The 57,671-nt window shown below is 35.7% G+C and carries 55 protein-coding genes and 1 pseudogene (2 of these 56 cut by a window edge); 16 read left to right on the forward strand and 40 right to left on the reverse strand.

Annotation, left to right across the window (positions count from 1 at the left end):
- Positions 1-6,943, reverse strand: the 5' portion of a protein-coding gene (locus ACVWM0_RS07805; RefSeq protein ID WP_476472079.1) for a SpaA isopeptide-forming pilin-related protein. The gene continues 1,685 nt to the left of window position 1, outside the view; 6,943 of the gene's 8,628 nt are visible here — the first part of the coding sequence; its start codon is at positions 6,941-6,943; the stop codon falls past the left edge of the window.
- Positions 6,944-7,520: 577 nt separating this feature from the next.
- On the opposite strand from ACVWM0_RS07805, the gene ACVWM0_RS07810 reads away from it, so the two are divergent.
- Entirely contained in the window at positions 7,521-8,177 is a 657-nt protein-coding gene (locus tag ACVWM0_RS07810) for a carbonic anhydrase family protein (protein WP_476472080.1), read from the forward strand.
- 39 nt (positions 8,178-8,216) lie between these two features.
- On the opposite strand, the gene ACVWM0_RS07815 is transcribed toward ACVWM0_RS07810, so the two are convergent.
- The 4 genes from ACVWM0_RS07815 to ACVWM0_RS07830 all read right to left on the reverse strand — a co-directional run bounded on the left by ACVWM0_RS07815 (position 8,217) and on the right by ACVWM0_RS07830 (position 10,471).
- Positions 8,217-8,750 (reverse strand): biotin transporter BioY, encoded by a 534-nt coding sequence (locus ACVWM0_RS07815; protein ID WP_476472081.1) that lies wholly within the window; start codon positions 8,748-8,750, stop codon positions 8,217-8,219.
- An 87-nt stretch (positions 8,751-8,837) separates the two neighbouring features.
- Positions 8,838-9,815 (reverse strand): biotin--[acetyl-CoA-carboxylase] ligase, encoded by a 978-nt coding sequence (locus ACVWM0_RS07820; RefSeq protein ID WP_476472082.1) that lies wholly within the window; start codon positions 9,813-9,815, stop codon positions 8,838-8,840.
- A 13-nt stretch (positions 9,816-9,828) separates the two neighbouring features.
- The gene (locus ACVWM0_RS07825) at positions 9,829-10,179 is read right to left on the reverse strand and encodes a DUF2200 domain-containing protein (RefSeq protein ID WP_476472083.1); all 351 of its coding nucleotides are present in this window, start codon (positions 10,177-10,179) and stop codon (positions 9,829-9,831) included.
- A gap of 1 nt (position 10,180) precedes the next feature.
- Complete coding sequence (locus ACVWM0_RS07830) at positions 10,181-10,471, reverse strand: DUF1905 domain-containing protein (RefSeq protein WP_476472084.1); 291 nt, start codon at positions 10,469-10,471, stop codon at positions 10,181-10,183.
- A gap of 117 nt (positions 10,472-10,588) precedes the next feature.
- Here ACVWM0_RS07830 and ACVWM0_RS07835 point away from each other — a divergent pair, with 117 nt between their 5' ends.
- On the forward strand, positions 10,589-10,942 hold the full coding sequence (locus tag ACVWM0_RS07835) for a thioesterase family protein (protein ID WP_476472085.1): 354 nt from the start codon (positions 10,589-10,591) through the stop codon (positions 10,940-10,942).
- 33 nt (positions 10,943-10,975) lie between these two features.
- Here ACVWM0_RS07835 and ACVWM0_RS07840 read toward each other — a convergent pair whose 3' ends face one another.
- On the reverse strand, positions 10,976-11,629 hold the full coding sequence (locus ACVWM0_RS07840; protein WP_476472086.1) for a helix-turn-helix transcriptional regulator: 654 nt from the start codon (positions 11,627-11,629) through the stop codon (positions 10,976-10,978).
- A 197-nt stretch (positions 11,630-11,826) separates the two neighbouring features.
- On the opposite strand from ACVWM0_RS07840, the gene ACVWM0_RS07845 reads away from it, so the two are divergent.
- The 3 genes from ACVWM0_RS07845 to ACVWM0_RS07855 are packed head-to-tail and all read left to right on the forward strand — an operon-like array spanning position 11,827 to position 14,462.
- Entirely contained in the window at positions 11,827-13,113 is a 1,287-nt protein-coding gene (locus tag ACVWM0_RS07845) for an MFS transporter (RefSeq protein ID WP_476472087.1), read from the forward strand.
- Between the two features lies 1 nt (position 13,114).
- Positions 13,115-14,068: a sugar phosphate isomerase/epimerase family protein gene (locus ACVWM0_RS07850; protein ID WP_476472088.1), complete on the forward strand. Its 954-nt coding sequence runs from the start codon at positions 13,115-13,117 to the stop codon at positions 14,066-14,068.
- 16 nt (positions 14,069-14,084) lie between these two features.
- Entirely contained in the window at positions 14,085-14,462 is a 378-nt protein-coding gene (locus tag ACVWM0_RS07855; RefSeq protein ID WP_476472089.1) for a Rid family detoxifying hydrolase, read from the forward strand.
- Positions 14,463-14,565: 103 nt separating this feature from the next.
- Here the strand turns inward: ACVWM0_RS07855 and ACVWM0_RS07860 are convergent, their stop codons facing one another.
- From ACVWM0_RS07860 to ACVWM0_RS07885, 6 genes are all read right to left on the reverse strand, one after another.
- Complete coding sequence (locus tag ACVWM0_RS07860; RefSeq protein WP_476472090.1) at positions 14,566-15,759, reverse strand: dihydrolipoamide acetyltransferase family protein; 1,194 nt, start codon at positions 15,757-15,759, stop codon at positions 14,566-14,568.
- A 17-nt stretch (positions 15,760-15,776) separates the two neighbouring features.
- Complete coding sequence (locus tag ACVWM0_RS07865; RefSeq protein ID WP_476472091.1) at positions 15,777-16,799, reverse strand: alpha-ketoacid dehydrogenase subunit beta; 1,023 nt, start codon at positions 16,797-16,799, stop codon at positions 15,777-15,779.
- 28 nt (positions 16,800-16,827) lie between these two features.
- On the reverse strand, positions 16,828-17,793 hold the full coding sequence (locus ACVWM0_RS07870; protein ID WP_476472092.1) for a thiamine pyrophosphate-dependent dehydrogenase E1 component subunit alpha: 966 nt from the start codon (positions 17,791-17,793) through the stop codon (positions 16,828-16,830).
- A 16-nt stretch (positions 17,794-17,809) separates the two neighbouring features.
- Complete coding sequence (gene lpdA, locus ACVWM0_RS07875; RefSeq protein WP_476472093.1) at positions 17,810-19,144, reverse strand: dihydrolipoyl dehydrogenase; 1,335 nt, start codon at positions 19,142-19,144, stop codon at positions 17,810-17,812.
- Positions 19,145-19,316: 172 nt separating this feature from the next.
- The gene (locus tag ACVWM0_RS07880) at positions 19,317-21,122 is read right to left on the reverse strand and encodes a sigma-54-dependent Fis family transcriptional regulator (RefSeq protein WP_476472094.1); all 1,806 of its coding nucleotides are present in this window, start codon (positions 21,120-21,122) and stop codon (positions 19,317-19,319) included.
- 116 nt (positions 21,123-21,238) lie between these two features.
- On the reverse strand, positions 21,239-22,963 hold the full coding sequence (locus tag ACVWM0_RS07885; RefSeq protein WP_476472095.1) for a hypothetical protein: 1,725 nt from the start codon (positions 22,961-22,963) through the stop codon (positions 21,239-21,241).
- Positions 22,964-23,097: 134 nt separating this feature from the next.
- Between ACVWM0_RS07885 and ACVWM0_RS07890 the strand changes: the two genes are divergently transcribed.
- The 3 genes from ACVWM0_RS07890 to ACVWM0_RS07900 are packed head-to-tail and all read left to right on the forward strand — an operon-like array spanning position 23,098 to position 25,039.
- Positions 23,098-24,006 (forward strand): helix-turn-helix transcriptional regulator, encoded by a 909-nt coding sequence (locus ACVWM0_RS07890; protein ID WP_476472096.1) that lies wholly within the window; start codon positions 23,098-23,100, stop codon positions 24,004-24,006.
- A gap of 51 nt (positions 24,007-24,057) precedes the next feature.
- On the forward strand, positions 24,058-24,450 hold the full coding sequence (locus ACVWM0_RS07895; RefSeq protein WP_476472097.1) for a DUF3224 domain-containing protein: 393 nt from the start codon (positions 24,058-24,060) through the stop codon (positions 24,448-24,450).
- The gene (locus ACVWM0_RS07900; RefSeq protein ID WP_476472098.1) at positions 24,437-25,039 is read left to right on the forward strand and encodes a DJ-1/PfpI family protein; all 603 of its coding nucleotides are present in this window, start codon (positions 24,437-24,439) and stop codon (positions 25,037-25,039) included. The genes ACVWM0_RS07895 and ACVWM0_RS07900 overlap by 14 nt, the downstream gene beginning before the upstream one ends.
- A 54-nt stretch (positions 25,040-25,093) precedes the next feature.
- Here ACVWM0_RS07900 and ACVWM0_RS07905 read toward each other — a convergent pair whose 3' ends face one another.
- Positions 25,094-25,273 carry a 2-hydroxymuconate tautomerase gene (locus tag ACVWM0_RS07905; protein ID WP_476472099.1) on the reverse strand — a complete coding sequence of 60 codons (180 nt, stop codon included), beginning with the start codon at positions 25,271-25,273 and terminating at the stop codon, positions 25,094-25,096.
- A 68-nt stretch (positions 25,274-25,341) separates the two neighbouring features.
- Complete coding sequence (locus tag ACVWM0_RS07910) at positions 25,342-25,821, reverse strand: DUF2798 domain-containing protein (RefSeq protein WP_476472100.1); 480 nt, start codon at positions 25,819-25,821, stop codon at positions 25,342-25,344.
- A gap of 229 nt (positions 25,822-26,050) precedes the next feature.
- On the opposite strand from ACVWM0_RS07910, the gene ACVWM0_RS07915 reads away from it, so the two are divergent.
- Positions 26,051-26,659, forward strand: a complete 609-nt coding sequence (locus ACVWM0_RS07915) for a carboxymuconolactone decarboxylase family protein (RefSeq protein ID WP_476472101.1) — start codon at positions 26,051-26,053, stop codon at positions 26,657-26,659.
- A 40-nt stretch (positions 26,660-26,699) separates the two neighbouring features.
- Here the strand turns inward: ACVWM0_RS07915 and ACVWM0_RS07920 are convergent, their stop codons facing one another.
- The 15 genes from ACVWM0_RS07920 to ACVWM0_RS07990 form a co-directional block, all read right to left on the reverse strand.
- Positions 26,700-27,665, reverse strand: a complete 966-nt coding sequence (locus ACVWM0_RS07920; protein ID WP_476472102.1) for a hypothetical protein — start codon at positions 27,663-27,665, stop codon at positions 26,700-26,702.
- A gap of 148 nt (positions 27,666-27,813) precedes the next feature.
- Entirely contained in the window at positions 27,814-29,211 is a 1,398-nt protein-coding gene (locus tag ACVWM0_RS07925; RefSeq protein WP_476472103.1) for a hypothetical protein, read from the reverse strand.
- Positions 29,208-29,756: a sigma-70 family RNA polymerase sigma factor gene (locus ACVWM0_RS07930; RefSeq protein WP_476472104.1), complete on the reverse strand. Its 549-nt coding sequence runs from the start codon at positions 29,754-29,756 to the stop codon at positions 29,208-29,210. The genes ACVWM0_RS07925 and ACVWM0_RS07930 overlap by 4 nt, the downstream gene beginning before the upstream one ends.
- Before the next feature lie 126 nt (positions 29,757-29,882).
- A complete protein-coding gene (locus ACVWM0_RS07935; RefSeq protein ID WP_476472105.1) occupies positions 29,883-31,016 on the reverse strand; it encodes a GTPase in 1,134 nt (377 codons plus the stop codon).
- An 80-nt stretch (positions 31,017-31,096) separates the two neighbouring features.
- Entirely contained in the window at positions 31,097-32,146 is a 1,050-nt protein-coding gene (locus ACVWM0_RS07940; protein WP_476472106.1) for an endonuclease/exonuclease/phosphatase family protein, read from the reverse strand.
- Positions 32,147-32,263: 117 nt separating this feature from the next.
- Complete coding sequence (locus ACVWM0_RS07945; protein WP_476472107.1) at positions 32,264-32,761, reverse strand: DUF7000 family protein; 498 nt, start codon at positions 32,759-32,761, stop codon at positions 32,264-32,266.
- Positions 32,762-32,768: 7 nt separating this feature from the next.
- Complete coding sequence (locus ACVWM0_RS07950) at positions 32,769-33,089, reverse strand: hypothetical protein (protein WP_476472108.1); 321 nt, start codon at positions 33,087-33,089, stop codon at positions 32,769-32,771.
- Positions 33,090-33,249: 160 nt separating this feature from the next.
- The gene (locus tag ACVWM0_RS07955) at positions 33,250-33,615 is read right to left on the reverse strand and encodes a GNAT family N-acetyltransferase (protein ID WP_476472109.1); all 366 of its coding nucleotides are present in this window, start codon (positions 33,613-33,615) and stop codon (positions 33,250-33,252) included.
- Positions 33,616-33,648: 33 nt separating this feature from the next.
- On the reverse strand, positions 33,649-33,774 hold the full coding sequence (locus tag ACVWM0_RS07960) for a hypothetical protein (protein WP_476472110.1): 126 nt from the start codon (positions 33,772-33,774) through the stop codon (positions 33,649-33,651).
- 802 nt (positions 33,775-34,576) lie between these two features.
- Positions 34,577-34,897, reverse strand: coding sequence for a DMT family transporter (locus ACVWM0_RS07965; protein ID WP_476472111.1), 321 nt, complete (start codon positions 34,895-34,897; stop codon positions 34,577-34,579).
- Positions 34,898-35,085: 188 nt separating this feature from the next.
- Positions 35,086-35,289, reverse strand: coding sequence for a hypothetical protein (locus ACVWM0_RS07970; protein ID WP_476472112.1), 204 nt, complete (start codon positions 35,287-35,289; stop codon positions 35,086-35,088).
- A gap of 35 nt (positions 35,290-35,324) precedes the next feature.
- Positions 35,325-35,729, reverse strand: a complete 405-nt coding sequence (locus ACVWM0_RS07975; RefSeq protein WP_476472113.1) for a hypothetical protein — start codon at positions 35,727-35,729, stop codon at positions 35,325-35,327.
- A gap of 393 nt (positions 35,730-36,122) precedes the next feature.
- Complete coding sequence (locus tag ACVWM0_RS07980) at positions 36,123-36,656, reverse strand: hypothetical protein (RefSeq protein ID WP_476472114.1); 534 nt, start codon at positions 36,654-36,656, stop codon at positions 36,123-36,125.
- 19 nt (positions 36,657-36,675) lie between these two features.
- Entirely contained in the window at positions 36,676-37,080 is a 405-nt protein-coding gene (locus tag ACVWM0_RS07985) for a hypothetical protein (protein ID WP_476472115.1), read from the reverse strand.
- Positions 37,081-37,126: 46 nt separating this feature from the next.
- Entirely contained in the window at positions 37,127-37,411 is a 285-nt protein-coding gene (locus ACVWM0_RS07990; RefSeq protein WP_476472116.1) for a hypothetical protein, read from the reverse strand.
- A 266-nt stretch (positions 37,412-37,677) separates the two neighbouring features.
- Between ACVWM0_RS07990 and ACVWM0_RS07995 the strand changes: the two genes are divergently transcribed.
- Both ACVWM0_RS07995 and ACVWM0_RS08000 read left to right on the forward strand, forming a co-directional pair.
- Positions 37,678-38,862, forward strand: a complete 1,185-nt coding sequence (locus tag ACVWM0_RS07995) for a GHKL domain-containing protein (protein ID WP_476473693.1) — start codon at positions 37,678-37,680, stop codon at positions 38,860-38,862.
- Positions 38,863-39,585 carry a LytR/AlgR family response regulator transcription factor gene (locus tag ACVWM0_RS08000; protein ID WP_476472117.1) on the forward strand — a complete coding sequence of 241 codons (723 nt, stop codon included), beginning with the start codon at positions 38,863-38,865 and terminating at the stop codon, positions 39,583-39,585.
- Positions 39,586-40,435: 850 nt separating this feature from the next.
- Here the strand turns inward: ACVWM0_RS08000 and ACVWM0_RS08005 are convergent.
- From ACVWM0_RS08005 to relB, 6 genes are all read right to left on the reverse strand, one after another.
- On the reverse strand, positions 40,436-40,591 hold the full coding sequence (locus ACVWM0_RS08005; RefSeq protein WP_476472118.1) for a hypothetical protein: 156 nt from the start codon (positions 40,589-40,591) through the stop codon (positions 40,436-40,438).
- 618 nt (positions 40,592-41,209) lie between these two features.
- The gene (locus ACVWM0_RS08010) at positions 41,210-41,734 is read right to left on the reverse strand and encodes a helix-turn-helix domain-containing protein (protein ID WP_476472119.1); all 525 of its coding nucleotides are present in this window, start codon (positions 41,732-41,734) and stop codon (positions 41,210-41,212) included.
- A gap of 4 nt (positions 41,735-41,738) precedes the next feature.
- Positions 41,739-42,086 (reverse strand): replication initiation protein, encoded by a 348-nt coding sequence (locus tag ACVWM0_RS08015; RefSeq protein WP_476472120.1) that lies wholly within the window; start codon positions 42,084-42,086, stop codon positions 41,739-41,741.
- Positions 42,087-42,089: 3 nt separating this feature from the next.
- A complete protein-coding gene (locus ACVWM0_RS08020; protein WP_476472121.1) occupies positions 42,090-42,350 on the reverse strand; it encodes a hypothetical protein in 261 nt (86 codons plus the stop codon).
- Between the two features lie 272 nt (positions 42,351-42,622).
- On the reverse strand, positions 42,623-42,895 hold the full coding sequence (locus ACVWM0_RS08025; protein ID WP_476473694.1) for a type II toxin-antitoxin system RelE family toxin: 273 nt from the start codon (positions 42,893-42,895) through the stop codon (positions 42,623-42,625).
- On the reverse strand, positions 42,895-43,116 hold the full coding sequence (gene relB / locus ACVWM0_RS08030) for a type II toxin-antitoxin system RelB family antitoxin (protein WP_476472122.1): 222 nt from the start codon (positions 43,114-43,116) through the stop codon (positions 42,895-42,897). The genes ACVWM0_RS08025 and relB overlap by 1 nt, the downstream gene beginning before the upstream one ends.
- Before the next feature lie 145 nt (positions 43,117-43,261).
- Here relB and ACVWM0_RS08035 point away from each other — a divergent pair, with 145 nt between their 5' ends.
- Positions 43,262-43,846 (forward strand): helix-turn-helix transcriptional regulator, encoded by a 585-nt coding sequence (locus tag ACVWM0_RS08035; RefSeq protein WP_476472123.1) that lies wholly within the window; start codon positions 43,262-43,264, stop codon positions 43,844-43,846.
- A 63-nt stretch (positions 43,847-43,909) separates the two neighbouring features.
- Here ACVWM0_RS08035 and ACVWM0_RS08040 read toward each other — a convergent pair whose 3' ends face one another.
- On the reverse strand, positions 43,910-44,812 hold the full coding sequence (locus tag ACVWM0_RS08040) for a hypothetical protein (RefSeq protein WP_476472124.1): 903 nt from the start codon (positions 44,810-44,812) through the stop codon (positions 43,910-43,912).
- Positions 44,813-45,307: 495 nt separating this feature from the next.
- Here ACVWM0_RS08040 and ACVWM0_RS08045 point away from each other — a divergent pair, with 495 nt between their 5' ends.
- The gene (locus tag ACVWM0_RS08045) at positions 45,308-45,784 is read left to right on the forward strand and encodes an ASCH domain-containing protein (RefSeq protein WP_476472125.1); all 477 of its coding nucleotides are present in this window, start codon (positions 45,308-45,310) and stop codon (positions 45,782-45,784) included.
- 133 nt (positions 45,785-45,917) lie between these two features.
- Here the strand turns inward: ACVWM0_RS08045 and ACVWM0_RS08050 are convergent, their stop codons facing one another.
- Complete coding sequence (locus tag ACVWM0_RS08050; protein ID WP_476472126.1) at positions 45,918-46,061, reverse strand: hypothetical protein; 144 nt, start codon at positions 46,059-46,061, stop codon at positions 45,918-45,920.
- A 222-nt stretch (positions 46,062-46,283) separates the two neighbouring features.
- Here ACVWM0_RS08050 and ACVWM0_RS08055 point away from each other — a divergent pair.
- A pseudogene (locus ACVWM0_RS08055) lies at positions 46,284-47,698 on the forward strand (cryptochrome/photolyase family protein).
- Positions 47,699-48,051: 353 nt separating this feature from the next.
- Here the strand turns inward: ACVWM0_RS08055 and ACVWM0_RS08060 are convergent.
- The 3 genes from ACVWM0_RS08060 to ACVWM0_RS08070 all read right to left on the reverse strand — a co-directional run bounded on the left by ACVWM0_RS08060 (position 48,052) and on the right by ACVWM0_RS08070 (position 56,459).
- A complete protein-coding gene (locus ACVWM0_RS08060; protein ID WP_476472127.1) occupies positions 48,052-48,213 on the reverse strand; it encodes a CsbD family protein in 162 nt (53 codons plus the stop codon).
- 49 nt (positions 48,214-48,262) lie between these two features.
- Positions 48,263-55,285 carry an Ig-like domain-containing protein gene (locus tag ACVWM0_RS08065; protein WP_476472128.1) on the reverse strand — a complete coding sequence of 2,341 codons (7,023 nt, stop codon included), beginning with the start codon at positions 55,283-55,285 and terminating at the stop codon, positions 48,263-48,265.
- 571 nt (positions 55,286-55,856) lie between these two features.
- A complete protein-coding gene (locus tag ACVWM0_RS08070; RefSeq protein ID WP_476472129.1) occupies positions 55,857-56,459 on the reverse strand; it encodes a YczE/YyaS/YitT family protein in 603 nt (200 codons plus the stop codon).
- An 81-nt stretch (positions 56,460-56,540) separates the two neighbouring features.
- Here ACVWM0_RS08070 and ACVWM0_RS08075 point away from each other — a divergent pair, with 81 nt between their 5' ends.
- Both ACVWM0_RS08075 and ACVWM0_RS08080 read left to right on the forward strand, forming a co-directional pair.
- Complete coding sequence (locus ACVWM0_RS08075; protein WP_476472130.1) at positions 56,541-57,200, forward strand: cyclic nucleotide-binding domain-containing protein; 660 nt, start codon at positions 56,541-56,543, stop codon at positions 57,198-57,200.
- 111 nt (positions 57,201-57,311) lie between these two features.
- Positions 57,312-57,671: the 5' portion of a YxeA family protein gene (locus ACVWM0_RS08080; RefSeq protein ID WP_476472131.1), read on the forward strand. 12 nt of this gene lie beyond the right edge of the window; 360 of the gene's 372 nt are visible here — the first part of the coding sequence; it begins with the start codon at positions 57,312-57,314; its stop codon lies off the right edge, out of view.

The following is a 57,671-nucleotide window of genomic DNA, read 5'->3' on the forward strand; positions in this document are numbered from 1 at the left end:
GCAGTGGCTCCCCTTTAAACGATGACACAATCTCAAATGGAAGTGTCTTTTCATTCAAAACATAACCTGCTGGTGCTTTGGTTTCTTTAAAGTAATAACTTCCTGGTGCTAAGTCTTTCACTAATACTTTTCCGTCTTTATCTGACATGACACGCTCTGTCACTAGAACATCTTCTTTTGTATAAACTGAGAATTCTGCCCCAGCTAGAGGTGCTTTATTTTCAGCAACTTTCACTAATTCAGCTTGACCTTTGTAGTTAGTTAAGGTAATGCCTGATACTAGTTTAGGTTGTTCAAAAGCAGATGTCACAATCTCAAACGGTACTGTTTCTTCGTTACGGACATAACCCGTTGGTGCTTTTGTTTCTTTGAAGTAATACTTACCTGGTGCTAAATCTTTGGCTGTCACTTTACCCTCTTTGTTAGATACTAAGCCTGTTTGAATCTCTTGGTCGCTCGTATCAAAGATGGCAAATTCTGCCCCTTCTAAACCTAATTTTGATTTAGATTGCTTCACTAATTCAGCTGTTCCTTGGTAGTTCACTAAGTGCCCAACTTTAATTGTTTCTGGTTCGCCTTTAGCTTCTTTACTAACACTAAAACTCATGGTTTTTTCATTAATAATGTACCCTTTTGGCGCTTTCGTTTCTTTGAAGTAATACTTGCCTGGTGCTAAGTCTTTCACTACAACTTTACCCTCTGAATTGGATACAAGTCCTTCTTGAACTAATTTCTCACTCTTCGTAAATAATGAGAATTCTGCGCCTTCTAATGCCTTACCATCTTCCGTTTCTTTGATTAGTTCAGCTTGTCCTTTAAAGTTGGCAATCGATTGATCTTTTACCATCTTAGGTTTTCCTTTGGCTGAATCTTGAATCGTAAATGGAATGGTTTCTGTATTTAAGATAAAGCCTTTTGGTGCTTTTACTTCTTTCAATAAGTAGTCACCTGGTGCTAAATCTTTCACTACCACACGACCATTTTTATTAGATGTTGCAGTCCCCGCTACTTTACCTAAATGATCTAATACCACAAATTCTGCGCCTCTTAACCCACTACCTGAGGCATCGACTTTGATTAATTCCACAGAACCTTTGTAGTTAACAATGTTACCTGAATCAATTAAAACAGGTTGTCCTTTTGATTGTTTGTCTACTTTGAAAGGTACTTTCATTTCGTTTAGAACATAACCAGCTGGTGCCTTTGTTTCTTTAAAGTAGTAAATACCTGGAGATAAATCTTTCACAGAAATGTTACCTTCTTTATCCGACACTAAGCCTTCTTGAATCACTTTACCTTTTTTAGAGTAAACCGCAAATTCTGCGCCTGATAAAGGTGTGCCATCTTCTGCTTTTTTAACAAGCTCTGTCGTTCCTTTGTAGTTAAAGAACTTACCTGCTTGAATAACATCTGGTTGGCCATCAGCCTTAGCCATAATTGTAAAGGCTAATGTTTCTTCATTACGTTCATATCCTTTTGGTGCTTTTGTTTCTTCAAAGTAATAGTCTCCTGGTGCTAAGCCTTTAGCGGAAACAATGCCTTTGTCATTTGATTTAATATTACTTCTTACTTCTTTTCCTTCTTTTGTAAAGATAGAGAATCTTGCACCTGCTAGAGGTGTATTTGTTTCAGAATATTTCTCTAATGATACGCGTCCTTGATAGTTTGGATAGGTTCCTTTATCAACAACGACTGGTTCACCTTTACCGGATTGATTAATTTTGAATGTAATAGGTTTCGTATTTAAGATGTAACCATCTAACGCTGTCACTTCTCTAAATTCATAAGAACCTGGTGCTAAGTCTGTCACTGTAATACGACCATTCTCATCTGTCGTTAAACCAGATTGAACCATGTCCTCGCCACGATATAAATCAAAGACAACGCCTTCTAGAGCTTCTTTACTGCTTGCATCTATTTTTTGGAAGGTGACTGATCCTTGATAGTTTGTCGCAGTCACTTCAATAAGTGTTGGCTTGTTGCTTGCTTCATTATCAATGGTGAATGGTATTTTTTCACTGTTAATCATGTAGCCTTTTGGTGCACTACTTTCTTTAAAGTAATACTTACCTGGTGCTAAGTGATCGACTGTAATACGACCGTTCTCATCCGTTGTATATTCTTTTACTTCATCTGTTTGAACATTAACTAATTCAAACGTTGCTTGAGCTAATGCTTCTTTTTTAGCGTTTTGTTTTAATAAAGTTACACTACCTTGATAGTTAGTAAAGCCTTCTTTCACCGGCTCTACTAATTTACCTTCTGCCTCTGATTGAATCTCAAATGACGTAGTCTCTTTATTAATAACATAGCCTTTTGGTGCTTTTGTCTCTTTGAAATAATACTTACCTGGTGCTAAATCTTTAGCTGTTACTTGACCTTTAGCATCTGATACTAAGCCTGATTGAATTTCTTTGTTTGATTCCTCTTCAAAGACTGCAAATTCTGCCCCTTCAAGAGCTGTTCCATCTTCATCTTGTTTCGTTAAGACCACAGAACCTTGATAGTTGGTAAAGGCTTCAAGTGTCGTCGCTTTTGGTTGGCCATCCGCTTCACTAGTAATCTCAAAATGAATTGGTGTTGTGTTTACCATAAAGCCTGTTGGCGCTTTTGTTTCTATTAAATAATAATGTCCTGGTGCTAAATCTGTCACAGATACCTTACCATCTTTTGATGTGATACCTGTTTGTACTGCTTCTTGCTCTTTACTTACTTCTTTACCAGCATACAATGCAAATTCTGCACCATCTAAAGCATCTCCTGCTTCGTTCACTTTGGTTAATGCCATTGAACCTTGGTAGTTCGTAAGTGTTCCAGCATTGACTGGTTTTAATTGTCCGTTTTTATCTGTTTCAAACCCTTTAACGCTGTCACTTATTTCAAAGCTTACTTTTTGAGCGTTTTTGATAAAACCGTTTGGTGCTTTTGTTTCTTTGAAGTAGTACTTACCTGGAGCAAGTTGTGTTGCTACTACTTTACCTGCGTCATCAGAAACTAATCCAGAAACAACCTCTTCGTCTGTTTCTGTATAGACAGAGAACTCTGCCCCTTCAAGAGGTGTGTTTTTATCTGACTCTTTTGTTAATTCTGCTGATCCTTGGTAGTTAACGGCCTTTATTTCTTTTGTTTTGCCAAGATTATCAGCCGTTACTTTCAATTCAATCATCGACTCATTTAAAATAAACCCATTCGGTGCTTTTGTCTCTTTCAGGTAATAGGTACCTGGTTGTAATCCTTTAAACACGATTTGTCCATCATCGTTCGTTGTAAATGAGCTATCTTTAATAAAGTCATTGGTTACTAATGTCTTTTTGTCTTCATTATACAATTCGAATGTCGCGCCTTTTAGTGGACGATCAGACTCGTCAGTTTTAGATACAAGGACTTTACTAGTTGCGTTTTCCAATACAAAAAAATTAAGGTCCTTATCTTCTGAATCATCTACAATAGAAATTAAACGTCCTTCTTTTAGTTCGTCATTAATTGTATAACCTGTCGGTGCTTTTGTCTCAACAATAATATACTCTCCTAAAGGTAAATCAGTTAGACTAGCTTGTCCTGATTCATCTGTCACAAGAGATTCAAATATAACACCCTTACTACCATCATCTTCTACAGTGTACACGTCAAACTCTGCACCTTTTAATCCTTCAGAGTTATTATCTGCATCAACTTTTTTTATTTTCAGAGTGCCGTTGCCGCCTTCAGCACCACTGTTCCCACCAATTGTGTTAACTTCGGTCTGACTTTTACTAGATGTGGTCATACTACCTACCTCATCAGCAACTAATCTTGCTTCATTAGTTACATTTGCTGATAAACCTGGGGTTCGTGGATCCAACATCGTCCTATATTCAATAATATAAGCTTTAGAAATATCATTATTAAAACTTACTGTTAATTTAGATTGTTTCGTTTCTTTGTCCTTTTCCACTACAACACTATATTCATCAGAAGAAATAGGTGTATCTGATTGTTTTTGGACATAGCCATCATCGGTTGGTATACCTAAAAATACCTTAACACTCGACTCTTTGATACTTTGATTGTTAGATGGTGTATCAATTACCTTCACATTTTTTAGTGTTGATTGAGACGGGTTGACCCATAGACTCCAATCAATCACTCCGTTCGAAGGACTATTACCAGCCTTATTCATTAAACTACCTGTAAATTCAGGTCTCACTTTGCTAACTAAATCATGGCTTATTTTATCGTGAGTGAACACAGCTTTATTCGTAAGAGTCTCTTCTAATAAAAAGCCTTCAATGCTCGTTTTATACGTTAAATAATAAGCTTTATCACTGCCTTCTGGTAAGGAAACTGTAATAACGTCTTGTTTCACATCGTTTTGGGAAATACTGACCGGCTGTTTCTCAAGTAGCTTGCCTGGTAGAATTTCTAAATATTTTTGGTTAGCTGTAACGTGTTTAACTTCTCCCTCATACAACTTAACACTATCTTTAATTAATTTATGATTTCCTTTGATAGTATCTACAATAGAAGCATCAATTAATTTGTTCTTGTTTGGGTTAACCCCAATTTTCCATGTTACTTCTTTTGTTTTATAGTCAAACTCTCCAGATTTTATACCATTGAAACGATACTCATCTTGCGGTAACACTGCTTTTTTATCTAAATCTGTTTCTTTTTTCTCATCATCTTTCGTTGTCCAAGAAGAACGTGCATGATTCGTAAAACCAATATTGCCTTCTCCGCCTACTCCGGGATCAATGTTGTGAATGTCATAGTTAGTTTTATAAAAAATATGGAAAGACGCCTTTGTTTTTTCATAATTATTAATAAATGCAACAGACATAGTCGTTGTTCCATCTTCTTTGTTTGGTTGATAAGAAATCTCATAATCAACATCTTTTTGTAATTCTTTTTTATTGGTCTCATCTATAATTCTAAAACTTGATTCATCAAAGGTTTGTCCTTTAGAAATAGTATCTTTTAATGACCAATTATTAAGTTCGTAATTTGCCTGGTTGACTAGAATATTCCAGTCGATGGTATGCAACTCATAATCAATCTGTCCTGGATATTTTATTAAGTTTTGTTGCTCTGCTAAATGACCTGTTGATGTGCTCTCTTCGCCAGCCTCAACAGAATTCTCTAAAGAAACACCCTCACTACCAACAAACTCATTTACTTTTGTTTTATACGTGATTCTTAATGGTTTATTTGTTGATTTTTTTAAAGTAATATTGAAACCTTCTTCAGCTAAATCCGTTATTTCATAATCTTCGCCTAATTTTAAAAAGGTTCCGGTTCCAACTTCTTCGCCATTATCATTGAAATCATATACTTCTATCTTCATTGAATCTGATGCTAAGTTCATGTTCTTTTGCATGAATCTATCTTTAACAACATAACCCTCATCTAACTCGATTTGTTTGAAATTCGCCTTAATCTCCCAATTATACTCTTGCTTTGCTCCACCTTCATTGTCTACAAAACGTTTGGTTAAGTTTTCAGAATAAAAACTTTCTACTACAGCTGAATCAGATACAGGTTTGGTTATCTCATCTGCAGTTAATGTGGCGTTATTCGTAAATTTAGCATAATTGTTTTCAACTAATGACGTATCAATAGATGATTCTAATTTAATTCTATAAGGACTTGATATTTTACCAATAAACATAATTTTTCCATCTGGTGTCAGATTATAATCTTTGCCTTCTTCTAAAGGCGTATCAGATACTTCACTAACCTCACCATTAATGGTTACTTTGATTGGAAAAATTTTAACGCTCTCTAAGTTTAATCCTTTTGGTAAATCTTCTGTTATCGTTGCGTTAGTCAATTCTCTATTTTTTAGATTAATATCAATTTCCCAGTCAACTTTGGTAGCATTTTGTCTCTTATTCAATTGTCCTTCTTTATTAATCTCTTTATCCGAGTTAGATTTTACATTTAACTCAATTTTAGGTAGGCTATCTTCATTAGGGATAACAATATCTATTTTTCCTACTTCCTCGATATCTACCAACTCTTGACTTAAGTGAAATGAGCCATGTAAATTTACTTTATTTTCAATTTCATCATTAAAAACAAATTTCACTAAACCTGTATCACTTATCTCATACGTTCCAATCTTACTGTCAGGAAAAGAGGTAGGCCCTACAGCAGTCTTCTTAAAATGTTTCGGTAACTGAAATTCATAGTAATCCCCTGGGACCATTTTCTTAGCCACAGCATCTGGAATTCTCCAATCCAATTCCATCATAAATTTCTCGTTATATTCTACCTCTTCATTATTTAAATCTTTTCCTTCTCCATCAGTTAATTTGAAAGTTTTAAAGATTGATTTAAATCCCTCTTCATCAGCAAAAATCTCTTTAATATTTCCTGGTGCTCTGTCCAAAGAATCTAATTTAGCACTCGCTGGTTTAGCTTTTGCTTTGCTCGTTTCTTTTTCTTTCGTTTCTGTCTCTTCCATTGTTTCTGTTGTTTCTTCTTCGGTCTCCACTTCATCCATTTCTTCCGTCTTAGTCTCTTCTTCGGTTTCGACTATTGGTAATGCAATGGTTTGTTCTTGACCATTAGATAGTGTCATTGTCCAGCTTTCCTCTATAGAAGGATCTCTTTCTACTGAAACTGAAATACTCCCTTCGCTATCACTTTCGACATTCAGGCTCATACTGTTAGTTGAACTTAACGTAACGTCTCCCTTATCACTTACCACATTCTTTAGAGGTAATGAAGAGTTAAGAACCTCGGTTACCTGTTCTTCTGTGGTGTTTTTATATTGAAGGGTCACCACTGCTTTTGCATTCTCTGCATCGTCCCCTGTAAGTTGAAAATCAGTCATTGTTATTTCACTCACGCCATCTGTCGCAAGTGTTTCAGCCACAGCAATTGTCGTTGTTACAAATTGAGGCATTAAAATAATAATCAATGATACATAATATTTAATTTTGTTAAATTTCTTCTGCATATTCGCTCTCCTTTATTATTTAGTTGAATACATAGCCTGAACTATTATAAAGGAAACTGACCGGTTTTTCTTATTCAAAAATTCAATAAGTATAGAAAATAATTGTAATTTTTATTTTTTCCTCTCTTTATTTGAAAAAACTTTCGTTCGTTAATTAATGAACTATATTGGTCTATACATTGAAACAAAGGCTTTATTTATTTATATGAGAATTATTCTAATTATATTAAAAATATTCTTACCTAAAAATATGTCCTTAATTTGTTACACTTCCCCTTCTTTTATGAACGTGTAAATAAATTGATTATTTTCATTAATTTGTTTTATATTCATGGAATTTACTATAAAAACCTCTCATATTGGCCTTTCAAAAAAAGAAAATGTCCCAGTCGACGTTTTAAAACCTATATTTTACGTTGTACTTTATTCTCTCTTTTGTCTATTTATCCTATATTCCTTCCTATTTATTTTTAACAGTCTTTATTTGTAATCTTTCTCTGTTTATAATCATATTGATTGTCATGACAACCTCATTTATAGTAAAATTCTCCTAACGTTGTAAGTATAGGAGGATAACATGGAACGCATAACAATGACAGATGATTGGTGTTATCACGACCAACATGCCTGGTGTTTCGAGAGCTTCACATCGCAATCACCCATTAACATTACAACCAACGAAACAGAACCTATGATTGATGAAGGCGGGATTGAGTTACACTACGATACGATCACTCAAGCAATTATAGATAACGGTCATGCCATACAAGGCTTTGCTAACGGTGTGGCTACCATTAATAATCGTCGATTCGAACTGGTGCAGTATCATTTTCATGCTCACAGTGAACATACTATTAATAAAAAAACATATCCTGTGGAACTCCATTTTGTCCACAAAGCTCAAAATGGACGCTTGGCAGTGATTGCTGTGTTTATGGAATTAGGAAGCAAACCGAATAAAGCCATACAGCAAATCATTCAACGAGTGGATAGACCACGACCAAGTATTATTGACCTAACAGAGTTATATCCTAAGAACAAACATTACTACCATTATCTAGGCTCTCTTACCACTCCTCCACTTAATGAAAATGTGGAATGGTATATTCTAGAGGAACCTATCACGATTACTGACAGTCAGTTGAAAGAACTTACCCAGTACCACGCCCATAACGCTCGGGAACAGCAACCTTTAAACCAGCGTCCTGTTCTTTCAAAACACTTTTCAGCATAAAAAAACGAGAGAAGGCATGCCTTCTCTCGTTTTTTTTATCTAATACGTTGCAAAACGTTTACTGACAACTATTTCTTTTAATTTCTTACCAATGAAAGCAACAGAAATAATTTTAAGGATACTTGTTGGGATAAAAGGTGCCACACAGGCCATAAAAGCTGTTGTTAAGCCACTTGATGTCACAAAGCTAAAGAAAAACATACCAATCGCATAGTTGGCAACCGCTCCTAATATCAGTCCAGCATACAAGTAACTTGTTTTATTTTTATCACTGCCCCAACCTGCCAAATAAGCCATAAGTGGGAACGAGATCAAAAAACCTCCCGTTGGTCCAACAAAGCTAATCGCTCCACCAGACATTCCTGCAAAAACAGGTAAGCCAATTAAACCAAGGAGCAAATAAAGAGCCCCTACTATTAAACCATCTCTTTTCCCTAATATCACACCGACTAAAGGTATCGCAAATGTTTGTAGTGTCATGGGGACACCGTACGGCATGGGAATACTTAGTTGCGATAAGACAATCACTACTGCTGTACATAATGCTATAGTTGTCATTCGTTTTGTTTTCATTTTTTTAACTCCCTTTCTTCTTGATAAAAGAATAATATAAAACAAAAACATTGTCAACTTATTTTTATAATAAGGTGACAATGTTTTTTATCTATAGTTTACTTTAACTTCACCGGATTCAATCCTTATAATATGCCCTTCTGGCGTCCTGACTCTCAGTCTACCTTCTCCATCTACATCTAAGCTTTTTCCGATAATCTTTTGTTTTCCTTGGGTGACGATGACTTCTTTATCCAGCATGTTCAACCTAGACTGATAGTCAGCTAATAACTTCTTCTCATCAAGATCTGTCAACCCTTCCATCATTTCAGAAATCAAGGCCCCAGCCAATTGATTTCGTGTGATACTCTGATCCTCATTCTCAAAAAGAGACGTTGCAATTTCACTAACCGTGTCAGAAAAATCTTCCCGTTGTGTCGAAACATTCAATCCGATACCAACAACAACCCATTGGATCTGTCCACTCTCAAAATCAAGGATGCCTTCTGTTAAAATACCACACATTTTTTTATCACCTAAAAAAATATCATTAACCCATTTAATAGAAGGCACTTTTTGAGTCAATGTTTCTAACATCTGACAAACTTGGACGGCAGCATACGCTGTAATTAATGTAGGTGTTGTAAAAGGAAATTTAGAGGCATCTAAAACAAAACTCATGTAAATCCCTTTAGCACTTGGTGAATCAAAATGCCGTCCATATCTGCCTCTACCTGCTGTTTGCTCATTAGAAATAATAACTGTCCCATGTTTAGGTGCAACCACTGCAAGTTCTTTGGCTTTTTTATTCGTCGAGTCTATTACGTCATAATAATGAATCTCTACATTCTCTGGCTTAGACAAAAAGGGACGTATCCCTGCAATTGAGAGAAAATCACTCTCTTCCTTCAATTGATACCCTACTCTTGTCTTTCCTTCAATAGGGTACCCTTCTTCTTCCATCTTCTTAATTGCCTTCCAAACAGCATTGCGCGACACCCCTAGTTCTTCAGCCATAGTCGCTCCTGAAATAAATTCTCCTCGGTGACTCTCTAATAATTCTAATACTCTCTCTTTTGTTGTCATTGACTCACCCTCATTATGCTCTTAGTATTTTCTCCATTTTTTTACCCTTAGCTAACTCATCGACTAATTTATCCATGTAGCGAATTTTTTGCATCAGTGGGTCTTCAATCTCTTCTACTCTATATCCGCATATGACACCTTTAATCAAGCCCACATTTGGATTTAGTTCAGGAACTTCAGCAAAAAATTCTTTTAACGTGGTCTTTCTTTCTATCTGTTCCAGTAGTCCTGACTCACTATATCCTGTAAGCCACATTAAAACAGTATCCAATTCTTCTTGTGTTCTGTTTTTTTTCATTACTTTTGTCACATACAAGGGATAAATACTAGCAAAAGACATGCCATATACTTTAGGTTCAGTCATTTTATTCTCCTCTTTCTCTCACAGTAACATGTACCACGTCACCACTTTTTTTATTTAGTTGCTCTCGAATGTCTTTTCTCATACCAATAATATAACAAACCGTGCCATCGTCATTCTTAACACCCATGTTCACTATGCTTCCATTATAAGGTATTCCATCAAAAGTCACTCGAACCTTTACTCGGCCCTTACCAAAAACGTCTCTTATGTTATGAGGAAAAATAATATAAGCACCTCCCTTACCCACATCAGAATCATGAATAAGAGAATCAAACTCGAATAAATGAGTCATACCGTATCCTCCCCTTTTCATTAAATCATACCATAAATGACTTCTTTTGAGAAAGCTAGACATCAGTCCAAACACCCTTTATACTTTATGTATATTAAAGAAATGGAAGTGTGATAAATGACTTATTCTGTTGGAAATACGTTCACAAAAGAAACAACTGTGTCAAAAGAAAACGTAGCCGCAAACTATCAACCTGGACTTCCTGAAGTCTATGCGACACCAGATATGATTGCTGATATGGAATCGACTTGTTTCTTAGGACTTCAAGTTTTTTTACCTGAACATCAATTATCAGTGGGTACCCATGTCAATGTGTCTCATGATCTAGGTGTCCCAATTGGTGAAAAAATTACCATCACAGCAACCATTATAGAAATCGATCGTCGAAAAATTATCTTTGAGGTAGAAGCCATGTCTCCTCTTGGTTCTGTAGGTAAAGGAACCCACACCCGTTTTATCATGGATAAATAACAAAAAGAGGCGCCTCTTAAAAGCGCCTCTTTTTTATTTAATTTTTGATAAGTAACGGTACACACTAGATTCAGACATATCGATCGCCTTAGCCACTTCTGCTACGCCACCCTTTAATAAAAAGACTCCTTTATCATTTAACTCAGAAATAATAAATTCTCGCTCTTCAATGCTTAACAAGTGGGAATCCACTTCGTATTTATCTAATACGCTATCAATTAAGGAGGTCATTAATTCATCCAAATTCTGACCTAATTGTTCGTCAGCTGTTGGCAATTCAATTTCCTCTTTTATATCCGTTGGTGTCAAGCCAATCATTTTATCCAACATATCTCTCATGTCTAATAAATCCGAAACCAAAATATTCACACATAACAACCCAATTAATTCATCCTTGCTATCTTTTATAAAATAACTTGATGAACGACATACTTTGTTATCCAACGTATAAGATTGATAATTAATTTCTGATTCTTGAGATAAAAATTTCTTATCTTTAACCTGTTTAAGAGCCATATTCGTCAAAGGTCCCCCTTTTTTACGACGACTTAGGTTACCTGCCACTTCTAAAATAGAAGAATCTGGCTGACTGATATCATGCAGTAAGACCTCACTATCAGGCCCTAATATCGCATGGATAAAAGGGACTAACCCTTTATAGTAGGAAAGAATATTTTGTTGTTCCATTTTAACGTCTCCTGTCTCGCTAATAAATATATAACTATATTATAGACTTATTTGTTCTTTTTTTCTAGTAATAATTTTTTATAGCGTGATAATAAATTTTTATTGACTTTTCTTTTGGTAGCTCTTACAATAAGGTCATAACGGTGATAATAAATTATTACTACCGCTAAAACATATATTTTTTAGGAGGATGTTTTATGGAGAATCTAGAAAAAGCTGGACAATCTCAAACGAAAAAGTGGATGACATTAGGGATTCTTATTTTGGCCGGAGGAACCATCTTTAAACTATCATCACTTAAAGATGCTTTCTACATTCCAATGCAAGAATACTTTGGGTTGACCCATACTGAAATTGGGGTCGCATTATCTGTTTATGCCATGGTTCAAACAATTGGTTACGCCTTTTCAATTTACATTGCTGACCGTTTCTCAAAACGAATTTTAATCCCAGTCGGGTTAATCGGTGTTGGTGTTATTGGTCTGTACTTAGCAACGTTTCCTGGTTACTATGGTATTTTGATGTCTTGGGGACTGATGGCTCTGTTTGCAGAAGTTATTTTCTGGCCTGTATTGATCAAAGCCGTTCGTTTGTTAGGTGATTCAAGTGAGCAAGGTCGTTTGTTTGGTTTCTTAGAAGCAGGTCGTGGCGTTGTGGATACTATCATTGCCTTTTCAGCCCTTGCTTTGTTTGTTAAATTAGGAAGTACAGAAGTAGGATTTAGAGCTGCTATTTTATTCTTTGCCGGTATGGCCATCTTAGTTGGTATTATTACTTATTTCTTTGTAGAAGATGATGCCCCTGTAATGGATGAAAGTGGCGAAGAAATCAGTAAAAAAGAATTAGCTTGGTCTGGTGCAAAACAAGCGGTCAAAATCCCTGAATTATGGGTAGCATCATTTGTTATCTTCTGTGTGTACAGTGTGTATGCTGGATTAACATATTTCATTCCTTTCCTAAAAGATATTTATGGTATGCCAGTCGCTCTTATTGGGGCTTACGGTATTGTGAATCAATACGGTCTTAAAATGGTCGGCGGACCCGTTGGTGGTATTTTAGCGGATAAAGTCTTCAAATCATCGACTAAATTCTTACGCTTTACTTTCCTATTAGCTGCTGTAGCCATGATGGGATTCATGGCATTACCTCATGATTCAATGAATATTTACTTAGGTATGACATGTACATTACTATTTGGTAGTATTATTTTTAGTCAACGTGCTATTTTCTTTGCGCCAATTGACGAAATTAAAATTCCTAAAGAGATTAGTGGGGCTGCTGTATCTGTGGCTTGTCTTGTAGGTTATGCTCCATCAATGTTTGCTTTTACTCTTTATGGTAGTATCTTAGATGGTAATCCTGGTCTAACTGGTTACCGTTATGTTTTCTCAGTAATGACAGGCTTTGCATTATTAGGTTTTGTTATTAGTTCTATTTTAGTCAAAATGATTAATAAAAAGAATAAGGAAGAAGGCGCAAAATAAGATGAAACTCGGTTTAGAAACAGAAAGTTATCATATTCACTTCCAACATGGACGTATGGATATTTTTGACTTTATTCATAAGACACATGAACTCGGACTAGACGGTGTACAAATCAATATTATTGAAGATTTAAACTTAGATCCTGAATGGGGATGTCTAGGGACCAACGACCCTGACCATGTCAAAAAAGTAAAAGAGCTTCTTGATCACTACGGTTTTTATTGTGAGATTGACATGCGTGGGGTTGAAAAAGAAAAAATGATGCAAGTCATCGAAGTAGCCAATACTCTTGGAGTTAAAGTTATCAGAACTTATGTTAACAAAGGCTATTTTGATCCTGAAAAAACGAAACAATCAATCGATAAAATTAAAGACATTGAACCACTATTAAGGGAAAATAACATTCATTTAGCGATTGAAAACCATGAGGAAGAGATTGCGGATGAAGTTATTGAGATTATTAAAGCAGTAGACAGCCCATTTGTTGGTTGTCTCTGCGATATTGGGAATGGTATGATGGCTTGGGAAGATCCTAATACAACCGTTGATAAGCTACTTCCTTATATAAAAACAACGCATTTCAAAGATCATATAGTGATTAAAGACGGTGATCAATTACGTGTGAGTGGCTGTCCTATCGGTGATGGCAATATCGATACAGACCATTGCTTCAAGCGTTTTGTAGAAGAAACAGAGTTAACACATATCAACATCGAAATGTGCCATCCTTATGTTTCTACCTTCAAACGTCCCTTAGGTTTTGGTGGGGTTGAATACCTAGGTGAAGGGGCCTTCAAAATTGAAGAACCTTATGTGGATCCTTCTCACATTTTACCAATGGAAACCTATCACCCCTCACCAGAAAATCTTGAATACCTATTAAAACTTCAAGACGATGATGTAAAAAAATCAGTTGCCTATGTTAAATCATTGCGCGACAAATACTGTAAATAAAAAGGAGTCAGTCACTATGAAAACAGAAATATTAACGAATCACGCACCACAACCTATCGGACCATATTCTCAAGGGGTTCAGACAGGTGAAACAATCTATATCTCAGGCCAACTACCTATCGATGCTGCAACAGGAATTATGCCTGAAACGATCAAAGAACAAGCAATCTGTTCTTTAAATAATATCCAACATATCTTAAAAGAAGCGAACGCTGACATGAACAGCATTGTTAAAACAACTATTTTCATGACTGATCTTGCTGATTTTACTATCGTAAACGATGTGTATGCGACTTATTTTGAAGCCCCATTCCCTTCTCGTTCTACGATTCAAGTAGCCGCTTTACCTAAAGGTGCTCAAATTGAGATTGAAGCCGTTGCTGTTATTAAATAAAACAACTAAAAAGAGTAGCTGGATGATTATCCAGCTACTCTTTTTTATATCACTTACCCATTAGTCATTGATTGCAGCGTGTGGTAAAAAAGTAGTTATTTTTTTATACGACTAATAGATAAGGGTTTTCTAGATAATACACCACTTGACTTAAGAACTCAGCAGCTGGTGAACCATCGATCACTTGATGATCGAAAGTTAAGCTTAACGGTAATTCTTGGACTTCAACCACTTCTTTTTCCTCATTAAACATAAGCTTAGAACTTGTTGCACCAATTCCCAATATTCCTACTTCAGGTGTGTTTAAGATGGGTGTAAAGTATTCGATTCCCACACTACCTAAGTTAGTAATAGTGAAGGTAGAGCCAGATAAAAACTCTCCTGACAAAGTACCATCTACTGCTTTAGAGGTTGTTTCTACAAAGTCATTGCCAATCTGAGACAATGATTTTTGTTCCACATTTTTGATAACAGGAACAAGTAAGCCTTCATCCACAGCAACAGCGACACCGATGTGTACGTCATTTTGTACTGTGTGTGTCTGTTGATCGTACCAAGCATTCATTTCTGGTTTGTCTTTTAATGCTAAGCTCACGGCTTTAATTAACAACGTATTCACACTTAATGTACTGCGTTCTACTTGTTGATTTGATTTTTCTTTTAAGTCTTTTCTAAAGGCCAACAATGCTGTAATGTCCGCTTTACGGTGTAACGTTAATTGGGCGGCATTTTGTAAACTATGATGCATACGCTGAGCGATTACTTTGCGCATTCCTTCCAGTCCCTCTCCAACAGCGACTGGGACACTAGCTTTACTCGCAACTGGAGCTGGTACAAAGCGTTCCACATCACGTCGTGTGATTCGTCCATTGCCACCTGTTCCAACAATATCTTCTAAGATAAAGCCTTTATCTAATGCTATTTTTCGTGCTAACGGTGTTGCAAAAACACGCCCACCTTCACGTTTTACAGTCGCTTTTTCAGGTACTGCTGTTACCTCTGTTTCTTCAACAACAGGGACATCTTCCGCTAACGCTTCCCCTGTTGGGATACTCTCGCCTTCTGCCCCTACGTAACCAATAGGAGATTGACACGGAGTTTCTCCACCTTCTGACACAACAATACTAAGTAATACACCATCCACTGGTGACTCTACATCATGTGTTAACTTTTCAGAACTAATACTTACAACTGCTTCGCCTTTTGCCACAGGATCGCCTACTTTTTTGTACCATTGATCTACAGTACCTTCTGTCATCGTCAATCCTAATGTCGGCATCATTAATGTTTCTGCCATGTTTTTTCACCTACCCTTTATTTTAGATCATTAATTAATTCGCTTGCTTGTTCCAAGACACGCTCTTTATTCGGTAAATACAAAGCTTCTAAATTACTTGCAAATGGGACGGGTGTATTTGGTGCACAGATACATTTCACTGGACCATCTAAGTAATCGAAGGCTTTATCACTTACAACAGAAGCAATGTCTGTTGCTGTATTATTATGTGGGTTAGCTTCGTCAATCACAATTAAGCGCCCTGTTTTCTTCACAGAATTTAAAACGGTTTCTTGATCCCAAGGTGCCACAGTAATTAAATCAATCACTTCAACAGACACACCTGATTTTTCTAATTCTTCTGCCACCTCAAGTGCCACATAAAGCATCTTACCAATAGTAACAATGGTTAAATCCGCACCCTCACGTTTTACTTTTGCCTTACCAATCTCTACTTTGTAATATTCCTCTGGCACCTCATCTTTAATCCCGTATAATGTTTTATCTTCAGAGAAAATAACAATGTTATCATCTTCAATTGCTGCCAGTAATAGACCCTTTGCATCATATGGATTAGAAGGGACAACCACTTTTAGTCCTGGAATCGATCCAAACATGCCGTAATAAGAACCCGAATGTTGTGCTGCAGCAGAAGCCCCTGCACCGTGACAGGTTCTAACCGTCATAGGAATCTTCGCCTTCCCACCAAACATGTAACGCATTTTAGACCCTTGAGAGAGTAACGTGTCAAAACAGAAACCTAAAAAGTCATTAAACATTAATTCTGGGACAGGACGTAACCCTGTAGCTGCTGCTCCAACTGCTGCTCCCATATATCCCATCTCTGAAATAGGCGTATCAATGACACGCTCAAAGCCATGTTTTTCTACTAAGCCTTTGGTTACACCAAACACTCCGCCCCATGCGCCTTCGCCTTCTAAATGATCAATCGTTGTCCCACCCGCAATATCTTCTCCTAGTAAAATGACACGATCGTCTTTATCCATTGCCATATCTAAACCTTCATTGACTGCTTGCATAAATGTTATTCTTCTACTCATTTTGGTCACTCCTTAGTCTTCTTTTTAGTTAGATTGAAACGTCTTCGTATAATGCATCTGGATGTGGTACATCACTGTCTCTTGCAAATTGTATTGCTGCTTCCGTATCCGCTACAGATTGTGCTTCGATGGCATCTGCTTTTTCAGCTGTTAACCAATTATTTTCAATCGCTACCTCACGGAAATGCGAAATATTTTCAAAATCAGCAAACTCTTTTTCTTCCCCGTCTTTTGCTTTGTATTTTTGTTCGTCTCCTTCAAAGTGTCCGTAATTTCGATACGTGACACACTCAACGATGGAAGGACCTTCTCCTCGTCTCGCACGGTCAATTGCTTCACCTGCCGCTTCATACACAGCAACTAAATCTTTTCCATTCACTCGTACTCCTGGAATACCATAAGCCACACTTCTCTCAGCAATTGTTTTTGAACCACATGAGTAAGACATCGGTGTTGCTTCAGCAAATGAGTTATTCTCACAAACAAACACTACTGGTAAATCCCAGATAGCTGCCATGTTGATGCCTTCATGGAAGGTTCCCTCATTGGATGCCCCGTCACCAAAGAAACAAATCGCTACGTCATCTGTTTTTAAGTATTTGTTACGAAGACCTGCTCCAACCGCGATTGGGAACCCGCCTCCAACCATTCCGTTAGCACCTAGCATGCCTTTATCAATATCGGCAATATGCATGGAACCGCCTTTTCCTTTACAAAGACCTGTTTCTTTACCAAAGATCTCAGCCATCATTCCATTTAAATCGCATCCTTTAGCAATACAATGTCCGTGTCCTCTATGGGTACTTGTAATGTAATCTTTGTCTGTTAAGTGAGCACATACGCCTGTTGCGATGGCTTCCTCTCCTGCGTACAAATGAACGAAACCTGGAATCTCACCACTAGTAAAAATACGATGCACTTCATCTTCAAAGTTCCTAATATCATTCATTGTTTGATAAATCCACTCTGCTTTGTTTGCTGTCATTTTTTCCATCTTGTTTTCCTCCTTGTTAAATCATTTGATTCGCAAGCTCACCCATCATCTCTGATAAGGTAGGATGCGCAAATGTCATGCTCTCTAATTCTTCTAATCGACCTTCTGACTGTTGTACTCCTAGTAACACATGAATCAACTCTGTGGCATTAGCACCGACAATCACACCGCCAAGGATGGTATGGTATTCTTTTTCCGAAATGATTTTAACAAACCCTTTGGTGTCATTCCCTGAGATGGCACGACCGTTACCGTTGTAACCTGTTTTAGACACTAACACATCATACCCTTGTGCTTTCGCTTCTTCTTCTGTTAATCCAAAGCTTGCAATTTCTGGGTGTGTGTACACACATTTTGGTACTTCTTCTTGTTTTAAAGGTGCTTCTGATTGACCAAACATGTGTCTGACGGCTTTAACTCCTTCTTTACTCGCCGCATGAGCTAACATGTAACCATCAATAATGTCTCCCACTGCGTAAATATGAGGGATAGAGGTTTGGTAATGACGGTTCACATCAACAAATGTGTGACTCTCTGTCAAAGATAGCTCCAACTCTTTTGCGATCTCTAGATTTCCTTTTCTACCTGTTACCACTAAAAGCTTCTCAAAAGAAACAGCTTGCTCAGATAATACGACTTGCTTCTCTTGTACCTCTACAATGTTTGCTCCTTCAATCACCGTAACGTTCATGGCTTTTAATTGTTGTTGAATGATACTTCTTGCCTCTTGATCTTCTGTCATTAAAATACTTGGTGCAGCTTCAATGACAGTAACCTTAACACCAAGTGGGGCCATAGCAAAAGCTAGTTCAATCCCAATTACGCCGCCACCAATAATGACAAGTGAGTCTGGCTCGTCTCTCATATCAAAGAAGGTATCAGTTGTTAAATAGTCGGCTTGCTCAATTCCCTTAATTGGTGGCACAAATGGATGACTCCCTGTTGCCAGTAAATAATGAGCCGCTTCGTAAGGAGTGTTACCTACCTTTATTTCTTTTGGTGATACAAACTCCGCTTCACCTTCAATATAATCAATGCTTTGTTGTTTAAATAAGTAATGGATACCTTGTTGTAATTGCTGAACCACACCATTTTTTCTATCCACCAATTTCCCATAATTAATTCCAGTTAACTGATTCTCAATGCCAAATGTTTGTGCCTCTTGTAATTCTTCTACCCAACTTGCGTGTTTCAAATAAGCCTTCGATGGAATACACCCTACATTTAAACAAGTACCTCCGATCTTATTTCTTTCAATGACAGCCACTTTTTTACCTAGTTTTGCTGCTTCAAGTGCGGCAACATAACCTCCAGGGCCTGCCCCGATCACAATCAGATCGTACTTTTTCATTTCATCACCTTCCTTAATTCTTGATTCATTTATATATAAGCAAATAGCGTGCCAACTTTGAAAACGCTTTATTTAAACATTTTTGGTTTTAATTTTGAGTATTTGGGACACTTCTGTTGCAACACTGGGACAACACTTTTTCTGCACAAAAAAATACCTGATGATTAGATAATCAATCAGGTATCTCTATTTGGTATTTTGTAATCTTACGATACAGTGTACTTCTCGCCATGTTGAGGCGTTCTGCCGTCTGAGTCATATGGTAGTTTGTTTCTTTAAGAGTTTGTGTAATCTGTTGAGCTTCCGTCTTTTCTATCGTTTTTTGTCCCATTTTATTTTTCTCAATGGTACCAATAGAGACTAACCGCTCAATGTCCGCGCTACTAGGCTGGCAATCTGGATAAAAGAGATGCAAGCGTTTCAAGAAATTATGAAATTCTCTGATATTGCCCTGCCATTCGTATTGCTTCACCTCTTCAATCACAGCATCTATCCACTTAGGATGCCAGTCTTGACGCTCGCAATATTGGCTAACTAGCTGACAAAAATCTTCTTGACGCTCTCTTAGTGGCGGAATGCTAAAAGGAATAACAAACAAACGGTAAAACAAATCTTCTCTAAATTGTTCCTTTGCTACTTGTTCCTTTAGGTTCTGATTACTGGCTGTGACTAGCCTAAAATCCACACTGCTCCCATTTTCAGCACCCAGTGGAGTGACTATTTTTTCTTCTAGCACTCTAAGAAGTGACACTTGCATGCGTTTTGACATACTATCAATTTCATCTAAAAAGAGGGTGCCTCCATCTGCCTGAGCAATTTTTCCTTTGTAACCTTTCCCTTGCGCTCCTGTAAAAGCTCCTGGTACATAACCAAACAATTCACTCTCCAATAAATTCTCACTTAACGCTCCACAGTTAACAGAGATAAGTGGTCCCTTATGTCTGGCGCTGTTATAATGAACTGTTTTAGCAGAAACTTCTTTGCCACTGCCTGTTTCACCATATAAATGAATGGGTAAATCAGATTCTGCTGCCTTCAACAACTGATTGAGATACGTTTGGTACTGCTCATTGTGTGACGCCACACCAAAGGAAACATAAGAGAGGGTTTCTCTCTTTAAACTGAATTGATACACTGATCCTAAATACTCTCGCTCCACACAAATAGGAGTCTTTTGATAATATTCTGGATTATGTTCTAAAAACAAGGCAATCGGTTGGCCCAAATGTTTCGCAGGATCCGTATCAAAATCCCTGGTCATCATAACGATACGCTCTTGCTCATCACAAATAATCATTCGTTCTAAAGGCCCTGCTACATATTCCAATAACTCAATTTTTTTATTTTGAACGTAACGTTCTAAAAGAGAAGTCTCTACATTTTTAGCTAATATCTTGAGTGCCACCATCAAATAATTGGCATCGGTTATTTTTTCTGCTGTGGACACATTCAAACAAGCCACCACATCACCATTTTCATCGAGAATAGGGGTCGACGTACAGGTAAAAGGATGGGACGCTTGACTGAAGTGCTGATACTTTTCAACGGTAACACTTTGAAGGGTACGAAGAGCGAGACCAATCGCATTGGTTCCCACCGCTTTTTCAGTCCAAATGCTTCCTTCTTCAAAACGGATGTCGTTAGCCAAATGCTTGGTCTCAGCATGACCATCTCGCCAAACGACAACACCGTTCTTGTCAGTTAAAATAAATAAAGGCTTCTTCATATCAAAAAATTCAGCTAGGCGAGAAATCTCCCATTGGACGAGTTGAATCACGTCTTTGATTTCAGATTTTGTGAAATCAAGTTCTAACAATGACACTCTCTCTAAGCCTTTTTCTGATAAAGGATTAACGTCATGAGAGGAGCAATACTCCCATGAATCCATGATATACTCGGGCAACGTTGCAGACTGTATTTGGTTTGTCTTAATGTAACTTGACCAAATTTCTTTTGTGGATAACATCTTTTCCATCATCCTCCCGTTAAATTAGATTAAGTATACCACAAGAATGAATCCGCCTTCATTAAAAGTCTGACAATTTCACGAAAAAAAGAAGCATTCCTTAGAATGCTCCTCATCTAGTTAGTGATTTATTCCATTTTGAACACATCTAATACTCTATCATCTGTTTGTTTAACCCCTTCTTTTCCCTGCTTCGTATCCTCTTCAAGGGTTCGCATTAATCGAATACTTTCGTCAGGATAGAAAAAGAGATGGTACTGAATGATCTCTTCTTTATCAGGAGCATGGCCTGTTAATACTAGGTAATCAGGAGCAACCAACGCATAGTCTGTGACGTCAAGATACTCCCCCTCTTTATTGACATACTCAATTTGAAGGTAATCTTCGTAAGCGGTCAACCATTGATAGTCCTCACCTACCCATTGAGTTTCTTTTAAGCGTTCCCTCGCTTTTTTCTCCGTCTCAACTGTGGTTACTACAGGTAACATTTGATACAGGATGTTGCCACCATCTAGTTGTTTATTGTCTGACGCCACTTCACCCTTGTCATTTACTTTGTAAGTTGCGACTTGTTTCGTCTTAGTATCACCTAATCGATGTTCAACAATCACACCGCTCGTACTCTCCTTATCCGGTATAACTTGTAGTCGTTCTCTTTCAAAAGGGCGTGTGAGGTACCCCATTTCTTGATAGTACAGATGTCGTACTTTATCTCCAATACTCTCTTTGTCAATCCCCTTTAATCTTGGTCGTTGATCACTCACAGCCTTGCCAAATATAAGTGTTTCTCCTTCTTCATCAAACAACCGATCTTGTTCCCATTTATTAATCACACCTCTTGTAGTAAGAGGATTAGGGAAAAATTCCGTCTCAGCCATATGTGGCTCACTCTCTGTCTCCTTCATCATCACCACCTCATAATTACCTAAAGGTGTGCAGTAGATATAAGTGACCTGTCCTTCCTCTTTCGGATGGGTGTATACCTTCGCAAGCTGTTTTTCTTGATGAATTGTATAAGCGAGAATGTCTAGGTTGTTAAATTCCATAGGCACGCCAATAGGTTCTTTTTTCCCCTCCTGATCAGAGGTTACTAGAAGATAACCTAAATGGGCCTGTTCTGAGGCTTCTATTGTTATGAATCGGTCATCTTTAGCGACCTTTATCCCTTTTAATAAGGTCTCCATAGTCATCATTCGTGGCCCGTTATTTAATATTCCTTGATAGGCATACTGATTAACTTTAGGCATGCGGTCAAAACCAAAGTTTGTCACAGCCCTTACTTCTAACTCTCCCTTTACCAACCTTATATTAAAAGCATCTTTCACTTTATTCGTACGAATCATTAAGCCCTTTTGTTGATCAAAGGTTGTTTCTCCTTCTTTTATGTCATAAACACCTTCATACTTCTCCTCTTCATCTGAGGTTAAAGTAAGGATGAGTTTACTTTTTTCTTTGTCTGTTTTTTCTAAATCAATTCTGACCTCTTTTAATGATGATTCCGTCTTAGTTTGCCATGTCCCAACAAAAGCACCTAAAGGAACCTCTTGACTGGTATCAAACAACAATAACTCTTCTGTTTTTCTATCCGGTTCAATCCCATACGTGGTCATGAACGACTCAAAACGTTTGATAATAACATCATCCATCTGCCAAGCTAGTCGCTCTTCTAATTTATCAATATCATGGTACGTTTCAGAAGACACTTTTTGTGTTAATATTTCTGGTTCTTTCTCCTGCTCAACCATTGATGTCGTCATGTGTGTCTCTTCCTTTAGTCCTATATCTGTCTCGTTTATGCCACAACCTGTCGTTAATAAACAAACGAGTAATGCTATCCCTACTATTTTTTTCATTTTTTCCCCCAACGTCTTTTATTCTCCTTCTAAATTATAGCATTTAACAGAACAATCTAATATTTTTTAGCCCAACTCTTTCTCCTATACCTCTCATCCAGTTACTGGTATGATAATCAAAAAGGAGGGACGCAATGAAAATCGATCGATTAATGTACTTATTGATGACCTTATTAAGCAAAAGAAGTTGTCGTGCCGTAGAGGTCGCTACTCTCTTCAACGTGTCGACACGAACCATTTACAGAGACATTGACACTCTTTCCTTAGCAGGAATCCCTATTCATTCTAGACAAGGGCATGAGGGTGGCTTCTTTCTAGACGACTCTTTCAAAATGGAGGCCTTTTTACTGCAACCTAAAGACCGAATTCTACTCTACGACTTAGCCACTCATTTAAATAGCCTGTACCCTAATGCAGAGACGGATCATTTATTAGAACTATTAACAACCAAAGACACCTCTCCTATTTCTCTCAACTTATCGCCATGGTCGGACTATTCTTTTCTTATTCAACAATTGGAAGAAGCGATTGAGCACCATCTCCTTGTGACCTTTCGCTATACTAATTATCACAGTGAAACGACGCAACGCAACGTAGAACCCTACCATTTATTTTATCAGTCCCATGCCTGGTACCTTTTAGCCTTTTGCCATCTTAGACAAGAGGAAAGAGTGTTTCGACTTAACCGAATGCGTGAATTCAAGATCTCTACTGACAGATTTTCTCTTGGGAAAATTAGCTCTGTCACTGCGTTACGCTCTCCGAATATCATGACAGAATTAATAAACAAGGCTCCTTTGATTGAGGTTCACTTAGCCTTTCACCCTAAAGTAAAGGCTCGCGTCTATGATTTATTTAAAGAAGAAGATACCAAAGAAAGTCTTAGTGAGATTCACATTCAAACAAAGCTACCAAACGACGACTGGTTACTAGGCGTCCTCCTAAGTTTTGGTCCAAATGTCCGTGTCTTATCCCCCTTGTCATTACAGAAAGAAGTTATCCAAGAAGCGACAAAAATAATTGAGCAATATGACAGTCTGTAGTCACACTCACTTGTTATACTAATATTAGATCGGAGAAAGGATGAAGAGACTATGAGTACAAGTATTTTTACCGTGTCCCACTGGGAAGAAGCATTTAATCAAGGAGAGACAATGGCCCATGCCAAAGCCTCTTATCATATTACAGGGGATTTTGAGGGAGACATAGCTGTAGATTACAGCATTTTTTATCTAGACTACTGTAAAGAAGAGGTTCATCAATCTTCTAGTATGTTTTCCGGTTTCTTACTCTTTACTGGAAGCTACAAAGGAAAAACTGGAACTCTTGCCTTTAAAGATGACGGCTCGTTTGTGAATGGCATCTACCAAAACAGCTTGAGTATTATAAAAGGGACGGGAACAGGTGAATTATTAGGTATGACCGGTAGTGGAAGTTATTCTCCTACCGAGAAGGGAATGGTGGTAACTTTACATGTCAACGACTAAAAAACACGCGGTAATCTATTTACGAGATAACTTTGCCGATTGGGAAGCGGCTTATGTCGCCAATTACTTCTTACACCATCCGGATTGGGAGCTTCACTACGTGTCCCCCGTGCCAGAACCTACTTCACTAGGAGGATTGCGTGTATCAGATCGGGGAATTTCTCTGGATTTTCCAGAAACCATAGATGCTCTTCTCCTAATTGGCGGTCACTCCTGGCAAGAAGATGATTCTAAGTTACTACCTGCCGTCCAACAAGTCATCCAAAAAAACTGCCTGTTAGCCGCGATTTGTGGGGCAGTTGATTATCTCGCTCGGCACGGCTTCTTAAATACAGAGCGACACACAGGGAATGACCCAGAAGATTGGGAAGACTTACCACTCTATACCAATTCTGACGGCTTTGTCTTTGAACAATCTGTGAGAGATCATACTCTTGTGACTGCCAATGGGACTGCCCCGCTGGAGTGGACACGAGACATTCTTATTGCCCTAGACTTACTTCCAGAAAAGAACATTGAGCAAGATTATCTTCTTAATAAATTAGGCTTTGTCGACTACGTGGCTCAATTTGGCAATCCTTTCCACTAACAATGACACATGTAAAAAGAGCGATAGACCTATATAGGTCTATCGCTCTTTTCTTTATTTTTTAGTCACGCCACCCACGGCATAATTACCTTTAGCCATATCAGAAATCACAATGTGAACATTTTCTGTTTGTGCTCCTGTATTTTTGACAATGGCTTCTGTTACATCTCTAACCATCGCATCTTTTTGTTCTTGTGTTCTACCCTCTAATAACTCAATATGAACGATTGGCATCTCTTTTCCTCCTATTATAATGATTCTTTCATTGTCTTTATACCATGTTTTACTACCCTAATCAAACACTATTTTTTTCTATGTATCCAAACCATCACTTTTCTAGCCACAGGTTGCGCCAGTAATAGTTCAATCCCTAAAACCACTGAAAAATTGCGTGGCCAGTGATGAAAAAAACGAGAGGCAAAACCGGATTCTATCACAAAACCATGGCCAATCACGTCCCCAATTCCTGTCATTAAAAAGGACATACCTAATACTGTGAATAAAACATTAAATAAAATCTGTGCATTGAAACTGTCCTTACTTTCTCCAAATTTATGACACATAGCTGTAGAAAATGGGCGAACAACGACATTCTCCAACAACATAGCAATCACAAAAAAGAGAGGGAATAACAATACCACTTTTTTCAAACTATCCAAATGAACCCCTAATGCCAGACTAATATTCCATCCACTCATCAATAATGCTGTAATACCACAGATGATACTCCCATATAATAAGCCTTCTTTGTTTGTCTGAGGTAACCTTGTTTCTTCTTTCAATTTCCAACATCCTTTCCTTTATCACAGAAAAAAGCACAAAAAAATACGTAGAAACCCATCTTGGTCAGATGGTTCCTACGTATTCGTAATCTTCACTGTTTCGTTTATTTTAACAAATTAGACACAAGAAAACAAATAAAAAAACACCTGTAATCTTTTAATTGTCCATTTGAAGCTAGATTCGTTATGATAAAGACATCTGACATTATTTATTAGGAAAGGTGTTTGTATGACAACCATGACAGGAAAACCTCTTGCTTCTTTATCCGAAGCTTATAAAGCCATGTATTATGGCGTAAAAAATATGCCCCGACTTAAAAGGGCAATGAACAAAGGACTCATATCAAAGCATTTCAATTCTCGTATCATGTTAGCAGTGACAGAAGTTAATGGCTGTAATTTATGTTCTTATGGGCACACCACAATTGCTCTAGAATCTGGCATGACTGAAGAAGAAATTAACCAATTGCTAGGTGGCGCATCCACTGATAGCCCCCTAGAAGAACAAGCTGCCCTCCTGTTTGCTCAAAGCGTGGCAGATACACGAGGGGCTGTTTCTAAAAAAGCCTGGGAACACTTAGTTACAATCTATGGCGAGAAACAAAGCAAAGCGATTTTGGCTTCTGTTGAGGTCATCATGATGGGAAACACATTCGGTATCCCAATCGGCTCTCTCTTTTCAAGAGTCTCAAAAAAAGACATCTTCAAAAAAGACGATCGTACTACCTTATCTTACGAATGGACCATGTTTATCGCAGCCATTCTCTTCTTACCTGTGAGTATCCTGCATAATGTAGTTGCCTTATTATTTCGTCGTCCACAAGCGACTTTCTACTAAAAAAAGACTCTTAATAGAGTCTTTTTTTTAATTCTATACGTTAACTGTAGTAGCCTTTTATAACCACAAAACTGCCCATCATTAATATTAGTCCTGTAACTAATTTTATTAGCACGTTGCTACCATCTTCATTCGTTTTAGGAAGTGCTTTGTTTTGCTCTTCTTTTTTAGTTGCTTCTTTGCTGTTAGATGAAGAGGTATTCTTTTCACTTACAGAAGTTGATGTCTCTTCTGTTACACTTTCTTTTGTCCTTGTCCCTCTATGGAATACGGTTGCCCCTGACACTAAAACGTCAGACTCCTTATCGTAAGTAAACATAATCGGTTGAGGATTAAATGCGCTAGGCTTACCATATTGTTCAATGTAATCCGTAATACTCCATATCAACGTGTAATCTTGACCTGTGACACCATAAGCAACAATATGATAATCAAGTACTCCGTTCATATTGAAATTAGTTTCGCCAATGGTCCACACCATCTCTTCTCCTGAAACAGTCGCAACCCACTTGTCTTGTAGTTCTGTAGGCAACACTTCCCCTTCAACATAGGTATCAAAAGTAGAAGAATCAACATAAGTTATGTCCCCTTTTTCGACAACAGTCATCTCTTTTCTATGATACGTCTCACCAGCTATGCCAAGTGTATCTTGCGAGTCATTGTAATCAAACATTAAGGGTTGTGGGTTAAATCCCTCTGATGATCCATACGTACTAAGATACGCTTGATCGTCCCAAATGACCGTGTAACTCTCCCCTGTTTTTGTATAAGAAACCACTTCATAGGTTGCACCGTTATACAGATACGTTTCGCCGGTTATTTCCACCACATCTTCTTCACCATTCTTATCCGTTACCCAAATGCCTTGCACCTCAACAGGCAATGTTTGACGACTTGTCTCTTTTGATTCTGTTTGATTACTCATCGTTGTTTCTTCTCCCTTAACCACTAAAGGAAAACATCCCATTAACCCAATCATCCCTATTAAAACAAGTCCTTTTTTCATGTCCTTATCTCCTTTTAAACCCTCTTTATATGTCAATCATATGACTACTTTATTACAAAATCAACCTTATTTTGCAATAAATATATATTAACATCCTTTTTTAAATACAAATAACGACCTCTAGTTAGACTAAAGGTCGTTATTTTCTTTATTTAACATCTATTTGTTGATTATTTATGGTAATACTTTGAATATCTGGGAGTGATGTATAGTCAAACGTAAACTGAACATCCCCGCTATCTTTGTATAACTCTACACGATCCTCTGTACCAATAACTTCTTTGACAGTACCATCTCTTAATGTCATAGAAATAGTCACTGGCAATATATCAGACACCCCTTGATAATCTGCTCTTAAAGATAATCCTGATAATTCGACATTCGTCAATCGGCTCTTATCTTCAAGCTCTATGTCCTCTATTTTTCTTTTTTCAAGCTCTGTTGGTGTTTTTAGTCGAATGCTCCAATTTCCTTTGACCAATGTCTTATTCTTCCATCCTTCTACTTTAACAGCATATTTATGAATGTCTGTTTCAGGTACATCAAATACAAATTCTTCGTAATCCGTTCGACCCGTTTTGTTGCTGTGTGTGCCTTTACCAGCAGCATAACTAGCCACACTCTCAACAGGCGCCTTCGTTTCTTTTGAGACTAGGTTCAAAAACAACCCATCGTAATTCTCTTTGTTTGGGTGTTTCACTAAAACATGAAGCAAGCCATCTTTATAGGCCGCATTTTTAATACTAACGTCCTCGCTTCCACCAATTCCTACGTCCACCTTATCTGGCTCTAAGTATCTTTTACTTATCTCCTCAAAGTTGGTTCCTAAGGCTGTTAATTTCTCTGCATCATAACCGCCACCCATGCCATCAGATAGGCTTAGTTGTTCCCACTTAGAATCATCCTGAAGTATCTTGTCCCATATCACGTCGGTCTCTTCCGTGTAAGTTTCTTTGTGACTTCTAAATTGCTCCAAAGTAAACCCTTGATCATCATGCTCTTCCCAACTAATCGCAGAAGTGAGTAATGTGGCTGTTTTAGTCTTCTCATCATAATTTAAAACTCTTGTGTTACCACCACTCAACATGTCCCAACGATCAATTTGTGTCTCATTATCTAGTCGATCTCCCGTCATATCTTGTAAATCCATTAATACATACGTTGTATTACCATCTTTAAACGTACTCTTAGCGCTCAATCTTAGGCCCTCGTCTTCTGCCACTTCATCTAGTTTATCTGCATGCAATAGTAATTTCTCTGACTCAGTACCAAAAGCTCTTGTGTAAGCTAATTTTAACTCATCTCTTTGCGTAAAACCGACCATCAAAACGAGAGCCGCTGCTGCTCCTAGAATATAACTCCATTTAGGTTTTTTAGTCAGTTTTGATACCTTGCTTTCCTTGTGATCTTGTTCGATGTTACTTAATACCCGGTCTTGTATTCTTTTCTCGCTACCTTCTGGCATTTGATGCTTCGTTGTTTTCAGTAACTCATCTAATTGCGCCTCAGTCAGTGATTCAAAAGGTTCTTTGTCATATTTTTTCATCCTAGTTCTCCTCCTAGTTCTTTAAATTGTTTGGCTAATTGCTTTTTACCATAATAAAGCTTATTATCAATCAATTTAGTATCATAGCCCGTTTCTTTTTGTATCTCACTTGGTTTCATTTCAAAAAAATACCGCTTAATAATAATATCCCGCGTGGTAGGTTCAAGGCTCATTACTGCCTCGTAAAACGAATCCCAGTCCATGTTGCTTTCTTCTTCTGTTAACTGATCCATTCTGTCCTGCTCTAACCATTCATGCTGATTTTTAGCCACCACTTTTAATTTATTCACAGCCATACTCCGAGTTAACATGCCTAGATACGTTTTGATACTGCCTTTGTTTGGATCAAATCCCTTTGGATGGTTCCATAACCGAATAAACACATCACTAATCAATTCTTCTATGTCCTCAGAGCTTCCCATGTTATTATGGACCAAGTATTTGGAAGCAATGGCCCACATTAATTTTGAATAATCAGCCATCAATTGTTTCAAAGCCTCTTCATCCCGATTAAGTAGCGCAATCAGGTAATCTTCATCTGTCATACTGTCTCCTCCTGTTCTAAGGTGTTCACTTACAGTACAGCTTCTTTTACTAAATTCCTTAAAGTATATCAAAAAAACTCTTATTTTTTTCAAAATAAGAGTTAAATCTTCTTTATTATCATTGTGTTAATGAGCCTTGGGCATAAATTTAGGCATTAGGTGAATGAGCAAGTCGGTTAATTCCTCAGGCGTAATGGAACTTAAATCCACTTTTCCAGCCAACACTAATTCCATTAATTCTGCGTAAGCATACCCTAAAGCACCGGTGATAATCATTCCTACACCACCTGAGATAAGACCGCCACCTACCGTACCTAGTCCGGGCATTAACTTCGCTAGATTCCCTGCTAATGATTTTCCCGCGACCATAGCTCCTGCCACTCCAAGAACCCCAGCTAATGCTGTTTCTACATGCTGTTTACTAACATCTACACCGTATACGGACGTAATCTTACCTAGCATTTTGGTCTGAGTTGCCATCATTAGCGGAGCATCGGTTCCTACAATAGGTGAAAAACCTGTAGTAAAGGTTGCTGCCATACTCGTATTAATAACTTTCACTGCTTGAGAGTGCTTTAATTCAATAGAAGCTTCTTGAGAATGAACGAAAGATGCTTGAAGTCCTTCTGGCAATACATCAAATGTTTTAGAAATCAACGTTTCTATTCCAAAAGCTTCAATGTGATCTGTCTTCTCAGCGAGTACCATCACTGTCCCCTTAATCTCTTTTGCCATCTTGTTAATTTCATTCTGTAATAAAGAAGCTTCCGTTTTATCATAACTTTTTGTTAAAACAACAATAACAGGTAATCCTTGAGAAACCAACCAGTTAATAAACGCTAATTCTGCTTTTTCAAAACGTGAACTAGTGCCTGATATTAGGTACCACACAACATGAATATCATCATCAACGGTTACTGTATGCTTCACTTTTTTTATCAGTTTTTTGATATCATTCCCACCCATAGACTTAATCAAACCACTGATATCAAAGCCTTGTTTTGACAATTCAAAACCTACTGTGTCATAAATCCTAACAGGAAAACCTTTCTTCTCAATTAATTGAATTTTATCTGTCACAGGTTTACCCACACCAGTTTTAGCTAACTCTTCTCCAAACACCGTATTAATCAACGTCGATTTCCCAACACCACTTTTACCTGCGACCAATAAATTCACATGTTTTAATTTGTTATTCTCACTTTTAATCTCATCAAAAGCCTCTGTAACAATATCACTGTACTTATCTTTCATACTCATCGTAATGTCCTCCATCTTCATTTTTTATAGATGCTTATTACTCATTATAACGCCTCACCAGTAATCAAAAAACTCTGTGATTATTCTAAAGACACCTCCAAGGATACTGGGTGATGATCGGAATGTTTGAAGTCTTGATCTTTCACGCTCACTTGATTCACTTTCATGTTATCTGACACAATAAATCCATCAATCACGTAGACTTGAGACGTATCATAAGAACCTGTGTACGGCGCATTTAGTACCCTCACTGTGGGGGCATGATCATCAAAAGCATAGGAAAAATGAGCGGGTAAATCAGCTTTGGCTAGCTTACCTGGCTCCCATCCTTCTTTTCCTGTCACAGGGAATGCTTGACTACCCTCAAAAACCTGATTAAAGTCACCACCTGCAATCACATAATTTCCCTTATCATATTCTTCTTTTAGAATACGACCTAATAACTTACTTTGCTCGACCTTCCCTGTTCCCGAATCATAGGCTTCTAAATGAAGGTTAATCACCACTAATTCTTTGTCACTGCCCTTTATATCAAACCGCGTTTCAAGTAAGCTTCGTTTCAAATTAGCCAATCTTACTGGCCATTTAAAAGGATTCGGCAATGCCAAACGACTCGCCTCTGACACTTGATACTCTGACATGGTCATAATTCCACTATCTACTCGGCCAATAGGAGGGATAGGAAAGGGCACATAAGCCACTTTGAAGTTATGCGCAAACACACTTGGCATGCCTAATGCCTTATCTAAATACGCTTCTTGATTAATACCATATGAGCGTTTAGCCTGTCTGTCTACTTCTTGTAGTAAATAGATATCTGACGGATTCTCCTTCAATACATCTCTGATACCAGCCAAGTTAGTTTCTACCATAGCCTTGTTTTTAGGTTGAACATTACTCCCACCGTCCATAAAAAAATCCTCTGTGGCACCTAGTCCACCATATCCTATATTGAAGGTCAGGAGTGACACTGTCTGTCCGAGTTCAATCTCTTTACTACCTTTATCCACGATGAGTGTCTCTCTATCTTTAGGTTGGTATTCTGTCATAGATAAATACCCAATCCCTCCGATTGCCACCAAAACCACTAAAGCTAAGATGCCCACTACTAACTTCCCTAATTTTTTCATAACACGTCTCCCCTACATCTGTCTCTTGTTGAATCATATACTCCTTACTATTAAAACAAAAAAAGCCCCTCTCGTCATCTAGAGTGGCTTCGTTTAACTGATGAGTGATGCGATTATTTACTCTGAATCATCAGGAGAGATAACCTTGACTAATTGTGAATAAATAGTAGGGACTTGTTTAATGATCGTTTTAGATAGTCTCTCTAGGTTTTCAAAATCCGGATGGGTAACTAAATCGACAGACACAATGTACCACGTGGGCATATTATCTTCTGTGTTCCACTCAGTATCCTTAAATACCTTCCAGTAGTTCCTCTGAGATTCCTTGGTGGTTCCCATCAACCATAAGTCAAAACTTATTTTTTGGTGATTAAAGATAATCCCTAGCTTTAGCTGTTTCTCTTTCAATAGGTCATTTGAAAAATAAAAATAAGTGTAATCCAAATAGCCATTGAGAACTTTTTTTGTCACAAAAGAATGGATAAAACTGGCACTAAATTCTCGTTGTAACTGATTCATGTATTCTAATAAAAACTTATATGTCTCCGGCAATGACTGTTCCACAAGACTCTTTCTATACTTTTCTATCTCTTGATTTGATACGTGTTTAGTCATCACTTTACTACACATTCATTAAGATAAATGAGGTAAGAATAGAAACAGTCAGTACCAGATTAGGCACAGCAATTCTTCCTATCTTTTTATTCTTACACGCGATTGACACGATACACAGTAGACCAACTAAGGCGCTAATGACTCTCCCAACGATGTCATTACTAGGATAGCCTGTATAAACAATAACTGAAGCCATTATCCCGTAGATAACGTTCAGCACGTAAATAAGCTTCTTAATATCCCCGTTAACATTCGTTTTGTAAAGAACGACTTGCAGTAATACACCTAAACCATAAAATAGAATGAGAAATAAAAATAATTCGCCCATAAGAACCTCCTTAAATGATTCATTATTGCTAGTATAATATAGATAACCTATAAAACAAATAATGATTAAGACACTTTTCTCTGCTATTTGTCTCTCGTTGAATGTAGTAAGGATTAAATTTAAGATAGGCAATACACTTATTCTAAGTATTATCAGCTATTTAACCAAAAGCAGCACTATATCTTACCGTACCTTCCACTTGCGCTAACCCACCAGGTAAGATTTCTTTGACCATGTAGTACTCTTCTGGTACATCAAAAGCACATCGAATACCATATTTCTTTGCCTCTTGGTAACCAAAAGTATGATAATAACCTGGATCTCCTAAAATCGTGATGAAAGAATAACCTAACTTTTTAGCCTGCTCTTCCATATTCTCCATCAACTGATGCCCGATTCCTTTTCCTTGATAGCTAGGAAGAACCGAAATAGGGGCTAGAGCTAGACCTAGACTCTCTTTATGATTAACATCGTCTACTATATGAATCTCACTCAAAAAAGCATGACCAACCACTCTATCATCCACTATCGCAAGACAATCTAACTCTGGTCGATAAGACTATTCTTGCCTCAACGCTTCAACTAGTTCAACCTCTTCACCATAGCCGTGTTCACTCGTTGTAAAAGCTTCTGTTATGACTTGGTCTACTTCCTCTCTCTCATTCAATAAGACTTTTCTGATCATTCTTCTTCCCAACCTTTCCTTAACAAATCACCCTAAGAGTACATTCTAACCATTGATTTAGTCAACAATTAAAGTGTACTCTTAGGGTAGGCCCTAACAACCCTAAACAAGTGTCACAGTGGTTATAGGTCTACAAAATTAACTCTTTTGTAGTTGTATTTCAAAAACTATCTTTCCATATCCCTATCTCTTCTTCTAGCTAATTCAATTAGTTTTTCAAGCATCGCTTTTGCTAACTCTAGACCACGTGCTAATCTAGAGGGCTCTATTTGTGTATTTGTGGCGTTTTCTAACGTTTCGACCCATAACTTCCCCAGTGCGTCGGTTAGGTAGCTTATAACCGCTCTTAATCTCGTTTAACACTAATCGAGCGTCAAACTCTCTTTGACTTATGCCATTTAGGCCGTAATCATGTTTTAAAATATATCTATATACCGTATTTTTTTCTTTTAGTGATGAAAGTTGTCGTAATAACGTTTTGTTTTCTTGATTAAACTCCTTACTTCGCTTAAGAGATTCATTTAGTAGTTTTTATTATACCACTTAGAAAATAGAGAAGCTCTAGTTACCATAATCCCAATAAACCAAAGTAAAAAAGAGCTTTCTATTGCGAATAGGAAAGCTCTTTTTTACTTTAATTTCTTACATTTGGATCAGATGTAACTTACTGAATCATGCTACAATTTACTCAGCATAAATAATCATTATGCAAACTCACTTAACAAAAGAATCTGTTTTTGAAAATGTTTCCTTTTAAAAAGGTACAATCAATTTGTAATACAATATCTATATAATTAATAAGTTATTTACTTCCAAAAAAGTTAAGTAAAACAACTCCAATAATAATTAAGCAAATGCCTATGATACTGACTGTATTTATACTTTCTTTGAAAATTAAAACAGAAATTAAAGAAACAATTACTAAACCTATACCAGACCAAGTTGCATAAGCTATATTCAACGGAATGGTTCTAATACTTAGACTTAAAAAGTAGAAGCATATAACAAATGACACCGCTGTTGCTAATGTGGGATAGAGTTTACTAAATCCTTCAGATGTTTTTAAAAATGAAGTTCCTATTATCTCTGCAATAATTGCAATAAATAAATAAAAATATGACATACTTTCCTCCTAATTTATCAAATTTTTGACCTGTCAAAGTAATACTAGCATTTTTTCCTATTGTTTCTCTAGTAGTTTTTTGACCTAATAACATTCTAGTAGTTTTTTGACCTAATAACATTGTTGATATTTATGAATAAAAACCAGTTATCTAAAGACTAGTTAACATAATCAGATGTTATGCTAAGTTAAACATTATTATTATTTTTTTTACGTTTGTTATTTAAATAAACTATTAAGGAATATGATAAAATCATCCCAAGTAAGCTTGCCCATTCTTCTTTGAAAAGGTTTATGATAGACCAATCACCTTGGATACCATTCAAAATAAATTTAGTCGCTAAAAAAGAAAGAACAAATATAGAAGAATTTCTTTTTTGTTTAGCATTCATAGTAAATAGCCTCCATTCCTAAAACTATCAATATTTTATTGATAGTACCAATATTGATAAGTGAATCCTCTAATTACAAACACTCGACCATGTTTAAAATTTCCAGCACTTATTATACCAGAGATAGCACCCAGTGCTGTAGTCCATCCCCCACCTGGTAATAGAGTGCCCAAGTAAGCATTAATACCTCCAAATGCACCTTTTGCCATATTATTTAACCAAGATTTTGGTAAGAATAAATCAACGTTTCCTTTATAAACTGGACCATGCCAAACTATTGCAAAATGTCCTGCTGCTCTAGACATTGCAGACATTCTTAAAGTATCAGGAACATCAATTCCTTGACTATCCAAGTAATCTATCATTTGCTGTTCAGATACATATAGTGTAGTAGTATCTCCATCGGTAACAAAATTATCGAATCCAGTGTTTTCATACATTTTTTTAAGTTCTGTAACTTGATCTGTAACTGGATTTTGTTGTTCAATGTGATTATTCTCTATAAATTGTTCTGAGGCATGCGCAATAACTCCACTTGTAGGGGCTAAAGGTATTTGTTTTGATTTACATAAATCACGTTATGCTAAGTTAAACATTATTATTATTTTTTTGAAAATAAATAGATATACTTTTTTTAATAAAGAATATAATAAACAAGATAATAAAATAAATTCTGTTATAATCTGAAAATAAAGTTGGTTTATCAAATATGAATGAAATCGTTATAAGTATCATTAAAATTATACCGATAACAGTAAAGCTATGATGAAGTGACTTTTTTAGTATATTCATATTAATTCCTCCTTAAGAAGTTAATAATACCATCTTAAAATTTATTGGTAATACCAGTAACTATAAGCATATCCTTGGAATACAAAAACTCTTCCATGTTTATAATTTCCTGGAAATATTCTATCTAGAATAGCTCCACCAGCCCAACCAGGTAATCCACCAATAAGAGCTCCTACAAAGCTGTTACCATTATTAGCTAACCAATTCAAGTCAGATTTCTTTATAAATACGCTGAAGTTTCCAGATGAAATTTTACCAGATACCCCTGTTCTCCCAGCAGCTCTAGACATTATACTGTTTTTTTGTGGTAAAGGTAAATCATTATCTAAAGCATATTGTATCAAAGCATCTTCTTTTAAAAATATTTCAAAGTCTTCACCATTATATTCTACATTAAAATATGGTGAATTTTCATAGTACTCTAAATCAATATAACTATTATCTAAGTTGTCTAGAATAGTTGAATTACCCTCGATAGATTTATCTACTTGTGATTCTGAAGCATGCGCAATAACTCCACTTGTAGAACCTAATAAAATAAGTCCACATACTAAACCTGTCATTATTTTTTTCATTTTTGATCCATCCTTTCAATTATTTTACTAATGTTAATGTTCCTTTAAATGTGAAATCAGCCATATATAATCGATTATCAACTACTCTAAGGTTTGTATAGTCTTTTGCACTATTAGTAATCCAACCTTGATATTTTTTCCCTTTTACATATTTAACAGTCCATCTAACTCTTTCGTGTCCCGCTAAAGGATACGCTTTACTGACTACTATAGAGTGATATATTGTATTAGCTGCTCTACTCAAAGGGTCTTCAAAATATTCAGAGACAATCTTTTCATTTTCAGCTAAGAATTGGGAAGAATTTAATTCTATATCTTCAGAGTTAATTTCTTCTGCTAGTACACTTGTTCCAGAGATTATTGTGGTTCCTAATAATAGGGCACTCATTAATAATGTGTTTACTTTAATTAATTTAGATTTCATTATTTTTCCTCCTTTGATTATAAAATTTTCTTCTTTTTAGTTATTTTTAGCGATAATAGCCATAATTAACACCATTATGAGTTGCTGTTACAACTAACCACATGCCATTAAAGTGTACAGGTGGTTTTGCTTTACCAGTTTTTAATACAAACCGATAATAAATACCATTGATAGTTCCCGACCTACCTTGAACCTGTCTATCGTTAATTGCTTGTACTTGTTCGATAGGTGTATTTTCTTCAAATGAGACTTCTTCAGCTTGTGCAATAGATCCTCCAATCGTACTTAACAAGACGGCGCTACAAAGTATACTAACAATAACTTTTTTCATTTTTCCTTCCTTCTTTGATTTAGTTGATTTAATATCTTTATGATAAAATAGAAATGTAAAGAGAAACCATTTATTCCCAGAACGATTCATAATCATTCGGGAGCGTTAAAAAAATACAACAAAAAAACGTTCCGGTTGCTGGAACGTGGTTAGAGGTGAGTCCAATTTTCTTCTATATCACATTTTCTCAATTATTAAATATTACTTTTTCGTACCTGATTATAAATAATTCTATTTGGAAGAATAAAAAGAGCCTCTTATTGATAGTGTTGATGATTGGCTCTGCTGGAATCGTATCAGATAGGTATCCGTTTATTAATAACTTAGTTTTTTTCTTGTTTCTTTTTTTATTAACGATAAGAATCCAAAGAAAACAAAGTATTTTTCTATCAACAATAATAGTTGTTTGCCCATTCTTAATTGTTGAAATTCTTTCCTTTTTCAATTCCAAACTCCTTCTTCTGTTATTGAGTTTAAATATCGAAACAACTATTGCTGTCATTTTATTAGAGTTTCTTTTTTGTATAATCATTTACTTGATTAGTTATGTGGTAAAAAAAATATGTATACCTTTTATTCAGTCACAACAAAAAGAAAAACTAACTGCAGTAACCCTTATAGGAATTTATGTGATACGTCAGTCTTATGAGATTTATGCTTATTATTTTGGCAATGAATGGTTGAGTGTTGTGAGTATTATTATTATATTAGCTTTTTCAGTACTTATATATTTATTCATTCATGCTGTTTCAACGAGTCAAGTATTGAAACTTGAAGTAGAAAAACAACAGATAGAAGTCAAGTATATGAATGCATATGCGAAAGAGACAACTAAACAGTACAATGAAATTCGAAAATTTAGACATGATTATGTTAATATTCTTTCGTCATTAGAATATTTTATTCAAACGAATGATATGGATAAACTAGCTGCTTACTATCAAGAATTTATTCAACCAACACAGGATTCTCTTGCAAAAGGAGCATTTAATTTTCAGGAATTGAAGAATATTGAATCCGACGAAATTAAAAGTATCTTTGCGATGAAATTATTATCAGCAAGAGAAAAACAGCTTGATGTTCGTGTTGAAATTCCAGATAAAATTCAAAAAGAGCTATCTATTAACCCTGTAACCCTTATTAGAATGTTAGGAATTATCTTAGATAATAGTATTGAAGAAGTTTCTCAGGTAACCAATGGAATAATTGAAATAGGTATATTTGATATGGAAACTAGTTACTTATTCATTATAAAAAATTCTGTCAGAGAAAATATAAAACCACTCTATCAATTAGAAGTAGAAGGCTACTCAACGAAAGGGAAAAATAGAGGATTAGGATTGTCTAATCTTAATGAAATAAGTCAAAGAGAAAATAATTTAACCCTTGAAACTGAAATTACCCCCTCAGCCTTTATTCAAAAAATAACTTTGATGAAAGGAGAAAGTTAAATGGTCCCTATATTTATTTGTGAGAACGATCCAATTCAACGGAATCGATTAGAAGATATTATCAATAAATACATAATGATTGAAGATTATGATATGACAATTACTCTTTCAACAGATAATCCCTATGAAGTACTAGAGTATTTAGATAGTCATGAGAATACAAGGGGAGCTTATTTTTTAGATGTTGATTTGGAACAAGATATCAATGGTATTCAGCTGGGAGCAAAAATTAGAAAGAAAGATGTTTTTAGCCGAATTATCTTTGTGACTACTCATAGTGAGTTGATGTCACTTACCTTTACTTACAAAGTAGAGGCAATGGACTATATTGTAAAAGATGAAGCTGAGAATATCCAAAGGAAGGTTCAAGGTTGTTTAAAGCAAATTAATAACTACTACACGTCAGAAACAACCAAAGAAGAAGATCGAATCCAATTAAGAATAAATGATCAAATAAGATTATTTGAACTGAAAGATATTATGTTTTTTGAGACGACAGAACTATCCCATAAGCTTAAACTTCACTTAACGCATAATAGGGTGGAATTATATGGTAATTTGAAAGAATTAGAAGAGTTATCAGACTCATTTGTTCGAGTCCATAAATCCTATCTAATTAATAAAGCTAATATCGCTACGATAGATAAAAAAAAGCGTGAGGTAACGATGACAAATGGAGAAGTTAGTTTGGTCTCTATTAGAAAAATGAAACTATTAGTTTAAACGTTTAGGGATTTTTTTATAAATAGTCTATTTTTCTGTTAAGCTATCATTAAAAGATAACTGAGGAGGATTTCCGATGAAGAAAATCATTGTTTATTTAGGTGTATTGACACTAGCAACCTCACTAGGAGGAGTTATTGTTGGCGCAGTGATGAACAACCAGTAGATATGATAACAAGAGCCCCAGTTAGAGCTTATCATTTTCGTTCAAAACCGCCTAAAAATCATAAAGGAATGACACTAATAGGAGAAAAAAAGTAAAGGATGGTTACATAGGTTATTATCTCTAAATCTTTCAAGACTAAATTCTTGAGCTCTTTGTTGATTCTATTATGTCTTATTTTCTTGTATCTTTCTTATGCTGGTATATTTCCAGAAGTACCTAAAGTTGTATTTTTTTTACTAACATTTATTACGATTATTTTTTTAATATTTATCTTGTTCAAAGAGGACAATTAGTTATTTAACCTCATGGTAGACATAGTCAGATGTTATACCAAGCTGCAACCATACCAAGGGGTTCAGCGATCAACATTGTGAATCTCAAAAGGTCTACCTCAAAATAAAAAAAGAAGCCTTATTTCTAGGGCTTCTTTTTTTGACGAAATAGTGAAATTTGAAAAAGAGTTTTAGAGGAAAATGTTATTAAATTGGATAAGGCAAGCAACGGTTGTGTCCGTACACAACCAAAAAAGAGCTTGTTAGGTTTCACCTAAGCCAAATTAAAAATACCAGGAGAAAGATCTTCAAAGTGAAGAACGTTTCTCCTGGTATCTGTTTGTCGATTCTCTTCGATTGTTTTTGGGTTGTTAGGGCTTGCCCTGACCGTCTGAAAGACGCTTAATGTCATTTAGTTAAGAGTTTCATCAGTAGGCAACATCGGTTTATCTTTTTCGTTCTCTATCACATCTATACTAAATTTATTTAAATGAGTGGGTTGACCTTGTTTCTTTTTTTGAATTTCTTTTTCTAATAAGTTTAAATTCTCAATAAGGCTTAATGTCATTTGTTAGACCTCCCAATTTTTATATAGGGCGCACTTATACGCACCAAATAAATTTGGTTCATATGGTGCTAAAAAAGAGAGCAGATCATGTCATGAACTGTTCTCTTTTTTCGTCAAGCGTGTTGGTTAAAATTCGCTACGCTCATGTAAAAGATAAAAGCTAAGAGTAGTAAAACTAGATAATTACAAACTAATTCGTAAGAGCATAAGAGAAAGTGTGGACACTTTCTAAGTCACAAGCCGTCTGTATGCTGTGACTACAGTGTTTATAACCCCTAAAAACCTTTCCCAAAAAAAGAGGGAAACTGCCTTAAAACAGCTCTAAAATGTTGGTTAACTGCCTAATGACTGTCTTGAAATACTAATTAACTGCTTAATAACCGCCTAAAAGATCTTGATTAACTGCCCAAAGGCAGTCACTTATTTCAGATTTATTTAAAGCCGTTTTGTAGTTCTTTAAGCAAGTCTTGTCGTAGATTTTCATCTTCTATTTTGTCATCTTCTTTTTGTTGCTGGGCGTATAAAAAAGTGATAATTATTGACTAAACAATCGTTTCCAAAAGCTTTTTTTAGTCGACTGATTTAGTTCTTCAACTGTCACTTTTAATTCTTCGTTCTCTAATTTTTTTGTTCTAGTTCGCTTTTTAATTGATCTAATTTTTGTTGAACGTTACTGATATCAACTTCATCAGAATTATGTATTTCTTCTTCTTTTGTTTCTAATTGTAACTGTAACTTATCAATTTGTTTGTTACTTTGAAGAGTTAATTGTTGTTGCTGGTTTAACAAGGTGTGGAGTTGTTCAACTTGTTTTTTTAAAAAACTTATTTGTTCATTCTTATCAGCAATAACTTCTTTCTGAAGTAACTGTATTTCCTCTTTTTGAGAGGTATCAACATGAGTATCAAGCTTGATACCAACATAGTTTTTGTTGGTATCACCTTGACTGTCAATATTGGTATCAACACGAGAAACTTTGTTAGCTATAAATGCTTGAGCCTCAGAGTTTATTCGATATGTTCCGCCTTTTTTTATTGGTAACAAGCTTGGTGGTAACTGATCGAAATATCTTCTTACAGCTTGCTTACTGATTCCTAATTTATCTGCTAGTTCTTTAATCGTGACATCTGTGTTTATAGTCATAAAATCAGTACGCCTCCCCCAAATAGTTTGCCAAAGGAATATCAAAAGGCTGATGTTCTTCAAAATATATTCTAAAGGAAGATATCTTATTTCCTTTTCGAGCTTTAACTTTTTCAACTCTAAATTTTGAGAAAATAATATGGCCATCTTCATTTTTTGAAGTAAATTCTTTTGTCGCTACTTTAAAAATCTGTCGATCAATATCAGTCATACGATAAGAATCAGGGATAGCTAGAACATTTCTAAAATCATCAACCTTGATATACCAAGCACCTTTTCTAGTTTTGATATCTCTATGAGCCATTAATTGACGATAAATTTCTTTTGTATAACTACTAGATAATCTAGTCATATTTTAAAGTTCAAATCTAGTAAAGTTAGTTCCGATTGAGTTTAGAATGAATTCAAAGCGCTCACTAGCTTGTATAATTACTTTTTCATTTTCTTTATCAATAGCAAATCTTTGGAATAAAAGTAATTCTTCGAAATAGCTACTATCTTCAAATTGATAATTTAAGCTTTTCATTTTAGAACAAATAGAGCAAAATATATCCATTTCAACAGGGGTAAAGTTTCTCAAAGGTACAGTATTGTATCTAACAACATCATTACTCATGAATAAATCACCTCGAAATAATTATACTACTAACACAGACTATAAAAAAATATTTCTATATCCCTTACTGTCCATTTCTATATCCTTTACTATACCTCAATCCCAATAGCGCCAACGGGTACAGCGACCCTAACAGTATATCTTAATAGATTATCTTAACGCACACGCGTATTCTATTGCTTAATAGATATAACAATAGATATAGAGATCAGTTTTTGATAAACATAAAAGTCATTATACCTAGTTAAAAAGACCTCAAATTTTGAGGTCTTTTATTTATATATTTCCCTACGATGACCAATTTCTAAAACTAGAATAGTTATAGTATCATCATCTATATTTGCTAAAAAACGATAATCACCTATTCTATATCGCCATTGATCACTTTTATTTCCTACTAATCCTTTTCCGTGAACTCTAGGTGAATCAGTTCCTTCTAAGTTTTTAGAAATCCAAGATAATATAAGTCTGGCTTGATGTTTATCCATCTTTTTTAATGATTTTTGTGCATTTTTTTCATATCGAACAGTATATTTTTTATCCATCATAATCCTAATTCTAGAAGCATATCTTGATGTGAGATACTTTCGTCATTTAATTCATGAGCTTTCATTGCTTTTTCATATAAATCCATATCAATTTGATCTTCTAATCCTTCTAATAATTTAGTTCTAGCTAGTTCAGATAAACTTAATCCATTTAAATCAGCCATAGATTGAATGAATGATTTTTCTTCATCAGTAACTCTAAATGTAACGGTACTCATATAAAAAACCTCCTTGTATACATTTGTTTTACAACTCTATTGTATTACAAATGTATACAAGGAGTCAAATTTATAATAATTTACACAAATCAAATTATACCTAGTTAAATTTAAATGATAGAATAGCTTAGAAAGACGGATAATCATGTTATCAGAAATATTGAAAGAAAAAAGAAAAGAATTAAAGCTAACTCAGCAAGAGATAGCTGATCAACTAAACGTAACTAGACAAACCGTCTCTAGTTGGGAAGTAGGCAAAAGTATTCCTGATATTTCTAGTTTAATTGAAATTAGTGAGCTATATGATATTTCCTTAGATTATATGCTAAAGGGGGATAAACAAGTATCTGAAAAACTGAAAAAAGATACTGTAGAATTAAAATTTTTAAGGTATTTTTCTGAATCAGCGTTGATAATGGTAAGTATCCTATTAATAATAATTCTGCCTATATCAATTGTATTTATTGCATCAGCAATTCTCTATCTCACTATCTTTAAGAAAAAAGATATAAAAATAATAACTAATATAAAGGAGCCAAAACCAATGAAGAAAAGTTCAAGTTACTTAGGCCAAGCGTTAACAGATTCTTTTTCACTTATTGGTGCCGTTGCATTATTCTTTGTTATAGTGTCATTTTTTATTGGAAATGATACTCTGTTTTTTGAAAAACAAAGTAAAATATATTTAATAATTTTATTTGTAGGTAGAAAAATAGTAAGTTATCTTTGATTAAAAAAAGAGAGTGTATAGTTATTTAACTACTTGCTTAATATAATCTGATATTATATTTAGTTAATGATAGTTATTGTCAATAATTTTCACTATATTATCTGTAAAAATAAAGTCAATTGCCTCATCTTCTTGGATTACTAATTTTGAGGTAAGCATATCATACATCTTTATTCTTACTCCTCTGCTATCAGAATCATCAAGAGTGATAAAATAATTTCCTCTAATATAATTTTTACTCCCTATTGTTAGGGGCTTAATTTCTTTATTTTCTAAATTTTCAATTTTATTATGATTATTTATAAACATAATATCATCATTAAATTTGAATAAATTATCATTATTTAAATTTGATTTCAGTAATGTTTTATCAGAATAGTTGTTAATATTTATTTTAAATAGATTATAATAATCTTGCTTATCATCATACGATATAAAATATAATGTATCACGTAATATTACACCACTGACTATTTTGTCTACAACAATATCCAAATCTATTAGTGTGTTACTATCTTCATCCCAGATAGAAACTTTTCGTGTTAGTTCGTTTCCTGAATTATCATAGTAATAGTGAATAAAATAATAGTCATTTTCATAAATATCTAGTGGAAATAAAGCTTCATCATTAGAGATAGTTTTTAATTCTTGTATCTTTGTCTCAGATTTTTTTAGAATAGAAAAATTATTTGTGATACTATTCCCAGAAGTTATTATTTCTGATTCTTCATTAGGAAATTCATATTGAAATAAATTCTCTTGATTATTAAATAATACATATTCTCCTGCATTAGTATCATACTTTAATAATTTGTTTTCTAATCTACTATAAATAATAGTGCTAGGACTATTTTTGTTGCTGTTATAGATGTTATTTTTTTTATTTAATCCCACACATAGCAAGATAATTAATAAAATAAAACAAAAAATAATAATAACTTTTTTAGACTTAATCCATAATTTCATAAGGTTTATTGTTTCCTTTCCTACTATTACTATTTCCAAATATTTTTAAGGTCTAGTAACTGTTTATCAACTAGAACTTAATCTTGCATTTATTCTACTTAAAGACATTCCTAATGATAAACTATTAGAATTTCTTAGGGAAGTGCTTACTTATTAAGTAGTTCTGGTTGAGCTAATTTTAGCTGAAACTTGATAATCCTATTATAAAGAATGATGACTTGTCGTTTTAGTTCCTAACCATACATTTGAAATTAATTTACCTCCTTCTAGATTGACTTCGTCAGCATCAACAGTTGTAAAAACAGATTTACACTAAAAAACAATCGTTAAAAAAACAACTTCATGACATATAACTTCTTTCTATTTTTATTTATACTACATTTATCAAATATATATTGTCAATTCAGACCATCGTTATGTAACTAGCTGCTTAACATAATCAGATATTAAGTCACGTTTTAATATGCTATATTTATTTAAAAGGATGGGGAACGTATGAATGAAAAACAAGAAGCATTTTGGATAAAATTTAAAGAGAATAATCCCGAACTAAAAAATATAACCTTTGGCTCTGCTTGGTGTTTCGGTGATTCAACAGAAATGGCAAATGAACTAGCAAAATTAGTTTTGAAAGGTGACAAAACAGCAACAGCAAGCGCTTTTGTACAGTATAAAGCAAACAATGAGCCTCTTCCTAAAGTAAATAAAGAAGTATTTGACATTCTACTGGATGGTGAAGAAAATCCTATTGCTATACTTGAAAATATAAAAGTTTATGTAACAACATTTGATAAAGTAACTGATGAACACGCCTATAAAGAGGGGGAAGGTGACAAATCTTTAACTTATTGGAAAAAAGTTCATTATGATTTTTGGGCTCAAATTTTTGATTCTGAGAACATAAAAAATGTTGATATCGAAAAGATGAAAGTTGTGTGTGAGGAGTTTCGAGTGGTTTGGAATGACAAGTGACTAGCTAAAAAGCCCTCAGAATATTTCTGAAGGCTTTAAATATTTTATAAAGTAATTCCCTGTATGTTCTCTAAAAAACATCAGAGTTAATTCAACGTAGCCTTATACAAAGTTGATTTGTTCTGGTTTTTATTTAAAATGGCAGTAATAGGATAAACGTTCTCAACACCGCAGAAATTGGCTGTTTGCCTTTTTTACGTTGCTCTTTGTAAACACTAGTTCCAGATAGGTAAACTGTCACAGCTAACACCACTAATAGGACTATCAATAACCACATATACCTCACCCTTTCTCATCTCCTTCTGCTACTATCCCCTTGTTTTTTGTCATTATATCTCACTTTTTGAAGTCTCTTAGTATCATCATTTAATGATAACATATCGTGGGAAAAAGAGTCATTTAATCTCATAATAAAGACCTTATCTAGCACTAATAATATAATATTTGTTATACTAAATTAAGTTAAAAGAAATAAAAATAGTTAGAATGAGGTGGACTAGTGGTTTCAATCATGTGGTTTCGTAGAGATTTAAGAGTATCCGACAACAAAGCGTTATACCATGCTTTAAAACATTCTGAAAAATTAATTTTATTATTTCAAATAAATCCTCAACAATTCATCACTGATAGTTATAATCATCGAGCTTTTTTTTCAAGTCTCAACCATTTTAAGAAAGAGTTAGATAATGTATCACATTTACAAGTGTTATTTGGTGATCCTATAGAGTGCTTTCAAAAATTAAAAAGAGAAGTACCTGAATGGAATTCAATCTTTTGGAATGAAGACACTACTGGTTATGCCTATAAGAGAGATCAAGATATGCGTGCTTTTTTCAATCAAGAAAATATTGAAATATTTAGTTATCAAGATGCCTATTTGCATGGTCCAGATGATATAAAAAAAGCGAACAATGATTCCTATCAAGTTTTTACTCCTTATTATAAAAAGTGGATAGATAAGAAAAAAGAACTCCCTTTAAAAGTAGAATTTGATTCTGCTAAGGTAGATTCAAATACTTTATTCCTTGATCATGAACGAATATATGACGAGTTTATAGCGCAAGTCGAGCCCATTCCTTGGTTGATACCCGGGGAAAAAGCTGGGATAGATCGGTTAAATCGGTTTATTGCATCTGATTTAAATGGCTATCATACTAATCGAGATATTCCCGTGCTCGATAAAACCAGTCGTTTATCACCTTATTTACGGACGGGAGAAATATCTATCAGGACGGTACTTGAACAAGTCATTCATATGCCTGAATCTCCTGGAAAAGACACATTCATTAAAGTAAAGAACTTTGTTGGAGAGATTTTTATAATATGATTTATACTATGTATCCTAATCAAAAACAAGAACCAATTAAGCATGAGTATGCTTATATCGAATGGGACAATAACGGGCGATACTTTGAACAATGGAAGAATGGTGAAACAGGCTACCCTATTGTTGATGCAGCCATGAGGCAACTGAAAACAACAGGGTGGATGCACAATAGATTACGAATGATTACTGCTTCTTTTTTAGTTAAAGATTTATTAATTGATTGGCGATATGGTGAAAGGTACTTCAAAAAGATGTTGGTAGATTATGATCCGGCAAGTAATATTGGTGGGTGGCAATGGTCAGCTTCTACAGGAACAGATGCGGTACCTTATTTTCGGATTTTTAATCCCACAAAACAAGGACAAACATTTGATCCTGAAGGAAATTTTATTCGTCAGTACGTCAAAGAATTAGAAAACATTCCTAACGTGTTCATCCACACACCAGAAAAAATGAGCTTGGATGAACAGCTTCAGTACGGTATAATTTTAGGTCAAACGTATCCTTATCCTATTATTAATCACCAAGAGAGAAGAAAAAAAGCACTCCTAGCTTATGAATCAAGTAAAGATAGATTATTGCAGTAGTAAAAAACCTTGAGAGGTTAATCAATCTCTCAAGGTTTTTATTTATATTGTGACTCAATTGATGGTTCGTTAGAAATCAATAGTAATATTGACAAGATAATTAGTGGACCACCATAGTAAAGTAAATCCCAAAATGATAACAGTCAATTTAATAAAATAATCTCTTTCCCTTTTAGAAGTAAACATGCGTTTATCTGATCTGTATTTAACAATTATTACCATAACAATAGAAAGAACTAAGAATAACCATTTTATTATGAATAGAAAAGGTTTCATTCATTTAACTCCTAATGATAGTATTAGTAATATGAAAATCCCCTTCTCAAAAGAGAGGGGGATTTTTCATGTTAAGCCTAATCTTTCAGACTTTTTTTAATATCTTCAGCAGCAGCTTTCGCTTTTCCGACAGCTTGATCTACTAGACCTTCTGCTTTTTTCTTGTTATCTCCAGTTACATCACCAGTCACTTCTTTTGCTTTCCCTTTGACTTTATCTGCTGTTCCTTTATCTAGCATGAGTTATACCCCTTCCTAATATATCTGTTTTTTTACTATATAATAATGTTTATTTTCTATTACGTCTAAAGATAAATAGTCCAGATAAGCTTGAAAGAATAGCTCCTAATGACATTAAACCTGTGGATGTGACACTTCCTGTTTGAGGTAATGTTTGTTTCTTACCTGAAGTATTACTATTTGTTGTCATATCTTTTCCAATAATAGAGTCTTTATTCGGCTTGTTAGTCCCATTTTCTTCTGGTTTTGGTGTGTGTTTACCATCGGATTCTTTCGCTTTTACCGTTATCTCAGTTGGAGTCCCTGATTTGCCGTTAGTATAAGGTGTCACTATTAATGTTTCTCCTTTTTCTAACGGACGGTTTGGTTTGATATCGAATTTACCATCTTTATCAACTGTTCCTTCACCGATCACGTTGCCATCTTTGTCAGTAATCACAATGTTATCGCCTGGTTGGCCTGTACCTGTGATTGACTCGTCACCTTCCGTTGGTTGGTTAACCTCTGGTTTATGCGCGTCTTTGTCAAATGGTTTTTCGGCTACGGTCGTATCTGTTGGTGTACCTGGTTGACCACCAGTATTTGGTGTCACCGTGATTGTTTCTCCTGGTACTAATGGACGATCTGGTTTGATGTCAAAGTTGCCATCTTTATCAACTGTTCCTTCACCGATCACGTTGCCATCTTTGTCAGTTATCACAAGGTTATCGCCTGGTTGGCCTTTACCTGTGATTGACTCGTCACCTTCCGTTGGTTGGTTAACCTCTGGTTTGTGTGCGTCTTTATCAAATGGTTTCTCAGATACGGTCGTATCTGTTGGTGTACCTTCTTTGCCGTCTGTACTTGGTGTCGCTGTGATTGTTTCACCTGGTACTAATGGACGATCTGGTTTGATGTCAAAGTTGCCATCTTTATCAACTTCTCCTTCACCGATCACATTACCATCTTTGTCAGTAATGACAATCTTGTCGCCTGGTTGACCTTTACCTGTGATTGACTCGTCACCTTCTGTTGGTTGGTTAACCTCTGGTTTGTGTGCGTCTTTGTCAAATGGTTTTTCAGCGACTGTTGTATCACTTGGTGTCCCTTCTTTGCCATCTGTGTTTGGCGTTACTTTAATCTCTTCATTCGGTACTAATGGACGGTTTGGTTTGATATCGAAGTTACCATCTTTATCAACTGTTCCTTCACCGATCACGTTACCATCTTTGTCAGTAATCACAATCTTGTCGCCTGGTTGACCTTTACCTGTGATTGACTCGTCACCTTCTGTTGGTTGGTTAACCTCTGGTTTATGCGCGTCTTTGTCAAATGGTTTCTCAGATACGGTCGTATCTGTTGGTGTACCTTCTTTGCCGTCTGTGTTTGGCGTCGCTGTGATTGTTTCACCTGGTACTAATGGACGATCTGGTTTGATATCGAAGTTACCATCTTTATCAACTGTTCCTTCACCGATCACGTTACCATCTTTGTCAGTAATCACAATCTTGTCGCCTGGTTCACCTTTACCTGTGATTGACTCGTCACCTTCCGTTGGTTGGTTAACCTCTGGTTTATGCGCGTCTTTGTCAAATGGTTTTTCGGCCACTGTTGTGTCACTTGGTGTGCCTTCTTTGCCATCTGTGTTTGGCGTTACTTTAATCTCTTCATTCGGTACTAATGGACGGTTTGGTTTGATATCGAAGTTACCATCTTTATCAACTGTTCCTTCACCGATCACGTTGCCATCTTTATCAGTTATCACAAGGTTATCGCCTGGTTCACCTTTACCTGTGATTGACTCGTCACCTTCCGTTGGTTGGTTAACCTCTGGTTTATGCGCGTCTTTGTCAAATGGTTTTTCAGCGACTGTTGTATCACTTGGTGTCCCTTCTTTGCCATCTGTGTTTGGCGTTACTTTAATCTCTTCATTCGGTACTAATGGACGGTTTGGTTTGATATCGAAGTTACCATCTTTATCAACTTCTCCTTCACCGATCACGTTGCCATCTTTGTCTGTAATCACAAGGTTATCGCCTGGTTGGCCTTTACCTGTGATTGACTCGTCACCTTCCGTTGGTTGGTTAACCTCTGGTTTGTGTGCGTCTTTATCAAATGGTTTCTCAGATACGGTCGTATCTGTTGGTGTACCTGGTTTGTCACCAGTATTTGGTGTCACCGTGATTGTTTCTCCTGGTACTAATGGACGATCTGGTTTGATGTCAAAGTTGCCATCTTTATCAACTTCTCCTTCACCGATCACATTACCATCTTTGTCTGTAATCACAATCTTGTCGCCTGGTTCACCTTTACCTGTGATTGACTCGTCACCTTCCGTTGGTTGGTTAACCTCTGGTTTATGCGCGTCTTTGTCAAATGGTTTTTCAGCGACTGTTGTATCACTTGGTGTCCCTTCTTTGCCATCTGTGTTTGGCGTTACTTTAATCTCTTCATTCGGTACTAATGGACGGTTTGGTTTGATATCGAAGTTACCATCTTTATCAACTGTTCCTTCACCGATCACGTTGCCATCTTTGTCTGTAATCACAAGGTTATCGCCTGGTTGGCCTTTACCTGTGATTGACTCGTCACCTTCCGTTGGTTGGTTAACCTCTGGTTTGTGCGCATCTTTGTCAAATGGTTTTTCAGCGACTGTTGTATCACTTGGTGTCCCTTCTTTGCCATCTGTGTTTGGCGTTACTTTAATCTCTTCATTCGGTACTAATGGACGGTTTGGTTTGATATCGAAGTTACCATCTTTATCAACTTCTCCTTCACCGATCACATTACCATCTTTGTCAGTAATCACAATCTTGTCGCCTGGTTCACCTTTACCTGTGATTGACTCGTCACCTTCCGTTGGTTGGTTAACCTCTGGTTTGTGTGCGTCTTTATCAAATGGTTTCTCAGATACGGTCGTATCTGTTGGTGTACCTGGTTTGTCACCAGTATTTGGTGTCACCGTGATTGTTTCTCCTGGTACTAATGGACGATCTGGTTTTATGTCAAAGTTGCCATCTTTATCAACTTCTCCTTCACCAATCACGTTGCCATCTTTGTCAGTTATCACAAGGTTATCGCCTGGTTGGCCTTTACCTGTGATTGACTCGTCACCTTCCGTTGGTTGGTTAACCTCTGGTTTGTGTGCGTCTTTATCAAATGGTTTCTCAGATACGGTCGTATCTGTGGGGGTACCTTCTTTATCATTCGTTAAAGGTGTCAATGTTAAGATTTCATTTGGCAATAACTCTCGATCAACAGTGATATCAAATGTACCATCTTCATTAACTTTACCTTCACCTAAACGGTTTCCGTCTTTGTCTTTAACAATAATCACATCACCTGGTTGACCTTTACCAGTTACTTTAGTATCACCTTCTGTAGGTGTATTAGCTTCTGGCTTATGGCTATCTTTGTCAAATACAACGGCAGTTTCTGGTGTCCCTGTTTTCCCTTCAACACTTGGTGTTGCTGTTACTGTTTCACCTTTTACTAGTGGACGATTAGTTGTTACTTCGTAATCTCCATTAGGTTCCACAACAGTACTACCTAATTCATTTCCCTCTTCATCAGTAATAGTAATTGTATCTCCAGGCGTTCCTGTACCTGATATAACTTCATCACCCTGAGATGGTTCATCAATCGTTGGTTTGTGTGCCTCTTTATCAAATGGTTTCTCAGCGACTGTTGTATCACTTGGTGTCCCTTCTTTGCCATCTGTGTTTGGCGTTACTTTAATCTCTTCATTCGGTACTAACGGACGGTTTGGTTTGATATCGAAGTTGCCATCTTTATCAACTGTTCCTTCACCGATCACGTTACCATCTTTGTCTGTAATCACAATCTTGTCGCCTGGTTCACCTTTACCTGTGATTGACTCGTCACCTTCCGTTGGTTGGTTAACCTCTGGCTTGTGTGCGTCTTTGTCAAATGGTTTTTCAGCGACTGTTGTGTCACTTGGTGTGCCTTCTTTGCCATCTGTGTTTGGCGTTACTTTAATCTCTTCATTCGGTACTAATGGACGGTTTGGTTTGATATCGAAGTTACCATCTTTATCAACTGTTCCTTCACCGATCACGTTACCATCTTTGTCTGTAATCACAAGGTTATCGCCTGGTTGGCCTTTACCTGTGATTGACTCATCACCTTCCGTTGGTTGGTTAACCTCTGGTTTGTGCGCATCTTTATCAAATGGTTTTTCAGATACCGTTGTATCTGTTGGTGTACCTGGTTTGTCACCAGTATTTGGTGTCACCGTGATTGTTTCTCCTGGTACTAATGGACGGTTTGGTTTGATATCGAAGTTACCATCTTTATCAACTGTTCCTTCACCGATCACGTTGCCATCTTTGTCTGTAATCACAAGGTTATCGCCTGGTTGGCCTTTACCTGTGATTGACTCGTCACCTTCCGTTGGTTGGTTAACCTCTGGTTTGTGAGCCTCTTTATCAAATGGTTTTTCAGCGACTGTTGTATCACTTGGTGTCCCTTCTTTGCCATCTGTGTTTGGCGTTACTTTAATCTCTTCATTCGGTACTAATGGACGGTTTGGTTTGATATCGAAGTTGCCATCTTTATCAACTGTTCCTTCACCGATCACGTTGCCATCTTTGTCTGTAATCACAAGGTTATCGCCTGGTTGGCCTTTACCTGTGATTGACTCATCACCTTCCGTCGGTTGGTTAACCTCTGGTTTGTGTGCGTCTTTATCAAATGGTTTCTCAGATACGGTCGTATCTGTGGGGGTACCTTCTTTATCATTCGTTAAAGGTGTCAATGTTAAGATTTCATTTGGTAATAACTCTCGATCAACAGTGATATCAAATGTACCATCTTCATTAACTTTACCTTCACCTAAACGGTTTCCGTCTTTGTCTTTAACAATAATCACATCACCTGGTTGACCTTTACCAGTTACTTTAGTATCACCTTCTGTAGGTGTATTAGCTTCTGGCTTATGGCTATCTTTGTCAAATACAACGGCAGTTTCTGGTGTACCTGTTTTCCCTTCAACACTTGGTGTTGCTGTTACTGTTTCACCTTTTACTAGTGGACGATTAGTTGTTACTTCGTAATCTCCATTAGGTTCCACAACAGTACTACCTAATTCATTTCCCTCTTCATCAGTAATAGTAATTGTATCTCCAGGCGTTCCTGTACCTGATATAACTTCATCACCCTGAGATGGTTCATCAATCGTTGGTTTGTGTGTATCTTTATCAAATGGTTTTTCAGATACGGTCGTATCTGTTTCTGTACCTTCTTTGCCATCTGTGTTTGGCGTTACTTTAATTTCTTCGTTCGGTACTAACGGACGGTTTGGTTTGATATCGAAGTTGCCATCTTTATCGACTTCTCCTTCACCGATCACGTTACCATCTTTGTCAGTTATCACAATGTTATCGCCTGGTTGACCTTTACCTGTGATTGACTCATCACCTTCCGTTGGTTGGTTAACCTCTGGTTTGTGTGCGTCTTTGTCAAATGGTTTTTCAGCTACCGTCGTATCTGAAGGGTTACCCGGTTTTCCGTCAGTACTTGGTGTTGCTGTAATAACTTCGTTCGGTACTAATGGGCGCTTTGGCGTAATTTCAAACTTACCATCTTCTCCTACTTGTCCTTCACCTATCAAATTATTATCTTTATCTGTTAACCTAATGTCATCGCCTGGTGTCCCTGTTCCAGTGACCACTCTATCTCCTTCTGTTGGCTGGTTAATTTCTACATTAATAATTCTATATATGTAATTGACATTCAAATTATCTCCTGTTAATACATCTCCCGTTTTGTTTCCCACATATTCAATAAATTTATAACCTTCTAATTCTTTTGGTACGCTTGTAATAGCATAACTTTGTCCTTGAAACAAACTAAATAAATCACTTTCAATAATTTTATTACCTAATTCATCTACAAAGTTTACTGAAAGTTTAACATTAGCCGGTAATTTTTCTTTTTTATAATTAGCTTGCCACTTACCACCGTCCACAGCTTCTCCATATCTTTCAATTATCTTCATTGTAGTACTGTTAATATTTGATGCTCCATTCAATTCATATCCTGCAGAATTAAATTTAAATAATGCATTTTGACCAAAACCAATTTGTTGATCTGATTTGGACATCTTCACTCTTTGCTTTATTTCATTAGTGTTTCTATCTACTCTTAAAGCATAAGTTATTTTAGTCTCAGGATCATAGGAAATCAAAAGATCATCATTATATCTATTATTACTATTTGGGTACTTAATAGCATATCTCGCAACGGTTAACATTTTTTCATTCAAAGTATCTATAGACTTAGGAGAAGAAATGACTACTTCTGTATTACCACTATTAGCAGTAATAGTTTCTTCATGTGACGCATTTATATCTTGTTTAAAAAGTTTAATTTCTGTATCTGTTTTCGGTTCCTTTTCAACATCTGTTAAGGTTGTATCTGTTTTAATACTTTTTTCTTCCGTTTCATAAGCTACTTTTTCTACTGTAACACTCATTGCTTTATTGTCTAAACTTGAATAATCAGACTCAACACTAATGCTATTGACATTTTCTAAACTACTTAAATCAATAGAAAAATTACCAAAATTGTCTGCTGTTGTATGGCCTAGTATGTTTCCTTGATCATCCGACACAACAATATTGCTATTTTTATTAGCGGTTCCTGTAACTACTTTATCTGTACTTTTTACTGAGTTAATAGCTAATAAAAATGCTTCTTCGTTTTCTACAGTAACGTCATCATTTTTTTCATCTAACGTTTCAATTGGTTCCTCTATTTTATCCTCTATGTTATCTTGCTTAATTTGATTATTTACTTCTTCGTTATCGATTACTTCTAGATTAATATCTGCTGGTACAGTTCGATGATTAATGACATTAGAACTATTATCATCTTCATCATCCTCGTCACTATATACAGCATTAGGTGTAACCATTTCAATACTTTCAGAGTCATTTTTAATCATTTCCTCTGCTTTCACTGTCATTCCACTAATAGTCGTACTTCCTAGAAACAATAGTCCTGAAACAACCCAAAACTTACCTGATTTGTACATTTTATATCTTTTTTTGTATCCATCCTTATGATTCAATTCTTTTTCCTCCCAATTAGTATTTTTGTCAGCGTGTAAATTTATCATATACAATAAAATAACTTAAGACAAATATAAACATATCGTTTTTTTTTTTATTATAATAATCGTCACATTAATAAAAATATAAAAATATACGTTTTTTTTAAGTGATAATAATAATTAAATATTGTATTAACAACCTAAGGTCCCCCTATATTTTACTATTCATAAAAATATAACCTTCGTTATATATAAAAAACTTTTTTGTGTATTAAAACAAGTAACATATTATATTAATATGTATATACCATTATCATAAAAATAACAATAGGGTTATATAATAATATGTCAAAAACACGTCATCTAGCCATTTTATCCGTTTTTTATCCAATATGTTAAATAATGTTAATCATCCATACAAAAAAAATATAATGAGGGAGTATGTTTATATTGGAAAAATAAGATAATTAAAAAATATGTGTTTTGAATATTGAGATTAACTAAAGTATCTACAACATCTAATAACTGTCGGAACTGGCCTTCTTATTTTTATAGAATAATACTTATTATCATCTCAACTAACCAAGCATCAAAACTTTCTTTGTTTTGACCAGTTGATCATCCCTGATAATAAGAACAAACTCACAATAGTACCTTCCCTAACTACAATAGGTAACGAGGCTTTAAAAGAGAGAGTCAAAGAGATAAGAACACATACAACATCTATCCCGTAACGATATGCTCGAAATGAGCCCTTGTTTTTCTTCGCCATTAATTGACAAAAGGCCTCAATTGGAAAAGTTAACACACCTATTCTAACCACCTGTCCTGTAGCAATCCCGGCCACAATAACGCCTACAACGAATAAGAGTATCTTTACGACGTAAGAACTTACCTCAAAATAGCTAAAAATGGAGTAATAAACACCATTGAGCACTGCTCCAAAGCTCAACGTTGAAACGACCATGAGTAAATAAGTACCAATATTCTTCTCTCTGTCTACTATCAGACAACCGATTAAGAATATACCATTTACTATCGCTGTCACCGTACCTATTTGAAGCGCACACAACTGAGCAACAGACACATTTAAAGAATTGAAACTACTGACACCTATATTCGCTTTGATCGTTAAAGATATACCAATTGCGATTAAAACATAATAAAACAATGATTTGATTAATTTATTCATAGTAAATCCTCCTTACAACTTATATTATCAGCTTGAAAAAAATGCTAATATGAGATATAGCCTATTTTTGAAAGGAAAAAAATGAAAAAAACTACCTACCTTGCCGATCATCATCATTTAACGCAATCTATACCTGGCCTTGATTTAGCCGTGTTACAAGAGTCCTTTATTTGTTATTTCGATAATGGTGAGCCAATCATTAAGGAAGCTGATTCTCTCAATTATCTTTACGTCATACTAGAAGGACGTGCGAAGATTGTTGCCAATCAAGACAACGGAAAACGACTTATTTTGCAATTCTTAGAAGCTGATGACTTGATTGGTGAATTAGCTATTGTTGAAGCTGAAGAAACCACGAAGGATGTCATTGCTATAGGTGATACCTTGTGTCTAGGTATCCCTACAGACATTGTCACAAGAAAACTTCTTACGAACAATGATTTTTTACTCTTTCTTTCTCGCTACATTGGGAAAAAATTAATACAACGAATGACTCACTTAAAAGAACAACAAACACAAGAATTAAAAATAAGAGTTGCCAAGTTGTTACTCGCAACCGCCTTAGATGGTACCTATAACGAGAAACATACAGAAATCGCTGAGTATCTAGGTGTTAGCTATCGACATTTTTTGCATACCTTTAAATACTTCAAAGACAATGGGTACTTAACCAAGGTTGGAACTCATTACGAAGTAGACCTAAAAAAATTAACTCTGTTCGTCCACTCCTTCGATAAATAATACAACATCCGTCATAAGTCTGAGTCATAATTAGTCATTCTGTTTGAGGTGCTTTTCTTACAATCAGGTTATTCTAAAGTGAGAACAAATCATAAGAAAAGGACAGATACGATGAAAGCCATAAAAATAATGGGAGCAACTCTTCTAATAGCCCTTGGTGGGTTATTTGGAGCGAAACTATATGCAGAAAATAGTAACGGAGAATTAGCTGGGGTCTTAGATCAACTAAATCCTCTTGTTAAAGAAAGCACTCTTTACGTCAAAACAAAAGAAGCTGATAGTGTTAATGGCTACGGCATCGCAAGTTACACTCAACAAGCCATTGATGAAACCACAAAGAAACGACACATTACCTTTACTGCAGATCATGAGCTGAAAAAAGAGGCTTACCTAAAGATTTCAAGCAAAGGAAAACACATCATTACCTATGAAGAAGTGGCCCCCTCTGAACTACCTTCAAGGGTGTTTGAA

It is taken from the genome of Vagococcus sp. 211, from assembly GCF_056322705.1.

Excerpts from the sequence above, each read along its gene's own strand:
- ACVWM0_RS07810 (WP_476472080.1), top strand. The coding sequence starts at position 7,521 with ATGGAACGCATAACAATGACAGATGATTGGTGTTATCACGACCAACAT.
- ACVWM0_RS07815 (WP_476472081.1), bottom strand. The coding sequence starts at position 8,750 with ATGAAAACAAAACGAATGACAACTATAGCATTATGTACAGCAGTAGTG.
- ACVWM0_RS07820 (WP_476472082.1), bottom strand. The coding sequence starts at position 9,815 with ATGACAACAAAAGAGAGAGTATTAGAATTATTAGAGAGTCACCGAGGA.
- ACVWM0_RS07825 (WP_476472083.1), bottom strand. The coding sequence starts at position 10,179 with ATGACTGAACCTAAAGTATATGGCATGTCTTTTGCTAGTATTTATCCC.
- ACVWM0_RS07830 (WP_476472084.1), bottom strand. The coding sequence starts at position 10,471 with ATGACTCATTTATTCGAGTTTGATTCTCTTATTCATGATTCTGATGTG.
- ACVWM0_RS07835 (WP_476472085.1), top strand. The coding sequence starts at position 10,589 with ATGACTTATTCTGTTGGAAATACGTTCACAAAAGAAACAACTGTGTCA.
- ACVWM0_RS07840 (WP_476472086.1), bottom strand. The coding sequence starts at position 11,629 with ATGGAACAACAAAATATTCTTTCCTACTATAAAGGGTTAGTCCCTTTT.
- ACVWM0_RS07845 (WP_476472087.1), top strand. The coding sequence starts at position 11,827 with ATGGAGAATCTAGAAAAAGCTGGACAATCTCAAACGAAAAAGTGGATG.
- ACVWM0_RS07850 (WP_476472088.1), top strand. The coding sequence starts at position 13,115 with ATGAAACTCGGTTTAGAAACAGAAAGTTATCATATTCACTTCCAACAT.
- ACVWM0_RS07855 (WP_476472089.1), top strand. The coding sequence starts at position 14,085 with ATGAAAACAGAAATATTAACGAATCACGCACCACAACCTATCGGACCA.
- ACVWM0_RS07860 (WP_476472090.1), bottom strand. The coding sequence starts at position 15,759 with ATGGCAGAAACATTAATGATGCCGACATTAGGATTGACGATGACAGAA.
- ACVWM0_RS07865 (WP_476472091.1), bottom strand. The coding sequence starts at position 16,799 with ATGAGTAGAAGAATAACATTTATGCAAGCAGTCAATGAAGGTTTAGAT.
- ACVWM0_RS07870 (WP_476472092.1), bottom strand. The coding sequence starts at position 17,793 with ATGGAAAAAATGACAGCAAACAAAGCAGAGTGGATTTATCAAACAATG.
- lpdA (WP_476472093.1), bottom strand. The coding sequence starts at position 19,144 with ATGAAAAAGTACGATCTGATTGTGATCGGGGCAGGCCCTGGAGGTTAT.
- ACVWM0_RS07880 (WP_476472094.1), bottom strand. The coding sequence starts at position 21,122 with ATGATGGAAAAGATGTTATCCACAAAAGAAATTTGGTCAAGTTACATT.
- ACVWM0_RS07885 (WP_476472095.1), bottom strand. The coding sequence starts at position 22,963 with ATGAAAAAAATAGTAGGGATAGCATTACTCGTTTGTTTATTAACGACA.
- ACVWM0_RS07890 (WP_476472096.1), top strand. The coding sequence starts at position 23,098 with ATGAAAATCGATCGATTAATGTACTTATTGATGACCTTATTAAGCAAA.
- ACVWM0_RS07895 (WP_476472097.1), top strand. The coding sequence starts at position 24,058 with ATGAGTACAAGTATTTTTACCGTGTCCCACTGGGAAGAAGCATTTAAT.
- ACVWM0_RS07900 (WP_476472098.1), top strand. The coding sequence starts at position 24,437 with ATGTCAACGACTAAAAAACACGCGGTAATCTATTTACGAGATAACTTT.
- ACVWM0_RS07905 (WP_476472099.1), bottom strand. The coding sequence starts at position 25,273 with ATGCCAATCGTTCATATTGAGTTATTAGAGGGTAGAACACAAGAACAA.
- ACVWM0_RS07915 (WP_476472101.1), top strand. The coding sequence starts at position 26,051 with ATGACAACCATGACAGGAAAACCTCTTGCTTCTTTATCCGAAGCTTAT.
- ACVWM0_RS07920 (WP_476472102.1), bottom strand. The coding sequence starts at position 27,665 with ATGAAAAAAGGACTTGTTTTAATAGGGATGATTGGGTTAATGGGATGT.
- ACVWM0_RS07925 (WP_476472103.1), bottom strand. The coding sequence starts at position 29,211 with ATGAAAAAATATGACAAAGAACCTTTTGAATCACTGACTGAGGCGCAA.
- ACVWM0_RS07930 (WP_476472104.1), bottom strand. The coding sequence starts at position 29,756 with ATGACAGATGAAGATTACCTGATTGCGCTACTTAATCGGGATGAAGAG.
- ACVWM0_RS07935 (WP_476472105.1), bottom strand. The coding sequence starts at position 31,016 with ATGAGTATGAAAGATAAGTACAGTGATATTGTTACAGAGGCTTTTGAT.
- ACVWM0_RS07940 (WP_476472106.1), bottom strand. The coding sequence starts at position 32,146 with ATGAAAAAATTAGGGAAGTTAGTAGTGGGCATCTTAGCTTTAGTGGTT.
- ACVWM0_RS07945 (WP_476472107.1), bottom strand. The coding sequence starts at position 32,761 with ATGACTAAACACGTATCAAATCAAGAGATAGAAAAGTATAGAAAGAGT.
- ACVWM0_RS07950 (WP_476472108.1), bottom strand. The coding sequence starts at position 33,089 with ATGGGCGAATTATTTTTATTTCTCATTCTATTTTATGGTTTAGGTGTA.
- ACVWM0_RS07960 (WP_476472110.1), bottom strand. The coding sequence starts at position 33,774 with ATGATCAGAAAAGTCTTATTGAATGAGAGAGAGGAAGTAGACCAAGTC.
- ACVWM0_RS07965 (WP_476472111.1), bottom strand. The coding sequence starts at position 34,897 with ATGTCATATTTTTATTTATTTATTGCAATTATTGCAGAGATAATAGGA.
- ACVWM0_RS07970 (WP_476472112.1), bottom strand. The coding sequence starts at position 35,289 with ATGAATGCTAAACAAAAAAGAAATTCTTCTATATTTGTTCTTTCTTTT.
- ACVWM0_RS07975 (WP_476472113.1), bottom strand. The coding sequence starts at position 35,729 with ATGTATGAAAACACTGGATTCGATAATTTTGTTACCGATGGAGATACT.
- ACVWM0_RS07980 (WP_476472114.1), bottom strand. The coding sequence starts at position 36,656 with ATGAAAAAAATAATGACAGGTTTAGTATGTGGACTTATTTTATTAGGT.
- ACVWM0_RS07985 (WP_476472115.1), bottom strand. The coding sequence starts at position 37,080 with ATGAAATCTAAATTAATTAAAGTAAACACATTATTAATGAGTGCCCTA.
- ACVWM0_RS07990 (WP_476472116.1), bottom strand. The coding sequence starts at position 37,411 with ATGAAAAAAGTTATTGTTAGTATACTTTGTAGCGCCGTCTTGTTAAGT.
- ACVWM0_RS08000 (WP_476472117.1), top strand. The coding sequence starts at position 38,863 with ATGGTCCCTATATTTATTTGTGAGAACGATCCAATTCAACGGAATCGA.
- ACVWM0_RS08005 (WP_476472118.1), bottom strand. The coding sequence starts at position 40,591 with ATGACATTAAGCCTTATTGAGAATTTAAACTTATTAGAAAAAGAAATT.
- ACVWM0_RS08010 (WP_476472119.1), bottom strand. The coding sequence starts at position 41,734 with ATGACTATAAACACAGATGTCACGATTAAAGAACTAGCAGATAAATTA.
- ACVWM0_RS08015 (WP_476472120.1), bottom strand. The coding sequence starts at position 42,086 with ATGACTAGATTATCTAGTAGTTATACAAAAGAAATTTATCGTCAATTA.
- ACVWM0_RS08020 (WP_476472121.1), bottom strand. The coding sequence starts at position 42,350 with ATGAGTAATGATGTTGTTAGATACAATACTGTACCTTTGAGAAACTTT.
- ACVWM0_RS08025 (WP_476473694.1), bottom strand. The coding sequence starts at position 42,895 with ATGGATAAAAAATATACTGTTCGATATGAAAAAAATGCACAAAAATCA.
- relB (WP_476472122.1), bottom strand. The coding sequence starts at position 43,116 with ATGAGTACCGTTACATTTAGAGTTACTGATGAAGAAAAATCATTCATT.
- ACVWM0_RS08035 (WP_476472123.1), top strand. The coding sequence starts at position 43,262 with ATGTTATCAGAAATATTGAAAGAAAAAAGAAAAGAATTAAAGCTAACT.
- ACVWM0_RS08040 (WP_476472124.1), bottom strand. The coding sequence starts at position 44,812 with ATGAAATTATGGATTAAGTCTAAAAAAGTTATTATTATTTTTTGTTTT.
- ACVWM0_RS08045 (WP_476472125.1), top strand. The coding sequence starts at position 45,308 with ATGAATGAAAAACAAGAAGCATTTTGGATAAAATTTAAAGAGAATAAT.
- ACVWM0_RS08050 (WP_476472126.1), bottom strand. The coding sequence starts at position 46,061 with ATGTGGTTATTGATAGTCCTATTAGTGGTGTTAGCTGTGACAGTTTAC.
- ACVWM0_RS08060 (WP_476472127.1), bottom strand. The coding sequence starts at position 48,213 with ATGCTAGATAAAGGAACAGCAGATAAAGTCAAAGGGAAAGCAAAAGAA.
- ACVWM0_RS08070 (WP_476472129.1), bottom strand. The coding sequence starts at position 56,459 with ATGAATAAATTAATCAAATCATTGTTTTATTATGTTTTAATCGCAATT.
- ACVWM0_RS08075 (WP_476472130.1), top strand. The coding sequence starts at position 56,541 with ATGAAAAAAACTACCTACCTTGCCGATCATCATCATTTAACGCAATCT.